Below are 57671 nucleotides of genomic sequence, written 5' to 3'. Positions count from 1 at the left end.
GGTACTGTCCGGCGAGCAGGAGATCGAAACCGCCGTAGCCCTGAAAAAACGTTTTCCCGATGCGCGTATTACCGTTGATCCCAACGGTGCCTGGCGGCTGGAAGAAGCTATCGCCCTGTGTAAAGGCATGCAGGATGTCCTGACCTATGCGGAAGACCCTTGCGGCGCTGAGCAGGGCTACTCCGGGCGTGAAGTGATGGCAGAGTTCCGTCGTGCCACCGGGCTGCCGGTCGCCACCAATATGATCGCCACTAACTGGCGCGAGATGAATCATGCGGTGATGCTGAATGCGGTCGATATCCCGCTGGCTGACCCGCATTTCTGGACCATGAGCGGGGCGGTGCGCGTGGCGCAGCTGTGCGACGATTGGGGCCTCACCTGGGGCTGCCACTCCAACAATCACTTCGATATTTCGCTGGCGATGTTTACCCATGTGGGTGCGGCGGTACCGGGCAAGCCCACCGCCATCGACACTCACTGGATCTGGCAGGAGGGCGATCAGCGCCTGACCAAAGCGCCGCTGCAGATCCGCAACGGCAAAATCGCCGTGCCGGAGCGCCCCGGACTGGGCATTGAGCTGGATCGCGATCGCTTACAGCAGGCCCATGAATTGTATAAATCGTTACCGGCAGGGGCGCGCAATGACGCCGCCGCGATGCAGTATCTGATCCCCGGCTGGACCTTCGATCGTAAACGTCCGGCGTTTGGCCGCACCACGCTATAAGGAGCAGGAAATGAGTATGACACCCATCGTTACCGCCATGCAGGTGATCCCGGTCGCCGGTTACGACAGTATGTTGCTCAATCTGAGCGGGGCGCATGCCCCCTTCTTTACCCGCAATATCGTGATTATCAAAGATAATGCCGGGCATACCGGCGTCGGCGAAATTCCCGGCGGCGAAAAGATTCGTCACACGCTGGAAGAGGCCGCCGCGCTGGTGGTGCAGAAGCCGATCGGTGAGTACAAAAACATTCTGAGCCTGGTGCGCACTACCTTTGCTGACCGCGATGCCAGTGGACGCGGTACCCAGACTTTCGATCTGCGCACCACTATTCATGTGGTGACCGGCATTGAGGCGGCGCTGCTGGATCTGCTGGGACAGCATCTGGGGGTGAATGTCGCCAGCCTGCTGGGCGAAGGGCAGCAGCGTGACCAGGTAGAGATGCTGGGCTATCTCTTCTATGTGGGCGACCGCAAAAAGACCGATCTGCCTTATCAGAGCCAGGAGAATGACCTGTGCGACTGGTATCGCCTGCGCCATGAAGAAGCGCTGACGCCAGAGGCGGTAGTCCGCCTTGCAGAAGCGGCCTATGAGAAGTATGGCTTCAACGATTTCAAACTCAAAGGCGGCGTGCTGCGCGGCGGCGAAGAGGCGGAAGCGGTCACCGCGCTGGCGCAGCGTTTTCCTGCGGCGCGCATTACCCTGGATCCCAACGGCGCCTGGTCGCTCAATGAAGCAATTCTGCTGGGCAAGCAACTGAAAAACGTGCTGGCCTATGCGGAAGATCCCTGCGGGGCTGAGCAGGGTTACTCAGGGCGTGAAGTGATGGCGGAGTTCCGTCGCGCCACCGGCCTGCCTACCGCCACCAATATGATCGCCACCGACTGGCGGCAGATGGGGCATACCCTGGCGCTGCAGTCGGTAGATATTCCGCTGGCGGATCCGCACTTCTGGACCATGCAGGGCTCGGTGCGCGTCGCACAGATGTGCCACGATTTCGGCCTCACCTGGGGCTCCCACTCCAACAACCACTTCGACATTTCACTGGCGATGTTTACCCATGTGGCGGCCGCCGCGCCGGGGGCGATTACCGCCATCGACACCCACTGGATCTGGCAGGAGGGCAATCAGCGCCTGACCAGGGCGCCGCTGCAGATCAAGGGTGGCAGGGTACAGGTGCCGCAGAAGCCGGGACTGGGCGTCGAGCTGGATATGGATCAGGTGATGCAGGCCAACGCGCTCTATCAGAAACATGGGCTGGGTGCCCGTGACGATGCACAGGCGATGCAGTATCTGGTGCCAGGCTGGACCTACGATAACAAGCGCCCCTGTCTGGTGCGCTAACTTTCTCCGGCGTCCGTTGCGGGCGTCGTAGCAACAGGAGTCAACACAATGAGTAACGCATCCTGGGCAAACCCGTTTCGTCAGCGACTGCTGGCGGGCGAGACCCTGATCGGCAGCTGGTGTGCGCTGGCGAATCCCGTCACCACTGAAGTGCTGGGCCTGGCGGGCTTCGACTGGCTGGTGCTGGATGGCGAGCATGCGCCGAACGATATCACCACTTTTGTGCCGCAGCTGATGGCGCTGAAAGGCAGCGCCAGCGCGCCGGTGGTGCGTCCGCCCTGCAACGAGCCGGTGATCATTAAACGACTGCTGGATATCGGCTTTTATAACTTCCTTATCCCTTTTGTGGAAACGGAGGAGGAAGCGCGACGTGCCGTGGCCTCTACCCGCTATCCGCCCGCCGGTATTCGCGGCGTCTCGGTTTCGCACCGCAGCAACATGTACGGCACGCTGGCGGACTATAACGCCACTATCAACGACAACATTACGGTGTTGGTGCAGATCGAAACCCCGCAAGGAGTAGACAACATCGATGCGATTGCTGCCGTGGACGGCGTCGACGGAATTTTTGTCGGACCGGGCGACCTTTCCGCTGCGCTGGGCTACCTCGGCCAGCCAGCGCACCCGGAAGTGCTGAAAGTGATCAGGCATATCTTTGAACGCGCCTGCGCTGCGGGCAAACCGGGCGGCATTCTGGCCCCGGTTGAAGCGGACGCCCGTCGCTATCTGGAGTGGGGCGCCAGCTTTGTTGCCGTGGGCAGCGATTTAGGGGTGTTTCGCAATGCCACACAGGCGCTGTGCGACCGTTTTAAAAAGTAATTAATCAGGAGCTGTGCATGAAAATTGGATTTATCGGCCTGGGCATTATGGGCAAACCGATGAGTAAAAACCTGGCGAAAGCGGGTTACAGCCTGGTGGTACGCGATCACCATCCGGAGAACGAGGCGGAGCTGACGGCGCTGGGCGCCAGCGTGGCAAAAACGCCGCGCGAGATGGCGGAGCAGTGTGATGTGATCATTACCATGGTGCCCAACTCCCCGCAGGTTAAAGAGGTCTGCCTGGGCGAGCATGGCATTATTCAGGGCGCGAAGCCGGGACTGGTGGTGATCGACATGAGTTCTATCGCGCCACTGGCCAGCCGGGAAGTGCACGATGCGCTGGCTGAAAAGCAGGTGAAAATGCTGGATGCGCCGGTCAGCGGCGGCGAACCGAAAGCGATTGAAGGCACTCTGTCGGTGATGGTGGGCGGCGATAAAGCGGTGTTTGATCAGTGTTATGAGATCATGAAAGCGATGGCCGCCTCAGTAGTGCACACCGGCGATATCGGCGCTGGCAACGTCACCAAGCTGGCCAATCAGGTGATTGTCGCTCTGAATATCGCCGCCATGTCGGAAGCGTTGTCGCTGGCGACCAAAGCGGGCGTCAGCCCGGAGCTGGTCTGGCAGGCGATTCGTGGCGGTCTGGCGGGCAGCACGGTGCTGGATGCCAAGGCGCCGATGGTGCTGGATCGTAACTTTAAGCCGGGTTTCCGCATTGATCTGCATATTAAAGATCTGGCGAATGCGCTGGATACCTCGCACGGCATCGGCGCACATTTGCCGCTCACCGCAGCGGTGATGGAGATGATGCAGGCGCTGAAGGCGGATGGCAAAGGCAATGCCGACCACAGTGCCCTGGCCTGCTATTATGAACAGTTAGCGAAGGTTGAGATTTCCCGGTAGAGCGTGCGTCCGGCGTCAACCCGATGCCGGACGGCCTTTCTGCCCGATCAGAATCGGCTTCAGTCATTCCTCTACGCTCGGATTGCCTATGAAAATCGTTATCGCACCGGATTCATATAAAGAGAGTTTATCCGCCCTGGAAGTCGCTTCAGCGATTGAAGCTGGCTTCCGTGACATCTTTCCCCATGCACACTATGTAAAACTGCCGGTCGCCGATGGCGGCGAAGGAACGGTAGAGGCGATGGTGGCGGCAACGGGGGGCAAAATTGTCCGGCTGGCGGTAACGGGCCCGCTGGGTGAAGAGGTGGAGGCCTTTTATGGCCTGTCAGGTGATGAACGTACCGCCTTTATTGAAATGGCGGCGGCGAGTGGGCTGGAGCTGGTGCCCGCAGCCAGACGCGATCCGCGGGTGACCACCTCTTACGGCACCGGCGAACTGATTAAAAATGCCCTCGACCGCGGCGTCAGCCATTTTATTATCGGCATTGGCGGCAGCGCCACCAACGATGGCGGTGCGGGCATGATGCAGGCGCTCGGCGCGCAGCTGCTGGATGAACAGGGCCAGCAGATCGGTTTTGGCGGCGGGGCGCTTGCCACTCTGGCGCGCATCGATATTGCCCGGCTGGATGCACGCATCAGCCGCTGTCGCTTTGAGGTGGCCTGCGACGTGACCAACCCGCTGACCGGCGATGAGGGCGCGTCGGCGATTTTTGGCCCGCAAAAAGGCGCGACGCCTCAGCTGGTGCAGCAGCTGGATGCGGCGCTGGCGCACTACGCCGCCATTATTCAGCGCGATCTCGACATCGACGTGCTGAATATTCCCGGCGGCGGCGCGGCGGGCGGCATGGGAGCCGCCTTGCACGCCTTCTGCCAGGCGGAGTTAAGGCGCGGGGTTGAAATTGTTACCGCCGCGCTGGGTCTCGCGGAACAGGTGAAAGACGCCACGCTGGTGATCACCGGCGAAGGACGTATCGACAGCCAGACGGTGCATGGAAAAGTGCCAATTGGAGTGGCAAAAGTGGCGAAAAGTTTCAATAAGCCGGTGATCGCCATTGCCGGCAGCCTGAGCGCGGATGTGGGTGTGGTCCATCAGCACGGACTGGATGCGGTATTCAGCGTGCTTTACAGCATCTGTACGCTGGAGGAGGCGCTGGGTAATGCCGCCGGGAATGTGCGCATGGCAGCGCGCAACATTGCCGCCACGCTCAGGGTCGGGCAGGGACTGGCGTAAGCGTACGACCGGGGGAGCGGCGGCGCGCTACTCCCCGTGCAGTAGTGCCCTGGCTTCCCGGGCGACATTCTCCATCTCATCCAGCAGCTCCAGCAGCTCCGGCTCCAGCGCCACGATATCTCCTGCCTGATGCAAATTTTTCTCCAGCTGCTGGCAGAGCTGCTTCATGCGCGGTACGCCGCTGTAGCTGGCGCTGCCGTGTAGCTTATGGATAATTTCACGCAGGGCGACCGCATCGTTGTCTGCGATCGCCGTTTCCATCTTTTCCCGCACTTCCGGCATAAAATCGACCAGCATCTGCAGCAGGTCGCGCGCCAGGTCCGGCTTGTTGGCCGCCTGCTTGAGCGCCAGCGACCACTCCAGCGAGGGCGATACCTGCGGCAGCAGACGCGCGGGCGGTACCGGGGGCGGCGCATAACGCGCCAGCAGTTGGCTCAGCTTGCTCTCCTCAATCGGCTTCGCCAGATAATCATTCATTCCCGCTTTGACCAGCTGCTCCCGCTCGCCATCCAGCACATGGGCGGTCACGGCGACGATGGGGGTAGCGGCATGCAGTGGCAGGCTACGGATAATTTCACTGGCGCGAATGCCGTCAATCTCCGGCATCTGAATATCCATCAGAATCACATCCAGCTTCCGCTGCCGCGCCTCCCGGATCGCCTGCTCCGCGCTGTCGCACAGCACGATGTGCGCGACCTGCTCCTCCAGCAGCGCTCCAATCAGCTTCAGGTTAGCCGGATTGTCATCCACCGCCATCACGGTTAACGGTAACGGCGGCGCGGCCGGCACATCGCCCCGCTGGCGTACATGGTGCAGGTCGAGCAGGATCGGCATCAGACGCGTTAGCGACACCGGCTTGGCGATACAGGCATCGATGCCCCACATCTTCAGTTCTTCCGCGTAGATCATCATCTGGCTTGGCAGCGCCATGATCACGCAGTCGGCGCGCTCCAGCAGGGTATGAATCAGGCTTTCGCAAAAAATATCCTGGCGGCTGGCGTTAACCGGCAGGCCGACCAGTAAGGTAGCGAAGCGCTCATGCCCCAGCGCCTCCAGTGTGGTGCGGTACTCGACCTGCAGGGGGGCTGCGGCCAGCGTCTCCAGCACCGCCCGTGCCGCGACCGGATGACGTTCAACATAAGCGAGCCGTGACGGTTTCAACGCCTCCAGCGCGCGCGGCATCACGGGGGCGTTGGGATTGAGATCGAGCTGGAGATGCACCCGGAACGTCGACCCCTGATTCAGGCGACTGTGAAAAGCGATTTCACCGCCCATCTCTTTTACCAGCCGCTGGGTGATCACCAGGCCAAGGCCGGTGCCGCCGTGCCGACGCGAGATGCTGGTATCCGCCTGGCGAAACGCCTGAAACAGCTGCGACTGCTGCTGCTCAGAGATGCCAATGCCGGTGTCATGCACCTGAATCTCCAGCCCGACGCGCGTTGCACTTTCCATCCGTTTGGTGACTTTGACATCGATAGTGCCGTGCTCGGTAAATTTAATCGCGTTGCCCATCAGATTGATCAAAATCTGCTGCAGGCGCAGCGGGTCGCCAATCACATTGTCCGGCACGCTTTTCTCCAGGCTGACGGTCAGTTCCAGCCCTTTTTCATGGGCCGAGGGCGTCAGCAGTACCAGGGTTTCATCCAGGGTAGCGCGCAGCGGAAAGGGGATCGTCTCCAGCACCAGCCGGCCCGCTTCCAGCTTGGAGAAGTCGAGCACATCGTTGATGATGCTCAGCAGGTTATTGGCGGAGCGTTCGATGGTCAGCATATAGTCGCGCTGGGTCGCGCTGAGCCCGGTTTTCAGCATCTGGCGGGTAAAGCCAATTACCCCGTTGAGCGGCGTTCTCAGTTCGTGCGACATATTCGCCAGAAATTCCGACTTAATGCGTGCCGCTTCCTGCGCGCGTTTTTTCGCCAGATCCAGCTCCACATTCTGGATCTCCAGCTGTTCCAGCGTCTCCCGCAGATCAGACGTCGCCTGATCGATATTATGCTGCATCTCTTCGTGATAGGCCGTCAGCGACATCGCCATGGCGTTAATGCCATGCTTCAGCATGCTCAGCTCGCCCAGCATACGGCCCTCGACGCGGCTGTCGAGCTGACCACGGCGGATGCGGTCAACGGTGGTCACCATATTGCGGATCGGCCCGGTCACATCACGCATCAGGCGGTAAGCGAACAGCATGGCAATACTGAGAGAGAGCAGGAGCAGCAGCGTAGCGACAAACACCTCTTTGTACTGTGCCAGGCGCACCGCCTGCAGATCGAGCTCCACGGCCACATAGCCCAGGGTATCACCTGCTGTGCTGGCCGCTGTAGGGGAGTTAACGGGCGCATCCTGCTCGCGGATAATAGGGGTGCGCAGGATCAGCAGGTTACCGTGACGCTCCAGTGTCACACCGTCCGGCAGGCGCATGGCGTCCGGCTTTTGCAGCAGACCAGGCGTTTGCAGGCTGTTAGAGGTAACATAGAGCCGGTTATTATTGTCGAAAACTGCAATGGAGCGGACAATACGCGAGTGGCGACGATGCAGCAGGCTGACCAGTTCGCGAATCGCCTCACGATTACGCCAGGTCATGCCATACTGGCTGGAGACCGCCAGCGGCTCAATAATATTGGCCCCGGCCTCAATGACCTGATGCTGCAATTCGTTGTAGCGCTGAATGACGAAAAAGGAGCTGAGCAGCAGACCGATCATCAGGGTCGGTGCCAGGATCAGTATCATCATTCGCGCCCGCAGGCTGTATTTCGTCATAATTTCGCCTGGCTCCCCGGCATGACCATCCTTGTGCATCGCGGGAAAGTTCCTGCAGGCACACCGTGAAAAGATTAAAGAGAATTCATAACACTATGGCGCAATTTTACTCCGCAAAACAGCGGGTGACGACCCGACAGCGTATCACTGTCACCATCGACGCCCTCGATCCCTTCGGGCAGGGGGTCGCACGTCATCAGGGCAAAACGCTGTTTGTCGCCGGAGCCTTGCCCGGCGAGCAGGCGGAGGTGCTGCTGCTGGAAGATAAACACCAGTATGCGCGCGCCCGGGTGACCCGACTGTTCAGTCAGAGTCCGGCACGCGTCACGCCGCGCTGCCCTTATTTTGGCGTCTGCGGCGGCTGCCAGCAACAGCATGTTGACGAGGCGCTGCAGCAGAGCAGTAAAGCGCAGGCGCTGGCACGTATGCTCAGCCAGAGTACGCAGCAGCCGGTAGAGGTAGAAGAGATTATCGCCGCGGCCCCCTGGGGCTATCGCCGCCGTGCCCGGCTCGGGTTGCAGTGGCAGGCAAAGCAACAAAAACTGCAGATGGGATTTCGTCAGGCAGCGAGCAACGAGCTGGTGGATATCGCGCGGTGCCCCATTCTGGCGCCCGAACTTGAAGCATTGCTGCTGCCGGTTAAGCATTGTCTTAGCGAACTGCAGGCAGTGAAGCGACTGGGCCACCTTGAACTGGTGCTGGCCGATAACGGTCCGCTGATGGTGCTGCGCCATCTGGACCCGCTGAGCGCCGCAGACAGGCAAAAACTGGAACACTTTTCGCATACGCATAAACTGATGCTGTTTCTGGCGGACGGCAGCGATCAGCTGACCGCGCTGAGCGCAGAAACGCCATATTATCAATCAGGTGAGCTGCGCCTTACCTTTAGTCCGCAGGATTTTATTCAGGTAAATGATGGCGTGAATCAGCAGATGGTAGCGAAAGCCATCACCTGGCTCGATCTCCAGCCGCAGGATCGCGTGCTCGATCTGTTTTGCGGCATGGGAAACTTCACGCTTCCTGTAGGAAAATTTGTATTAAATGTTGTTGGTGTGGAAGGGGTAGCAGCATTAGTACGACAGGCAGCGTATAATGCAGATCTGAATAATCTTAAAAATGTCTCCTTTTTTCAGCACAACCTGGAAGAGGACGTTTCGCGTCAGCCGTGGGCGGCGCAGGGATTTAACAAGGTGTTACTGGATCCGGCACGGGCGGGAGCCGCAGGCGTAATGGCGCACATCGCTAAACTTGCGCCCGAACGTGTGGTCTATGTTTCCTGTAACCCGACGACACTTGCCCGCGACAGTCAGACATTACTGTCTGCGGGCTACCATCTGGAAAGGGTCGCGATGCTGGATATGTTTCCTCATACCAGCCATCTCGAATCCATGGTGCTGTTCAGCAAAACATAAGCCGCCGTTGAGCGGTTGTGGCAGGAGAGGATATGGTTGCGGTAAGAAGCGCGCATTTAAATACGGCTGGGGAGTTCGCCCTCGATCAATGGATCGCCAGTCTTGGCATCGCCAACCCGCAATCATCTGCCCGACTTGCTGATACCTGGCACTACTGTGAAGCCAAAACGCGCGCGCATGATGAGCAGTCGTTGCTGCTGTGGCGCGGCATCGAGATGGTGGAAATTCTCTCCATGCTCAGCATGGATATCGACAGCCTGCGCGCCGCGCTGATTTTTCCACTGGCCAATGCCGATGTGGTGAGCGAAGAAGAGCTGGAGAAGACTTTTGGCAAAGGCATTGTCTCGCTGGTGTACGGCGTGCGCGATATGGATGCCATTCGCCAGCTGAAAGCGATTCAGAACGACTCCATGGCATCGGAGCAGGTGGACAATATCCGCCGCATGCTGCTGGCGATGGTTGAAGATTTCCGCTGCGTGGTGATTAAGCTGGCGGAGCGTATCGCCCATCTGCGTGAGATGAAGGATGCGCCGGAAGATGAGCGCGTACTGGCGGCCAAAGAGAGCACCAACATCTATGCTCCGCTGGCGAACCGGCTGGGTATCGGCCAGCTGAAGTGGGAGCTGGAAGATTACTGCTTCCGCTACCTGCATCCCGATGAGTACAAGCGCATTGCCAGGCTGCTGCATGAACGCCGGATCGATCGTGAGCAGTACATTGAAAACTTTGTCAATAATTTGCGCAAAGAGATGGCGAAAGAGGGGGTACGCGCCGAGGTCTATGGCCGTCCCAAGCATATCTACAGCATCTGGCGCAAAATGCAGAAGAAGTCGCTGGCGTTTGATGAGTTGTTTGACGTGCGCGCAGTACGTATCGTTGCCGATCGCCTGCAGGATTGCTATGGGGCGCTGGGCATTGTCCATACTCTCTATCGCCATTTGCCGGACGAGTTTGATGACTACGTCGCCAATCCCAAACCCAATGGTTATCAGTCGATTCACACCGTGGTGCTCGGCCCGCAGGGGAAAACGGTAGAAATTCAGATCCGTACCCGCCAGATGCATGAAGATGCGGAGCTGGGAGTTGCCGCCCACTGGAAGTACAAAGAGGGCACTGTCAGCGGCAGCGCGCGCGGCGCAGCAGGGCACGAAGAGCGTATCGCCTGGTTGCGTAAACTGATCGCCTGGCAGGAAGAGATGGCGGACTCCGGCGAAATGCTGGAAGAGGTGCGCAGTCAGGTATTTGATGACCGCGTCTACGTCTTTACCCCGAAAGGGGATGTAGTGGATCTGCCCGCCGGCTCGACGCCGCTCGATTTCGCTTACCATATTCACAGCGATATCGGCCACCGCTGCATCGGCGCCAAGATTGGCGGCCGTATCGTGCCCTTTACCTATCAGTTGCAGATGGGCGATCAGGTAGAGGTGATTACCCAGAAAGAGCCCAATCCGAGCCGCGACTGGTTGAATCCCAACCTCGGTTACATTACTACCAGCCGCGGTCGCTCAAAAGTCCACGCCTGGTTCCGCAAGCAGGATCGCGATAAAAATATTGCCGCCGGACGGCAGATTCTCGACAACGAGCTGAGTCAGCTCGATATCAGCCTGAGAGATGCGGAGAAGGTGCTGCTGCCGCGCTACAACGTCAGTTCACTGGATGAGCTGCTGGCGGCTATCGGCGGCGGCGATATTCGTCTCAATCAGATGTTTAACTTCCTGCAGGCGAAGCTGAACAAACCGAGCGCGGAAGAAGAGGATCGTGAAGCGCTGCGCCAGCTGACGCAAAAATCCTACCTGCCCACGGCGCGTAAAGAGAGCGATCGGGTCGTGGTCGAGGGCGTCGGCAACCTGATGCACCATATTGCGCGCTGCTGCCAGCCGATTCCGGGCGACGATATTGTCGGCTTTATTACCCAGGGGCGCGGTATCTCTATTCATCGCGCCGACTGTGACCAGCTGGCAGAACTGATCTCCCATGCGCCGGAGCGCATCGTGGATGCTGTCTGGGGGGAGAGCTACTCCAGCGGCTATTCACTGGTGGTACGGGTCACGGCGAACGATCGCAGCGGCCTGTTGCGCGATATCACCACCATTCTCGCCAATGAGAAGGTCAATGTACTGGGCGTCTCCAGCCGTAGCGATACGCGCAAACAGCTCGCCACCATCGATATGGATATCGAAATCTATAATCAGCAGGTGCTGGGACGTGTGCTGGCACGCCTGAATCAGGTGCCGGATATTATTGACGCCAGACGCCTGCATTAACGGATATTGTTATTTCTCATTCCGGCCTTTTCTCTGCACCAGGAGAAAAGGCCGCGCCTTGCGTAAATCTTCAAGGATTTTTATGACCCCGCTTGACCGTCTGCTTAACATTATGAAAACCCTGCGCGATCCTGAACACGGCTGCCCGTGGGATCGCGAACAGACCTTTGCTTCCATCGCGCCCTATACTCTGGAAGAGACCTATGAAGTGCTGGACGCCATTCAGCGCGAAGATTTTGACGATCTGCGCGGTGAGCTGGGCGATCTGCTGTTTCAGGTGGTGTTCTATGCCCAGATGGCGAGCGAACAGCAGCGCTTCGATTTTGCGGATATCTGCAACGCCATCAGCGATAAGCTGGAGCGTCGTCATCCTCATATCTTTGGCGATGTAAAAGTCGCGAACAGCCAGGAAGTGCTGCAAAACTGGGAGCAGATCAAAGGCGCGGAGCGCGCAGATAAAGCGCAGCACTCCGCCCTCGACGACATCCCGCGGGCGCTGCCGGCGTTGATGCGCGCGCATAAAATTCAGAAGCGCTGTAGCCATGTGGGTTTTGACTGGACCACGCTCGGCCCGGTGGTGGACAAGGTGCAGGAAGAGATTGATGAGGTGATGTTCGAGGCGCAGCAGGCGGTAGTGGATCCGGCAAAGTTGGAAGAGGAGATTGGCGATCTGCTGTTCGCTACCGTAAACCTTTCCCGTCATCTCGGCAGCAAGGCGGAAACCGCCTTGCAAAAGGCCAATGACAAATTTGAGCGTCGTTTCCGTCAGGTAGAAGCCATTCTCAGCGCGCAAGGTCTGACGACGTCGCAGGCGACGCTGGCGCAAATGGAAGGCGCCTGGCAGCAGGTCAAAGCGCAGGAAAAAAACTGACTGCGGGTTTATGCACGGCACCGGGTGATTATTCCAGCGCTGTGCATATTTTCAGCACTTGAGCTTACTCGATTCAGCTGGTGGGCAACTTTGTGACGCAGGTCAAACTTTGCCAGAAAACAATCCGCTATGTTAGCCGGTGCAGTGCATCAGAGGATGGCGTTGATTCAGCATTTGTCGCAGATAGTGGTTTCCGGTATACTGTTTTCCCGTCCTGGTTATTCCACCGTCTTTAAACCTAAACTCTCAGGTTCAGCATGACAACGAATTATATTTTTGTGACCGGCGGGGTCGTTTCCTCTCTGGGTAAAGGCATTGCCGCAGCCTCCCTCGCAGCCATTCTCGAAGCGCGTGGTCTTAACGTGACCATCATGAAGCTGGACCCCTACATCAACGTCGATCCCGGCACCATGAGCCCGACTCAGCACGGCGAAGTTTTCGTCACCGACGATGGGGCCGAAACCGATCTGGATCTGGGGCACTATGAGCGCTTCATCCGCACCAAAATGTCGCGCCGCAACAACTTTACTACCGGCCGCATTTACTCTGATGTGCTGCGCAAAGAGCGTCGCGGCGACTATCTCGGCGCCACTATCCAGGTCATTCCCCATATCACCAACGCCATTAAAGAGCGCATCATCGAAGGTGGCGAAGGCCACGACGTCGTACTGGTGGAAATCGGCGGTACTGTCGGTGATATCGAGTCGCTGCCGTTCCTGGAAGCGATCCGTCAGATGGCGGTGGATGTGGGCCGTGAGCACACCATGTATATGCACCTGACGCTGGTTCCTTATATGGCAGCGGCAGGCGAAGTGAAAACCAAACCGACTCAGCACTCGGTCAAAGAGCTGCTGTCGATCGGTATCCAGCCTGACGTGCTGATCTGCCGTTCAGATCGCGCGGTGCCGGCGAACGAACGCGCCAAAATCGCGCTGTTCTGTAACGTGCCGGAAAAAGCGGTAATCTCGCTGAAAGATGTCGACTCCATCTATAAAATTCCTGGCCTGCTGAAATCGCAGGGGCTGGATGACTATATCTGTAAACGCTTCAACCTGAACGCGCCGGAAGCCAACCTGGCCGAATGGGAGCAGGTGATTTATGAAGAAGCGAATCCGGGCGGCGAAGTGACCATCGGTATGGTGGGCAAATATGTTGAGCTGCCGGATGCCTATAAATCTGTCATTGAAGCGCTGAAGCATGGCGGCCTGAAAAATCGCGTCACCGTTAACATCAAGCTGATCGATTCGCAGGATGTGGAAACGCGCGGCGTGGAATTGCTGAAAGATCTTGACGCGATTCTGATCCCGGGCGGTTTTGGTTATCGTGGCGTAGAAGGCAAACTGATGACTGCGCAATACGCGCGTGAAAACAACGTGCCTTACCTGGGCATCTGCCTGGGGATGCAGGTCGCGCTGATGGAATTTGCCCGTCACGTGGCTGGCATGGCAGACGCCAACTCAACAGAATTTGTGCCAGACTGTAAGTACCCGGTGGTGGCACTGATCACCGAATGGCGTGACGAAAACGGCAACGTGGAAGTGCGTACCGAGCAGAGCGATCTGGGCGGCACCATGCGCCTGGGCAGCCAGCAGTGCCAGCTGACTCCTGACAGCCTGGTGCGTCAGTTGTATGACTCCGACACCATCGTTGAGCGCCATCGCCATCGTTATGAAGTAAATAATATGCTGCTGAAGCAGATTGAAGCGGCCGGTTTGCGTGTGGCAGGCCGTTCCGGTGACGATCAGCTGGTAGAAATTATTGAGATCCCGAACCATCCGTGGTTTGTGGCGTGCCAGTTCCATCCGGAATTCACTTCAACCCCGCGTGACGGTCATCCGCTGTTCGCCGGTTTTGTGAAGGCAGCACACGAGTACCAGAAGCGTTTAGCGAAGTAAGTTTTCACGAGCAGCGCGCGAAGTTATCGCGCGTTGTTTGTCTTAGGATTGACTAACTTGTACTGAGGAAAAACTAATGTCCAAAATCGTTAAAGTCATTGGTCGCGAAATCATCGACTCCCGTGGTAACCCGACTGTTGAAGCCGAAGTGCATCTGGAAGGCGGTTTTGTGGGTCTGGCAGCGGCACCATCAGGCGCTTCTACCGGTTCACGTGAAGCTCTGGAACTGCGCGACGGTGACAAATCGCGTTTCCTGGGCAAAGGCGTGACCAAAGCGGTTGCGGCAGTTAACGGTCCGATCGCTGATGCGATTAAAGGCAAAGATGCCAAAGATCAGGCGAACATCGATAAAATCATGATCGACCTGGACGGTACTGAAAACAAATCCAACTTCGGTGCAAACGCCATCCTGGCCGTCTCTCTGGCAGCCGCGAAAGCCGCCGCAGCATCTAAAGGTCAGCCGCTGTATGAGCACATCGCTGAACTGAACGGCACCCCGGGCAAATACTCTATGCCGCTGCCGATGATGAACATCATCAACGGTGGTGAGCATGCTGACAACAACGTTGATATCCAGGAATTCATGATCCAGCCGGTTGGTGCTTCCAGCGTGAAAGAAGCGATCCGCATGGGTTCAGAAGTGTTCCATCACCTGGCGAAAGTGCTGAAAAGCAAAGGCATGAACACCGCTGTGGGTGACGAAGGCGGCTACGCGCCGAACCTGGGCTCCAACGCGGAAGCGCTGGCCGTTATCGCGGAAGCGGTAAAAGCAGCAGGTTACGAGCTGGGTAAAGACATCACCCTGGCGATGGACTGCGCAGCGTCTGAATTCTACAAAGACGGCAAATATGTGCTGGCTGGCGAAGGCGGTAAAGCCTTCACCTCTGAAGAGTTCACTCACTTCCTGGAAGATTTGACCAAACAGTATCCGATCGTCTCTATCGAAGATGGTCTGGATGAGTCTGACTGGGAAGGCTTTGCGTACCAGACCAAAGTGCTGGGCAACAAAATCCAGCTGGTGGGCGACGACCTGTTCGTCACCAACACCAAAATCCTGAAGGAAGGTATCGAAAAAGGTATCGCTAACTCCATTCTGATCAAATTCAACCAGATCGGTTCTCTGACCGAAACGCTGGCAGCGATCAAAATGGCGAAAGATGCTGGCTACACTGCCGTTATCTCTCACCGTTCTGGCGAAACCGAAGATGCGACCATCGCTGACCTGGCGGTAGGTACGGCTGCAGGTCAGATCAAAACCGGTTCTATGAGCCGTTCTGACCGCGTAGCGAAATACAACCAGCTGATCCGTATCGAAGAAGCGCTGGGTTCCAAAGCGCCGTTCAACGGCCTGAAAGAAGTGAAAGGCCAGGCGTAATTGCCTGTGAGCGCAGCCTGACGGCTGTGCCGCTGCCTGAGAGAAAGCCTCGCCCTGGTGCGGGGCTTTTTTCATTCCATGCGTTTCCCGCGCCGGTTTGCTGCGATCGGGCAATGTCTGTTTTATCACGTCGCCAATCTCTGCCATAATCGGCGCCCTGTTTGATCCGAGCGAGACCATAATGCATTACCCGATTAACGAAATGTTCCAGACGCTGCAGGGCGAGGGATTTTATACCGGCGTGCCGGCCATCTTTATCCGGCTGCAGGGCTGTCCGGTTGGCTGCAGCTGGTGTGATACCAAACATACCTGGGAAAAGCGGGCGGATCGGGAAACGTCGCTGGGCGATATTCTGATAAAGAACAGTGAAAGCGATGCCTGGGGTGAGGCGGACGCGGCCATGTTGCTCGCCACCATTGCGCAGCAGGGCTGGAGCGCGCGCCATGTGGTGATTACCGGCGGCGAGCCAGCCATTTATGACTTGCGCCCACTGACGCAGGCGCTGACCGCAGCCGGTTTCAGCAGCCAGATTGAAACCAGCGGCACCCACAGGGTGCTGTGTGCCGACGCAACCTGGGTCACGGTTTCACCCAAAGTGAATATGCGTGGCGGTTACGACATCCTGCCGCAGGCGCTGACGCGTGCCGACGAGATTAAACATCCGGTCGCCCGTGAGCGCGATATTGAAGCGCTGGATGCGCTGCTGGCGACGCTCAGCGATGATAAGTCACGCATCATCGCCTTACAGCCCATCAGCCAGCAGGAGGCGGCAACCCGACTCTGCATCGCCACCTGTATCGCCCGTAACTGGCGTCTCTCCATGCAGACGCATAAGTATCTGAATATCGCCTGATCGCCTGCGCAGCCTCAGACGCCGGGTCAGTTTCCAGCGCTTCGGGCAGCAGGGTATGATTGGTATAGGCGAAGATTTTTTGCGTTATTTCCCGGATGGTTTCCCACGACAGCTGGCGCTCATCCATCAGCAAACGCATTAATTCTGCCATGGCAATGGCCGGGTGGGTATCGTTCAGCTGCGCCGCAAAGCGATCGGCAAAGCGTTTGATGGAGGCGCCACTGGCGTCCAGCAGGCGCAACCTATCCTGCAGCGAGCAGGAAACAAAGATATATTGCCGGGAGAGGCGCAGACGTTTGCCGGCTGCCGGTTCGTCATTGGAGTAGAGCATTTTTGACAGCGTCTCTGAAATCAATTTTTCCTGTACGGCCTGGTAATAATCGCCAGCATTGAAGTCTTTAAAATCGAAAGATTTGAGCGCCTCGCTCTTCCAGAGACGCAGTACATTGCAGGTATTTACCCGGTAGCCCTGCATCGGCACGTCGTAAGCGGTTCTTTTGACCTGGCTGGCGGGGATCCAGCGCACCTGAAACCGATCCTGCTCGTCGGCGATCATCTCCATATGGCCGCCAAAGCAGACGGAAAAATCTGATATCGGGCCAGCCAAACTCCCGAGGGATGCCCATTTTCAGCTATTTGTCGGTGCGCTCCACCTGCCAGCCATCAACGATCTTCTGATAGAAAATGCCGAACTCATAGCGAATGCTGTAGCCGGTAGCCAGAATTTCCAGCATAGAGAGCGAGTCGAGATAACAAGCCGCCAGCCTGCCGAGTTCGCCGTTGCTCAGTCCCGCCTCCTCTTCGACCGTCAGCAGTTCATCCAGATCCTGTCCAGGCGCGTGCAGCGCTTCACGGGCATCTTTTTCCAGATCCAGGCGCAACAAATTACAGGCGAGCTGCGGTCCGATAAGGAATTCTGCCGACAGACAGCAGGCGATCCTGGCATCAGAGGTGATGTAGTTGTGAACAGAGGCGGCCCGGCACACCAGCATATGGTCGCGCACAGTAAAGGCGAGCGCCATATACATATACCAGTGGTGCGGGATAGCGATATCGATATCGATATTGCGTGCCTGACGGCAGATGAGGTTTCTGACCAGATCACGCTGGAATTCAGACCCGGTGGCTGCATCTGATGCCAGCTCCACGATAGTGGTCTTGTCCACGGTGGGGATGTCATCTTTCATGTTGATCATCTCGCGTTGGCGGTGATACCAGAACCAGCGCACAGGTGATTTCCATGATGACAATCGGGTGCCGGTCAGGCCCGCGTGCGAAAAAGAGAAGGGGCGAGCGGGCACAAAATAGCGTCACGCTCGGGACAGGGGAAGATGAGGATAGCCGATCAGCCGTCTGGATTATCCGCTGGCATTAACAGAGCGCAGGCCAGCGGTATTCCTGACATCAATTCAGTAGCGGGCGACAGCCCCAGCTTGCCTCTGTGCCAGCTCCTGAATGATGCACAGCGCTGTTATCTGATGATTTTACCAACATAGTCAACATCTACCCTGATGGTAAATGCCGACGTCACGCAGAAGGGAGAGGCGATCGCGGGCTCAGCCGCGATAAACGCAGCCCGCGGTACAGGTTTCTTTGATCATAACACCACTTAACTCTGGCAGCAGGGGCTTCATCTGCTGCCAGATCCACTGGGCCAGCACTTCGCTGGTTGGGTTTTCCAGACCGGGGATCTCATTCAGGTAGTGATGATCGAGACGATCGTAAACGGGCATAAAGGCTGCTTTCAGATCCGCGAAATCCATTACCCAGCCGGTGTGCGCATCCACTTCACCGGTAATTTCCAGACGCACCAGAAACGAATGGCCATGCAAACGACCGCATTTATGCCCGTCCGGCACATGGGGTAAGCGGTGAGCGGCTTCAAACTGGAATTCTTTAAACAACGTAGTAGACATAATGCTTCTCAGGCTTAAAACCCGCAGATTCTACCGGAAAATCGGAATTTGCGCACCCGTCAGCAGTGAAAAGCGCTTTTTAGCATCTTGTATCGTTGTCCCTTTTCCATCTTCTTGAAAAATAGCGAATTTATCTACCACTTTTGGCGATTAGCATTAACAGAAAAAGCGTTTAGTCATTTTGGTTATTTATTATGTCGAAGCTGTATTTAATCGTTAATATACGGGCCGGTAACCTACCCACTCTTCCGTCACTTTACCGTCCGGACTTTTGACACTGGAATTCTTAACGCGATGACGACTCAGGCACCCCCAAGTTCTCTGCTTCCGCTGACCCCGGAACAACTCGCGCGCTTGCAGGCGGCGACAACCGATCTCTCTACCACCCAGCTGGCGTGGCTCTCCGGCTATTTCTGGGGCATGCTGAATCAGACGCCAGGCAGCGTGGCGGTCAGCGCCCCGGCGCAGTCCGAAGTGCCAGCCATTACTCTGATCTCCGCTTCGCAAACCGGTAACGCACGTCGTCTGGCCGAACAGCTGCGCGATGATCTGCTGGCGGCGAAGCTGAAAGTGAACCTGGTTAACGCTGGCGATTATAAATTTAAGCAGATCGGGCAGGAGAAACTGCTGGTGATCGTCACCTCAACGCAGGGTGAAGGGGATCCGCCGGAAGAAGCCGTTGCGCTGCATAAGTTCCTGTTGTCGAAGAAAGCACCGAAAATGGAAGGCGTGGCCTTTGCCGTGTTTGGCCTTGGCGATACCTCCTATGAATTTTTCAGCAAGGCGGGCAAAGATTTCGATGCGCGCCTGGCGGAGCTGGGCGCGGAGCGCCTGCTGGCGCGCGTGGATGCTGATGTTGAGTATGCGGAGCAGGCAGCGGCCTGGCGTCAGCAGATCACGGAAGTGCTGAAGCAGCGTGTGCCGACAGAATCCCCGGCCCAGGCTGCCGTCACCGCCACCGGTGCCGTTAATGAGCTGGTAACCAGCCCATACAGCAAAGAAGCGCCGCTGACCGCTGCGCTGGCGGTGAACCAGAAAATTACCGGACGCCACTCGGATAAAGATGTGCGCCATATTGAGATCGACCTCGGCGATTCCGGCCTGCGCTACCAGCCCGGCGATGCACTGGGCGTCTGGTATGAAAACGACCCGGCGCTGGTCAGCGAGCTGGCCCGACTGCTGTGGTTGCAGGGCGACGAGCCGGTTGTGGTGGATGGCCAGACGCTGGCGCTTTCCGATGCGCTGCAGAAACATTTCGAGCTGACCGTTAACACCCCGCAGATCGTTGAGCAATACGCCGCGCTGTCACGTAACGAGACGCTGCTGGCGCTGGCGGGCGATAAAGCCAGGCTGCAGCACTACGCGCAGAGCATGCCGATTGTGGATATGGTGCGTCAGGCACCCACGGAGCTGCGCGCTGAGCAGCTGATCAGCCTGCTGCGTCCGCTGACGCCGCGCCTGTACTCTATCGCTTCCTCTCAGGCGGAAACGGAGAACGAAGTGCACATCACTGTTGGTGCCGTGCGCTATGAGATCGACGGCCGCGCCCGTGCGGGCGGGGCGTCCAGCTTCCTGGCGGATCGCTTGCCGGAAGAGGGTGAAGTCCGCGTCTTTATCGAACATAACGACAATTTCCGCCTGCCTGCCAATCCGGATGCGCCGGTGATTATGATTGGACCGGGTACCGGTATCGCACCGTTCCGTGCCTTTATGCAGCAGCGTGACAACGACGGCGCAGGCGGGAAAAACTGGCTGTTCTTCGGCAACCCGCACTTCACGGAAGATTTCCTTTATCAGGTGGAGTGGCAGAAGTATGTGAAGAACGGTCTGCTGACCCATATCGATCTCGCCTGGTCACGCGATCAGGAACAGAAAGTCTACGTACAGGATAAAATCCGCGCCAGAGGGGCAGAGGTGTGGCGCTGGATTCAGGAAGGCGCGCATATCTATGTCTGTGGCGACGCCAACCGTATGGCGAAAGATGTGGAACAGGCATTACTGGATGTGGTGGTCGGGCACGGCGGAATGGATCGTGAAACGGCCGATGAATTTTTAAGTGAGCTGCGCATTGAGCGCCGTTATCAGCGAGACGTTTACTGATGAGTGAAAAACACCCTGGACCGCTGGTCGTTGAAGGCAAACTCGCCGACGCAGAGCGAATGAAAAAAGAGAGTAATTATCTGCGCGGAACCATCGTGGAGGATCTCGATGATGGCCTCACCGGCGGCTTTAACGGCGATAACTTTCTGCTGATCCGTTTTCACGGCATGTATCAGCAGGATGACCGTGATATCCGTGCCGAACGTGCCGAGCAGAAGCTGGAGCCGCGTCATGCCATGATGCTGCGCTGCCGTCTGCCGGGCGGTATTATCACGCCGCAGCAGTGGCTGGCGATTGACAAATTTGCCAGTGACAAAACCCTTTATGGCAGCATTCGCCTGACTAACCGTCAGACGTTTCAGTTCCATGGCATTCTGAAGAAAAACGTCAAGCCGGCGCATCAGATGCTGCACGAAGTCGGGCTGGACGCGCTGGCGACCGCCAATGACGTCAACCGTAACGTGCTCTGTACCTCTAACCCGGTGGAGTCTGAACTGCACCAGGAAGCCTACGAGTGGGCGAAGAAGATCTCTGAGCATCTGCTGCCGCGTACCCGCGCCTACGCCGAAATCTGGTGGGATCAGGAGAAGGTCGCGACCACGGATGAAGAGCCGATTCTTGGCCAGACCTATCTGCCGCGTAAGTTCAAAACCACCGTGGTGATCCCGCCGCATAACGATGTGGATCTGCACGCTAACGATCTGAACTTCATTGCTGTAGCAGAGCAGGGCAAGCTGGTCGGCTTTAACCTGCTGGTTGGCGGCGGTCTCTCTATCGAACACGGTAACAAAGCGACCTATGCCCGCACGGCAAGTGAAATTGGCTATCTGCCGCTGGACAAAACCCTTGCGGTGGCGGAAGCGGTGGTCACTACCCAGCGTGACTGGGGCAACCGTACCGATCGTAAAAACGCCAAAACCAAATATACCCTTGAGCGTGTAGGCATCGAGACCTTTAAAGCGGAAGTGGAAAAGCGTGCCGGACTCACCTTTGCGCCGATCCGTCCTTATGAATTCACTACCCGTGGCGACCGCTTCGGCTGGATCAAGGGCATCGATAACAAATGGCACCTGACGCTGTTTGTAGAAAATGGCCGTCTGCTCGACTATCCGGGCCGTCCGCTGAAAACCGGTGTGCTGGAGATCGCGAAAATCCATCAGGGCGATTTCCGCCTGACCGCCAACCAGAACCTGATTGTGGCGGGCGTACCGGAGAGCGAGAAAGATCGGATCGAGTTGATCGCCCGTCAGCACGGCCTGATGGAACAGGTCAGCGCGCAGCGTGAAAACTCCATGGCCTGCGTTTCATTCCCGACCTGTCCGCTGGCGATGGCAGAAGCAGAGCGTTTCCTGCCCGCCTTTGTCACCAAAGTGGAAGGGATCATGCAGGCGCACGGCGTTGGCGACGAGCACATTGTGCTGCGCGTCACCGGCTGTCCGAACGGTTGCGGTCGCGCCATGCTGGCGGAGATCGGGCTGGTGGGCAAAGCGCCCGGCCGTTACAACCTGCACCTGGGGGGTAACCGCATCGGCACGCGCATTCCACGCATGTACCGCGAGAACATTACTGAAAGCGAAATCCTTGCCAGCATCGATGAGCTGGTGGGACGCTGGGCAAAAGAGCGCGACAATGATGAAGGCTTTGGTGATTTCGTCATTCGCGCCGGTATCGTGAAACCGGTACTGGATCCCGCCCGCGATTTTTGGGAATAACGGAGGCGATATGTCTGTACTCGATCTCGCTGCCCTGAATGCGTTACCTAAGGTTGAACGCATCATGGCGATAGCGGAAACCAACGCGCTGCTGGAAACCCGCAGCGCCGAGGAGCGCGTCAGCTGGGCGCTGGATAATCTGCCGGGCGCTTTTGTGCTCTCTTCCAGCTTTGGCATTCAGGCGGCCGTGTCGCTGCATCTGGTGACGCGGTTGAGGCCTGACATTCCGGTGATCCTCACCGATACCGGTTATCTGTTCCCGGAAACCTACCGCTTTATCGACGAGCTGACGGAGAAGCTCGACCTCAACCTGCATGTCTTCCGTGCGCAGACCTCGCCCGCCTGGCAGGAAGCGCGCTACGGTAAGCTGTGGGAGCAGGGGGTGGAAGGTATTGAGAAGTACAACCAGATCAACAAGGTTGAGCCGATGAACCGTGCGCTGGAAAGCCTCGGCGCGCAAACCTGGTTTGCCGGGCTGCGTCGCGATCAGTCCGGTAGCCGGGCGCATCTGCCGGTGCTGGCGATTCAGCGCGGGGTATTCAAAGTGCTGCCGATCATCGACTGGGATAACCGTCAGGTGTATCAGTATCTGAAGCTGCATAACCTGAAATACCATCCGCTCTGGGATGAGGGTTATCTCTCCGTCGGCGATACCCATACCACGAAAAAATGGGAGCCTGGCATGGCGGAAGAGGAGACACGCTTCTTCGGCCTGAAACGTGAGTGCGGGCTGCACGAAGGCTAAGCACGCGCATTGCGAGACACTATACGCCGGAAACGGGGCACAAATCCCGCTTCCGGCGTTTTTTATTGCGGATTGGCCAGTTCGCTGATCAGCGGTAACAGAATCTTCACGCTGTCATGCATGCGTTGGGAAATGCGACCTGGCAGCCAGCGATCCAGCCAGGGCAGGTTATCGCGATCGGTCTGATGGCGCACATTGCCGTCAGGAAAATGCACGGAACGTGCGCGCTGCTGATAGCCATCCTTTTTCCCCAGCGTCCAGTTTCCGGCCGTGACCTCCAGCAACGGAAAACCCGCTTTGTCGAACGGATTCAGGCCATGATAATCGTTAGCCGTTAACTGATGACTGCTGGCGGGAATGCCGTAACGGTGCGCCAGCGTCAGCGCCCGCTGGCTGGTTTGTTTGCGTACCGCGCCGGGCATATTTGCACCGCTGTTGAAAAACAGACGATCGCCCACGATCAGGCTGTGCAGATTGATCACCAGCAGGGTGTTTTTCTTCTCACGGCTGCTCATGCGCGCCAGGTAATCTTCCATTCCCTGCTGTGCCGACTCGCTGGCGCTGAGCGCCACAAAGCGGATGCCATAATGCAGCGGCAGCTTGCCAAGGTGCTGTGCCAGCTCCAGCATCACGCCAAGACCGGAGGCATTGTCATCCGCCCCCTGCAGGCGCAGACCGCCCAGGTTGCGCTGTACCTGCGCCGGGCTGTGTGGCGTCCAGGTATCCAGATGAGCAAGAATCAATATTTCCTGCGGCTGGGTGCCGGCACGCGCCGCTATCACCGAGGTGGCGGTCACTTTATGCCAGCGCGGCTGGCCGGTCTGATCCTGCCAGAAATAGCCGGTATTAAACTGGCGGGTATTACTCTGAAAACCCAGGGCCTGGAACTGCTGCTGGAGGTAATCGGCTGCCATCACTTCAGCCGGGCTACCGCTCATCCGGCCGGGAAACCAGCTGGCAATATGACGCATATATTGTTCAGCGAGCTGGCCGGTGCTGGCTTCATCAGCCTGGGCGGGAAAAGCTAAACCGCCACTGAGCAGCGCAGCCAGCGCTGTCAGGCGGAGAGTGGCAAACATAACGCTATCCTTTCCTGTCATCCTGTGACGTCTGAGGCAAAAAAAGTTCGCTGCCAGTATGAAACTGTGATCGCCATTGCACAATTCGAATTGTCCCGAAACGCCTGCAATATCATCTGCTAAGCACATTTTGTACTCAGCAAATGCAGCGCGTTATTCCATTAGGTAACTACTCATTCCAATTCGTAATTTCATCTGTATAAACCCGCAGACGTATAGTCGCGTTAACTCATTGTAACTACGCTAAAGGTTAACGTGGACTATCTGCCTCTCTTTGCCGATCTCAAGGGCCGGCCTGTTTTGGTTGTCGGTGGTGGTGATGTGGCGGCGCGCAAAATTGCGCTGCTGCGCCGTGCGGGTGCGCGGGTGCAGGTAGCGGCCCGCACGCTCTGCCCCGAACTACAGGCGCTGCGGGAAGAACAGCAGATAGAGTGGCTGGCGACCGCTTTTGACGAAGCACAGCTGGATACCGTCTTTCTGGTGATTGCCGCAACCGACGACAATGCGTTGAACAGCCGGGTGTTTGATGCCGCCAATGCGCGTCAGAAGCTGGTGAACGTCGTTGACGATCAGCCGAAATGCAGCTTTATTTTCCCCTCTATTGTTGACCGCTCACCGCTGGTGGTGGCGATCTCCTCCAGCGGCACGGCGCCGGTACTGGCACGCCTGCTGCGGGAAAAACTGGAGGCGCTGCTGCCCGCTAACCTGGGACAGATGGCGCAGGTAGCCGGACAGTGGCGCGACAAAGTGAAACAGCGCTACAGCAAGATGTCCGATCGTCGCCGCTTCTGGGAACGCGCCTTCAACGGCCTGTTTGCCAGTCAGATGGCAGCGGGCAACGTCAACGCCGCGCAGCAGACGCTTGATCGTGAGCTGACGAGCGAGCAGAACCCGCAGGGCGAAATTATCCTGGTCGGTGCCGGGCCGGGCGACAGCGGTCTGCTGACCTTACGCGGGCTGCAGGTGATGCAGCTGGCGGACGTGGTGCTTTACGATCATCTGGTCAGCGACGAGGTGCTGGAGCTGGTGCGCCGCGATGCTGACCTGATCTGCGTCGGCAAGCGCGCCGGTGCGCATTCGGTGGCGCAGGAAGAGACAAATCAATTGCTGGTGAAGCTGGCAAGTGAAGGCAAACGCGTGGTGCGCCTGAAAGGCGGCGACCCCTTTATTTTTGGCCGCGGCGGCGAAGAGCTGCAGGCGGCGCAGGCGGCCGGGATTCCGTTCCAGGTGGTACCCGGCATCACCGCCGCTGCGGGTGCCACGGCCTATGCCGGTATCCCGTTAACCCATCGTGACTATGCCCAGAGCGTGCTCTTTATTACCGGGCACTGTCGCGCCGACGGCGCCGATATCGACTGGCCTTCGCTGGCGCGGGCGCGTCAGACGCTGGCGATCTATATGGGTACCGTCAAAGCGGCACAGATTAGCGCCGCGCTGATCGCCCATGGCCGCGCGCCGGAAACGCCGGTAGCGGTGATTGGTTGCGGTACCCGTCAGGATCAACAGGTGCTGACCGGGACATTAGAACAGCTTGAAGCGCTGGCGCATTCAGCGCCAACCCCGGCGCTGCTGGTGATCGGGGAAGTGGTAAATTTGCACGGGCAACTGGCCTGGTTCCAACATTCGGCACAGCAGGGGGCTCGTGAGTCCGTTGTTGTCAATCTGGCTTGAGGGAAAATTATGGACCAAAAACGACTCACTCATTTGCGTCAACTGGAAGCAGAGAGTATCCATATCATCCGTGAAGTCGCGGCTGAGTTCAGCAATCCGGTGATGATGTATTCCATCGGCAAAGACTCTTCGGTAATGCTGCATCTGGCGCGTAAAGCCTTCTATCCGGGCACGCTGCCCTTTCCGCTGCTGCATGTAGACACTGGCTGGAAATTCCGCGAGATGTACGAATTCCGCGACCGTACTGTGAAGGCGATGGGCGCAGAGCTGCTGGTGCATCGCAACCCGGAAGGCGTCGCGATGGGCATTAACCCCTTTGTACATGGCAGCGCCAAACATACCGATATCATGAAAACCGAAGGGCTGAAGCAGGCGCTGAACAAATATGGTTTTGATGCCGCTTTTGGCGGCGCACGGCGTGATGAAGAGAAGTCGCGCGCGAAAGAGCGTATCTACTCCTTCCGCGACCGTTTTCACCGCTGGGACCCGAAAAATCAGCGTCCGGAGCTGTGGCACAACTACAACGGCCAGATCAATAAAGGGGAGAGCATCCGCGTCTTCCCGCTCTCCAACTGGACGGAGCTCGATATCTGGCAGTACATCTTCCTGGAAAATATTGAGATCGTGCCGCTCTATCTGGCAGCACCGCGCCCGGTGCTGGAGCGCGACGGCATGCTGATGATGGTGGATGACGATCGTATCGATCTGCAGCCCGGCGAAGTGATCAAACAGCGCATGGTGCGTTTCCGTACCCTGGGCTGCTGGCCGCTGACCGGCGCGGTGGAATCGGAAGCGCAGACGCTGCCCGAAATTATCGAAGAGATGCTGGTTTCAACCACCAGTGAGCGTCAGGGCCGTGTGATTGACCGCGATCAGTCCGGTTCGATGGAACTGAAAAAACGTCAGGGTTATTTCTAAGGAGCTGCCAGATGAATACCGTTATTGCACAACAGATCGCCGAACAGGGCGGGGTAGAAGCCTGGCTGACGGCGCAACAGCATAAAAGTCTGCTGCGTTTCCTCACCTGCGGCAGCGTCGACGATGGCAAAAGTACGCTGATTGGTCGTCTGCTACATGACACCCGCCAGATTTATGAAGATCAGCTTTCGTCACTGCACAACGACAGCAAACGTCACGGCACACAGGGCGAGAAGCTGGATCTGGCGCTGCTGGTGGATGGCCTGCAGGCGGAGCGCGAGCAGGGCATCACGATCGATGTCGCCTATCGCTACTTCTCCACCGAAAAGCGTAAATTTATCATCGCCGACACGCCGGGACATGAGCAGTACACCCGTAATATGGCCACCGGCGCTTCTACCTGCGATCTGGCGATCCTGCTGATCGATGCGCGTAAAGGCGTACTGGATCAAACCCGTCGCCACAGCTTTATCTCCACCCTGCTGGGAATTAAACACCTGGTGGTGGCGATCAATAAAATGGATCTGGTGGAGTACAGGCAGGAAGTCTTCGAGCAGATCAAACAGGACTACCTCGATTTCGCGGCACAGTTGCCGGAAGATCTCGATATTCGTTTTGTGCCGATGTCGGCCCTGGAAGGGGATAACGTGGCGGCGACGAGCCAGACCATGAACTGGTACAGCGGCCCGACTTTGCTGGATGTGCTGGAAACTGTTGAGCTGAACCGCGTAGTCGACCATCAGCCGATGCGTTTTCCGGTGCAGTATGTTAACCGTCCTAACCTCGATTTCCGCGGCTATGCCGGTACGCTGGCGTCAGGCGTGGTGAAAGTGGGCCAGCGTGTGAAAGTGCTGCCTTCCGGGGTGGAGTCGAGCATCGCGCGCATCGTCACTTTTGATGGCGATCTGCAGGAAGCGGGCGCGGGTGAAGCCATCACCCTGGTGCTGAAAGATGAGATTGATATCAGCCGTGGCGACCTGCTGGTGGATGCTGCAGCAGAACTGGCAGCGGTGCAGTCGGCGAAGGTCGATGTGGTGTGGATGGCCGAACAGCCGCTGCAGCCGGGCCAGAGCTACGACATTAAGATCGCAGGCAAAAAATCGCGCGCGCGGGTAGAGAAAGTGGACTACCAGGTGGAGATCAACACTCTGGCGCAGCGCGAGGTAGATAACCTGCCGCTGAACGGTATCGGCCGGGTCGAGTTGACCTTCGACGAGCCGATGGTGCTGGATAAGTATCAGCAGAACCCGGTGACCGGCGGCCTGATCTTTATCGATCGCCTGACCAACGTCACTGTTGGTGCCGGTATGGTCAATGAGCCGCTGGCGAATGCGACGCGTAATGCCGGTGAGTACAGCGACTTTGAGCTGGAACTGAACGCACTGATTCGTCGCCACTTCCCGCACTGGGGGGCCCGCGACCTGCTGGGTGGTCAGTAATGGCGCAGCATGACGAAAATGTCGTCTGGCACGCCCATGCGGTAACGCGCGCGGAGCGTGAGCAGCAGCACGGGCATCAGGGTGCCGTGCTGTGGTTCACCGGCCTGTCCGGCTCGGGTAAATCGACCGTCGCTGGCGCGCTGGAACAGGCGCTGTATCAGGCGGGCGTCAGTACCTATCTGCTGGATGGCGATAATGTGCGCCACGGTCTGTGCCGCGATCTCGGTTTCAGCGATGCCGATCGTAAAGAGAACATCCGACGCGTGGGTGAAGTGGCAAAGCTGTTGGTGGACGCCGGGCTGGTGGTACTCACCGCCTTTATCTCGCCCCATCGCGCGGAGCGCCAGATGGTGCGCGATCTGCTGGCGCCGGGACAGTTTATCGAAGTGTTTGTCGATACCCCGCTGGCGGTGTGTGAGCAGCGCGATCCCAAAGGATTGTATAAAAAAGCGCGGGCCGGTGAGTTAAAAAATTTCACCGGCATCGATGCTGTCTACGAAGCGCCGGTTGCCGCAGATATCCATCTGCATGGCGAAGCGGCGATAACGGAGCTATGCGCGCAGGTGATGGCGGAACTCCAGCGCCGTGAGATTATCCGCGCCTGATCCCGTGGCTGATCCCTGTGGGCGACAACCTGCAGGGATCAGATACTGATGTGATACGCTCGCGCCATGCCGGAATCGCTGACCTCGCCTTTCGCGCCATACAGCGCCACCGTTGCGCCTGCCTTACTCATCGCCCCCCGTAAGCCGCTGGCATTTTTCATCTGTCTTTCCAGCAGCTGACCGCTTTTCTGATTCAGCGCGTTTGACTGTTTCACCTGCTGCACAATCGCCTGCCAGCGCGCCGCCAGTTCAACCTGCTGTGCATAGGGCGCCGTCAGATGCAGCGCCGTCTCCTGCTCTTTGCGCTGCGCATCATAGTGCGCAATGGCGGCCAGCAGGCGGCTCTTGTGATCGGCGAGCGCCTGTAACGATACCGGATTGATTTTCAGCGCGCTCAGCTGGCGGTTCTCTTCCTGTAACACGGGCTGCAACGCCGCCAGTGATTCCTGCAGCCGTATCAGCGTCGACAGTAAATTTTCCATCATCAGCCGGTTAACCCTGAATAATATTACGCACTAACGCCGCGGCAATCTGTTCGTGGTCGATCTGATAGTCACCCGCCGCCAGCGCCTGCTGAATGGCGGCAACCCGCTCGTTGTCGGCATCCTGCGTCTCACTGGCGATCCGCTGGCGGCTGGCGTGACTGATCTCCACCCGGGTAACCGTCGCCTCCGCGACGGGTTTGCTGTGGCTGAGGGGGGATGGGTTTCTCACTGTCCCACTATCCCTGGCAAAGGGATCTGCCGCGATGGCTGCTGCCGGGGCTGTCCGCTCAATACTCATGTGTTACCTCATAAACTGTTTTTCTCTGCCGTTACTGTTAATAACGGTGCATTGAAAAATAACTAAAGCCCGGTGTTGCTGTTAATGCGGACGACACCGGCGGCAATCAGAGTGCCTGTTACCGTTTGCCCCGATTTCATTCTGACCTTCAGCGGCTGGTTGAGGGCGGCGTTATTCATCGCCTTGCCTGGCGCGCGGATCTGAAAGTCCTCACCTGCCATCATGACCTCTACCCGGGTGCCGGTGGTTGCCAGCCAGCGTGGTCTGAGCTGGCTTTTAACCAGCGGCTCTCCTGCCTCCACGGGACGCGTCAGCATCGCGCCCACTATCCTGTCGGCCTGAAACAGCGTACCGGCGGGCAGCGGGGCCAGGTTGCCGGTACGTGGCTGAATATCCTGCCTGGTCAGCGTATGGCCGCCGCTGAGGTGGCGGGCCGCGACCCAGTAGCGGCCTTCCGCCGTCAGCGCGATCTGAATAAAAAAACGTTTATCCGCGCATTTCGCCAGCACGCTGCGCTTGCCGGTCAGGCGACGACTTTCCGGGACGATGAGAGCGGGATTGGCACAGATTCCGGCCAGCTTAGCGGGCGGCGTCAGCAGCATCACCTGTTGGCGCACGGCGCTGCCATATTCAGTCTGATTCCGATTATTTAATATTTCGCTAATTTTAGCGCGAATATCTTTTTCATTTGTTGCCGCCCGGGCCGGATTGAAACCAATCAGCGCAATCAGATAAATAAAAATGTAAATAAAAGGTAAGGAAATATCTGGCATAACCCATAAATCCTTCAATGCTGTCCTGAATGATCTGCCGGGAAAAAGGAATATCTACTATAACGTAAACGACGTCCGGTCAAACTTCCGGGTTACTGGCAGTTTTGCTGCTAATTAATGGCTTTGCTGGGGCTGAAATCTTTTGTTGTAGTTAACTGGCAAAATAGACCCGGAAGTGTCAGGTTCTTGAATTTTTGCTTTTGGCTTGCTGGTCATAAACTGCTGCCCTGAATAACCCTCTTGAGGCCAGCGGAGATATCATGATTGATAAGCTCAATAATGAACTGCGATTTCAGCAGGAGGCGCTAAGTTTACTCAATAAAAGACAGGATATTTTAGCGTCTAATATTGCAAATGCGGATACGCCTGGCTATATGGCACGCGATATCGATTTCAGTAAATCATTAAAGGCAGCCCTCAGCCAGCAAACTTCAGAGACGGGTGCGCTCGCATTGCAATTAACGTCACGTCACCATATCAGCGCACAGGGAAAAAACAGGCTACATAACGAACTGCTTTATCGTACGCCCGATCAACCCAGCGCTGATGGTAATACGGTAGATATGGATCGCGAGCGGGTTAATTTTGCTGACAACAGCATGAAATATCAGTCGAGCCTGAGTTTCCTCAGCGCCCAGATAAAAAGCATGATGAGCGTCATTAACCAGGGGTAATTCTGCCGTGTCTCTGTTTTCGATTTTTAATATTTCCGGGTCGGCACTGCAGGCGCAGGCGCAGCGGCTAAACGTCAGCGCCAGCAATATGGCCAACGCTGACAGTGTAACCGGGCCCGACGGACAGCCTTACCGGGCTCGTCAGGTGATTTTCCGTACTGAGGCCGCACCAGGCGAAGCGATTGGCGGGGTGCGTGTCGCAGAGGTGGTGGAGAGCAATACACCCGCCAGACTGGTGTACGAGCCGGGCAATCCGCTGGCGGACAGTAAAGGCTATGTACGTAAGCCGGATGTCGATGTGGTGGGTGAGATGGTGAATACCATTTCAGCGTCGCGCAGCTATCAGGCCAACGTAGATGTGATGAATACGGCGAAATCGCTGATGTTAAAAACCCTGACGCTGGGTCAGTAAGGAGTTACCGATGGCCGTTTCGCCCGTGATGCATGCAGGTACGAGTAAATCCGCCGCTGCGGGTACTCCCGCTGGCAACAGCATTGATGATATTACCAATAATTTTATGACGCTGCTGGTTGCGCAGATGGCAAACCAGGATCCCACCAACCCGATGGATAATAATCAGCTGACTTCCCAGCTGGCGCAATTAAATACCGCCGCCGGGGTTCAGCAATTAAACAGCACGTTAAACAGCGTGGGAACGCTGGTGACCAGCATGCAACAGATGAATGCCGCAGATTGGGTTGGCCGCTCGGTATTGGTAGAAGGCACGCCGGTGGTTTCTACCAGCGAAGAGGGAAATAAAGAGTTTGCGCTGTCATTAAACAGCGATGCTGATGATGTCGTCGTCACCTTAACCGACAGTGAAGGCAATACCTTTACTGGTCACCTGAAACCGGTTAAAGCAGGTGTGCATAAATATAGCCTGGCTGACCTTACTGATATTAGCGCTGATGATCTCAGTGCGATGGAAAATAAAACCCTGAATCTTACTTTTTCTGCGCAAAACAAAGATGGTTCGGTTCCAGACATTGTCGCGTTGAAAAAAGCCAGAGTCGAAAGCGTCTCTTTTACCCAGCTGGGGGCCGTGCTGCAACTGGGCGTGGATGGCACCGCGTCGCTGGGTGACGTTTATATGATCGAATGATTTTTCTCTTTTCCTTTATTTGAGCAACAGGACGATTTAATGAGTTTTTCACAAGGCCTTAGTGGATTAAATGCCGCTTCTCAAGCCCTTGATGTGGTCGGCAATAATATCGCGAACTCCCAGACCGTGGGATTTAAATCAGGCTCTATCGCCTTTGCCGATATTTTTGCCGGTTCTCAGGTCGGAATGGGGGTACAGGTAGCGGGAGTTAACCAGAATTTCTCCGATGGCGTGCTCGGCCAGGGCAGCAGCCCACTGGATATGGGGATTCAGGGCAACGGATTTTTCCGCCTGACGGACGAGGCGGGGCGGGTTTTTTACAGCCGCAACGGACAATTTAAGCAGGATGAGAAGGGTTATATTATCAATAACCAGGGCATGTTCCTCACCGGCTATCAGGCCACGGGAACGCCGCCCTCAATTCAGCCCGGCGCACAGGTTGGCCCGATTCAGATCCCCGGCGGGGGAATGATGGCGAAAGCCTCGGACAGCGGCACCCTGCACGGCAACCTGGATTCCGGCGCGCAGGAGATTGATACCAGCGCTGCGGATTTCGATCCGGCGAAAAACAATACCGCCGTCACTCAGGTAGATGCCTACGACAGCCTGGGCAATCAGCACACCATCAATGTCTATTTCGTCAAAACCGGACCAAACAGCTGGGAAGTCTACTCCAGCGATACTACCGCCCCGATCACTGACTCAAATGGCAAGGTGGAGTATCAGAAAACCCAGCTCTCTTTTGACACCTCGGGACAGCTGATCACCAGCCCCGCCAGCCTGATGATCAAAGGCACGGCTTATCAGGGGGGCGAACCGCTGAGCTTCGCGCTGGATATGACCGGCATGACGCAGCAGGCCAGCGAAACCGCGATGGAGAGCCCGGGCACCAACGGTTATCCGCCCGGTCAGATGAACGGCTACAGTGTGGGCGACAACGGTCAGGTGATCGCGACCTACAGTAACGGCGAGCAGCAGCTGATTGCCCAGGTGGTGCTGAGCAGCTTTACCAACCCCGGGGGCCTTACCGCAAAGGGCAACAACTGCTGGCAGGAATCCCCGGCGTCAGGGCAGCCGGTGACTGGCATCTCTGGCACCGGCAACCTCGGCAACCTGTACGGTAACCGGCTGGAAGCCTCTAACGTCGATTTGAGCAAACAGATGGTCGACATGATCGTCTATCAGCGCAACTACCAGTCCAATTCGCAGACCATCAAAACCCAGTCTGAAATATTGCAGACGCTGGTGAACCTGGGATAACGGCCGCTTGCTATGGATCACGCGATTTATACCGCCATGGGCGCGGCTAATGCCGCGCTGGCGCGTCAGGCGGTGACCGCCAATAACCTGGCTAACGTCTCCACCAGCGGCTTTCGCGCCGAACTGATGGCCTCCCGTGCCGTGCCGGTTGAGGGGCCCACGCTGCCGACGCGCACGCTGGTAGTGGAGAGTACGCCTTATCACGACGACACCATGGGCACCATTATGCAGACCGGACGTGCGCTGGATGTGGCGCTGCCGCAGGATGGCTGGCTGGCCGTTCAGCTGCCCGATGGCCGCGAAGGCTATACCCGCGACGGCAATATCGAAGCAGACAGCGAAGGCACGCTACGGGTGCGCGGGCTGCCGCTGCTGGGGGATGGCGGCACCCTGTCCGTGCCGCCGCATGCTCAACTGACTATCGCACCTGACGGCACCCTCAGCGCGCGCGGCACCGGAGATGACGCCTCAACCGTGGCGCAGGTGGGGCAACTGAAAATGGTCCGGGCGAAGATCCAGAATCTGCGTCACGGTGACGATGGCCTGTTTCATGTTGCTGATGAGGCGGTCAGTCCGGTACTGGCACGCGATGCCACCTTGCGGCTGGCACCGGGGGCGATCGAAGGCAGCAATGTCAGCCCGGTCAAGGCGATGGTAGAGATGATCGCTAACGCCCGCAGCTTTGACATGCAGATGAAGCTCATCACCACCGTCGATGACAACGAAAAGAGCGCTAATCAGTTACTCAGCCTGAGCTAAGGCGCAGAAAGGAGAACAAGCTTTATGATCCGCTCGTTATGGATTGCTAAAACTGGACTTGAAGCACAGCAGACCAACATGGATGTGATTGCCAACAACCTCGCCAACGTCAGCACCAACGGCTTTAAGCGCCAGCGGGCGGTGTTTGAGGATCTGTTATATCAGACGTTGCGTCAGCCGGGAGCACAATCTTCTGAACAGACTACTATCCCGTCAGGTTTACAGCTGGGCACCGGCGTACGTCCGGTCGCCACTGAACGCATCCACAGCCAGGGCAGCCTGACCCAGACCAATAACAGCAAAGATATCGCGATTGAAGGCAATGGTTTTCTGCAGGTGCAGCTGCCTGACGGTACGCTCGGCTATACCCGCGATGGCTCGTTACAGTTCGATCAGAACGGGCAACTGGTGACTTCCAGCGGCTATCCGATCCAGCCCGCCATCACCATTCCGCAGGATGCGCAAAGCCTGACCATCGGCAATGACGGCACGGTCAGCGTCACGGTACCGGGCCAGACGGCGCCGCAACAGGTGGGGCAGTTAACCCTGGTCTCTTTTATCAACGATTCCGGTCTGGAAAGCATTGGGGAAAACCTCTACCGCGAAACCCTGGCGTCCGGGACACCGGATGAGGCGACGCCCGGTATGAACGGAACCGGCACGCTGAAACAGGGCTATGTCGAAACTTCTAACGTTAACGTCGCGGAAGAGCTGGTGAATATGATCCAGACGCAGCGCGCTTATGAAATCAACAGTAAAGCCGTGACCGCTTCCGATCAAATGCTGCAGCGGCTGGCGCAACTTTAACGGCGGCCGGTTTGAAAACGCTGCCCGCAAGGCAGCGTTTTCAAGGGGCTGCGCTCACACTGAAGAAAACCATGAAACCTGAAGTCTGTTCTCAACGGCGTTACCTGCGGGGCGTCAGCGTATCGCTGATCAGCCTTACCCTGAGTGCGCTGGTGGTCGGGTGCAGCTATGTGCCGCATAAGCCGCTGGTGGCCGGAGCCACCACCGTCAGCCCGTTACCGGTAGCCCCCGCCGTAGCAAATGGATCCATTTTTCAGGCCGGACAGGCGATGAATTATGGCTATCAGCCGATGTTTGAGGATCGCCGTCCGCGCAACCCCGGCGATACCCTGACCATCGTGCTGCAGGAGAATGTCAGCGCCAGCAAAAGTTCGTCGGCCAACGCTTCGCGTGACAGCGACACCGGGCTGAAATTCGATGCTATGCCACGCTTTCTTTCCGGCCTGTTTGGCGGCGACAAGATGAATACCGCCATTCACGGCGATAGCGATTTTGCCGGGAAGGGTGGGGCTGCCGCGAAAAACACCTTTAGCGGCACCATCACGGTCACTGTGCGTCAGGTGCTGGAAAACGGCAACCTGAGCGTGGTGGGCGAAAAGCAGATCGCCATTAATCAGGGAACCGAATTTATCCGCTTCTCCGGCATTGTGAATCCCCGCACCATCAGCGGCAATAACAGCGTGGTCTCTACGCAGGTTGCGGATGCGCGCATTGAATATGTCGGTAACGGTTATATCAATGAAGCGCAGCAGATGGGCTGGCTACAACGCTTTTTCCTTACGCTCTCTCCTTTTTAACGCAGCGAAAATGAAATCTTATTTTTTACTTGTCAGCTTTTTTATCGTCAGCCTCGCCAGCTATTTTTCAGCCGTGGCGCACGCGGAACGCATCCGCGATCTCACCACCATCCAGGGTGTCCGCGACAATACCCTGATGGGCTACGGTCTGGTGGTGGGTCTGGATGGCACAGGCGATCAGACCACGCAGACCCCCTTTACCACCCAGAGCCTGAATAACATGCTGTCGCAACTGGGCATTACCGTGCCCGCCGGTACCAATATGCAGCTGAAAAATGTCGCAGCGGTCATGGTCACCGCGCAGCTGCCGCCTTTCGCCCGCGTCGGTGAAAAGATTGATGTGGTGGTCTCTTCCATGGGCAACGCCAAAAGTCTGCGCGGCGGCACTTTGCTGATGACGCCGTTAAAAGGGGTCGATAACCAGATTTATGCGCTGGCGCAGGGTAACCTGCTGGTTTCCGGGGCGGGAGCGCAGGCGGGCGGCAGCCGGGTGCAGGTCAATCAGCTGAATGGCGCGCGTATCAGTGCCGGCGCAACGGTAGAGCGTGAAGTGCCCACCAGCTTTAATGCGACGCCTGAACTGCGGCTCCAGCTTAACGAGCAGGATTTCAGCGTCGCGCAGCTGATCAGTGATGAGATTAACCGCTATTTCGCCGGGGCTGCCGTGGCGGAAGATGCGCGCACTATTAAACTGCGCGCGCCGCTGGAGAGCGCCGCACGAGTGCGCTTTCTGGCAAGGGTGCAGAATCTGCCGATTCGTGTTGGAGCAATGGAAGCAAAAGTGATCGTCAATGCGCGGACCGGTTCGGTGGTGATGAACAAGCATGTCACGCTGGATGCCTGTGCCGTGGCGCAGGGGGATTTGTCGATAGAGGTGGCGCGCAATAATCAGATCAGCCAGCCTGATACTCCCTTTGGCGGCGGCGAAACGGTGGTGGTTCCCGATACCTCTGTTTCACTGAATGAGCAAAACGGTGCGTTGCAGCGCGTACGTACCAGCGCCGATCTCAACAGTGTGGTGCGCGCGCTAAACAGCCTCGGGGCAACGCCCAACGATCTCATGTCGATCCTGCAAGCGATGAAAAGCGCTGGTTGTCTGCACGCCAGTCTGGAGACGAACTGATGCATCACGGCACGGTGATCAGCGGCGCTGCCTGGGACAGCCGCGCGCTGGATGCGTTACGGCGGGTCGCCAGAGAGGATCAAACCCGCGGGCTTAAAGCGGCAACAAAGCAGCTGGAAGGGATGTTTATCCAGATGATGTTGAAAAGTATGCGTGATGCCACCCCGAAAGAGGCGCTGTTTTCCAGCGAGCAGAGCGAAATGTTTACTTCCATGCTGGATCAGCAACTCGCGCAGAATCTGGCCGAACAGGGAAAGCTCGGCATTGCGCAACTGATGCGGAAAACGGCGGGCGACAGTGCGGTCTCCGCCCCGGCGGTGGGGGGGAAAGCTGTACCACTGGCGCTGCGTCTGCCGCCGCAAACGCCACAGGTGGCACCAGCGTTTACTGCCTTATCTCTCCCTCAGGCACCCGCTGATACGCAGGCTGCACCTGTACCACTGACCGGACCGGTGCGTAACAACGCCAGCTTTATCTCGCGCTTATCAGCCCCGGCGATAGCGGCAGCGCAACAAAGCGGCGTGCCGCATCAGCTGATCATTGCCCAGGCCGCGCTGGAATCGGGCTGGGGAAATCGCGAGATACCGACCCGCGAGGGCAAACCCAGTCACAATCTGTTTGCTGTTAAAGCCACTCCCGACTGGCAGGGTGAGACTACCGAGGTGACCACCACGGAATATATCAATGGCGTCGCCAGAAAAGTAAAAGCCGCATTTCGGGTGTATCAGTCCTATAGCGAGGCGTTATCCGATTACGCCACTTTATTAAGGCATAACCCGCGCTATCAGAAAGTCATCGAAGCGGCAACACCGGAAATGGCGGCATATGCATTACAGGCGGGAGGTTACGCCACCGATCCAAAATATGCTGAAAAGTTAATTAATATTATAAAACAGGTTAAAGGAAGCCTGAATCAGGCTGCTAAAGCGTATCAGAACGATATTTCTGCACTTTTCTGAGTAAAGGGTTTTAGTAAATTTTCTACTAACCGATAGTAATAATAGCGCGTTATTTTTTATAAAACGCCGGTAACCAATCGACACGAAACTTTTAGTGGCCGTTATGAATTTAATCAATATTGCACAATCTGGTCTGAGTTCTGCACAAGCTGCCCTGAATGTGGTGGGCAACAATATTAATAATGCCTACAACGGTGACAGTCAGGATCCTTTTATTCAGGGCTACGCCCGACGTAATATTGTGCTGGGAGAAGCGGGCGGGCGATCCACTCCTTACGGTTTCTTTGGTTACGGCGTGCAGGTTAATGATGTGGCGCGCGCGTATAACAGTTTTATCAGCAATCAGGTACGCGGCGCGGCCAGTGAATATACCGCGCTGAATGCACACTATGAGCAGCTCAGCCAGATAGACAATATGTTTGGCAACGATACGCAAAATATTTCGGTTTCACTGAGCAATATTTTTGGGGCGCTGGAGAAAATGAGTCACGATCCGGTGAACCCGGCGGCGCGCCAGGAAGCGCTTTCGCAGTTTAAAACCCTTGCCAGCCAGTTTCGCAGCAACAGCAGTACGCTGAACAGCCTGGAAAAAAGCACCAACAAACAGATCGCGCAGAGCGTAGAAGAGATTAACGCGTACACCGCCCAACTGGCGAAAATAAACGAACAGATTAATAAGATCCACGGACAGACAGGTGGGCTACCGGCCGACCTGCTGGATCAGCGTGATAACGTGCTCACCAGACTGAGCGAGCTGACCGGTATTCAGGTTAACGAGAACAGCAGCAACGGCACCGTTAACGTAACGCTGACAAACGGGATGTCTCTGGTCAATGGCAACCGTGCTTATCAACTGGAAACCTCAACCTCGGCTGAAAACCCGGCGAAAACGGTGGTTTCTTATATCGATGCTGCCGGAAACAGATTGCCGCTGGATGAAAACAGAATGTCCGAAGGCAAGCTGGGCGGGTTATTTAAATTCCGCAATGAAGATCTGGTAGAAGCGCGCAATGAGTTAAACCAGCTGGCCTTACAGATGGCGAATAAATTCAATGAGGTTAACAAACAGGGATACGATCTGGACGGCAATCCCGGCAGCGCTATTTTCTCCTTTGCCGATCCTGTTGCGCTGGCTAATCAGCAGAACAGCGGCAACGCCTCACTGGCGGTCTCTTACAGTGATATCAGCCAGGTTGCAGCAACAGATTATGCTGTGACGTTTAACGGCACGGCGTGGGAAGTCACACGGGCTGATGGATCCACGGTGACGCCCGTCCCAGGCGCAGACGGTAGTCTGCAATTTGATGGCATTACTATCAAACCGCAGGGCACGCCGCAGCCGGGCGACAGCTTTATTCTCAACCCGGTCTCCGGGGCGGCGGATAGTCTGCAGGTCGCCATCAGCGATGGCGACGCCATTGCTGCATCAGGTTCAGCGAATCCTGATGAGGAGAGTAACAATGAGAACCTGCAGATGCTGCTGGGGATCAAAAATGAGAAGGTAATTGGCGATGCGACCTTGTCTGAGGCTTACGCCAGTATGGCCAGCAGGGTGGGCTCATCCACCTCCGCGCTGAAAGGGGCGATCGAAAGCAGCGGCAGCGCAGCAGATGAATTTATCAATCAGCAGCAAGCGTTGTCAGGCGTGGATTTAAATGAAGAGATGGTCAATATGCAGATGTTTACGCAGTACTATCAGGCGAACGCGCAAATACTGCAAACCGCCACCACCCTCTTCGACACGTTGTTAAATCTCCGATAAGCCAGAATACAGGAATTGATTATGCGCCTTAGCTCTCATTATATGTTTCAGCGCAGCATCGAAAGTATGTCCAACGCGATGAACAGCGGAAATAAAATTTATACCAGCCTTGCTGCAGGTCGTACATTATTAAAACCTTCTGACGATCCGGCCGGAGCTTCGCAGGCCATTACCTTACAGAGCGCGCTGTCAACGCTGGATCAATATGATACCGCCAGAAGCTATGCACAGGATGCCCTGGGCCAACAAGATACGGTATTGAATTCCATTAGCTCGCTGCTCAGTAAAAATTTAATGGAGAAAATCGTTGCGGCTGAAAGCGATAGCTATTCTGCGGCGGATCGTAAGGCGCTGGCAACGGAACTGGAAGGGATTCGTAATAGCCTGCGCGATCTGGCAAACAGTAAAAACAGTAACGGACGCTATATTTTTTCAGGCTATGCCACGGCCACGAAACCTTTTAATGAGGATGGCACCTGGAACGGCGCCGATAAGGCGATGTCACAAACGGTGGCGGATGGCACCACTATTACGGTGGGGCATACGGGGAAAGAGCTATTTATGACCGGCAGCGACAATGATATTTTTGCCGCCCTGAATAATGCCATTAATGTCCTGAATGATGATCAGCTCAGTAATAGCGAACGGCACGATAAACTGGAAGGTGCCAATGCCGTCATTTTAAAAGGTATCGATAATCTGGGGAAAATTCAGGCTGAAGTCGGGACCTGTCTGCAGCAGCTGGATACCCTCGCCAGCAACGCGGCTGAACAGCGTATACAAATCCAGACCCGGCTGGAGCAAACGGTCGGGGCCGATCCCGATACCTGGACCAGGCTGGTGGGGCAGTCAAAAATGGCTGACTTTGCCATGACCGCCTCGGTGATGCTGCCAACTTACTGATTTAGTGTATGATGGTGTTTTTGAGGTGCTCCAGTGGCTTCTGTTTCTATCAGCTGTCCCTCCTGTTCAGCTACAGACGGGGTGGTGCGTAACGGTAAAAGTACTGCCGGACATCAGCGCTATCTCTGCTCTCACTGCCGTAAAACATGGCAGTTACAGTTCACATACACAGCCTCTCAACCCGGTACGCACCAGAAAATCATTGATATGGCCATGAATGGCGTTGGATGCCGGGCAACCGCCCGCATTATGGGCGTTGGCCTCAACACGATTTTACGTCACTTAAAAAACTCAGGCCGCAGTCGGTAACCTCGCGCATACAGCCGGGCAGTGACGTCATCGTCTGCGCGGAAATGGACGAACAGTGGGGCTACGTCGGGGCTAAATCGCGCCAGCGCTGGCTGTTTTACGCGTATGACAGGCTCCGGAAGACGGTTGTTGCGCACGTATTCGGTGAACGCACTATGGCGACGCTGGGGCGTCTTATGAGCCTGCTGTCACCCTTTGACGTGGTGATATGGATGACGGATGGCTGGCCGCTGTATGAATCCCGCCTGAAGGGAAAGCTGCACGTAATCAGCAAGCGATATACGCAGCGAATTGAGCGGCATAACCTGAATCTGAGGCAGCATCTGGCAAGGCTGGGAAGGAAGTCGCTGTCGTTCTCAAAATCGGTGGAGCTGCATGATAAAGTCATCGGGCATTATCTGAACATAAAACACTATCAATAAGTTGGGACCATTACCGACCGCCTCGATGGCGGTATTCCAGTCGATGCAAAAAATGTCCATTTTTTCCATGTTGCAATAAACATCCTTACCGCGGGCATTTGCGGTTATTTCATTTTCAATGATTATGACGTTATGGAAAGTGTATCTGATGCGCGTTTCCGCAGCGGCTTTACCGGAGTCTACTATTCATGTTGCGCAATTTAAAAATATCAACAGGCATCACCTTTATTGTTGCGCTGTTTATGCTGATTGTGATGGTTATTTTATCCCTGGGCCTGTATGGCGCGCTGGTTAATCGAAATAATTTCCGCAACAATAACGATATTGCCATGAGCCTGGTCGCGGTTCAGGCGGCGGTCAGCCATGTTAACAGCGGACTGTCTGAGCTTAACGCTATTATGATGGCAAAAAGCCTGAATCGAGAAATCGACAGCGCTGAAGTCGCTGCCGCAAGAAATGAGCTTAATAAAGCACGTAGCAGAATAAGCGAACTGATGGCCTCCTCTTTTAACTCGCCGGAAGAAGAACAGGCGGCAAAAGCGGTAAAAAACCTTTTTGAGCGTTTGATGGAAAATGCGAATAACAAGCTGAACTATGCATTAACGCCAGCGGCATTTCCCGATAAAAATGATGAGGAAATTAAATTACGGCCTTTGCTGCGCGCGGAGGTGGAGAATTATAGTGCCATTATCAGGCAACTCAATGAAAAATATGTCACGCAGGCGCATAACAATTTCCAGCGTAGCCTGTTGACGACAATCAGCTGCATTATCCTCTCCCTGGCCATTCTGCTGGTTTCACGTATCTGGCTGAAAAGGGCGCTGTTTACCCGTCTGCATCAGGCGATGCAGGCTCTGCATCGTATTGGCGAAGGTAATCTGAGCGAAAAAGTCGAACCGGGCAGTAAAAACGAGATTGGCGAACTGCTTGCCTCGCTGGAACATATGCGCCTGGCGTTAACCGGGACCATTTCTGGTATTCGTGTTGGGGTGAAGCGGATTTATGGCAACGCCCGGGAAATTGCGAATGGCAATAACGATCTCTCATCGCGTACCGAACAGCAAGCCTCGGCGCTCCAGCAAACCGCAGCCAGCATGGAGGAGCTAAAAATTACCGTGCGTCAGAATGCGGATAATGCTCACAGCGCGCGGCAGCTGGCGGAGTGTGCCAGCACCAGCGCCCGTCACGGCGGTGATGTGATGGTACAGTTAGACGATATTATGCGTCAGATTATGGCCAGCTCCCGGCAGATTGCCGATATTAACAGCGTTATTGACAGTATTGCTAACCAGACCAATATCCTGGCTTTAAACGCTGCCGTGGAAGCTGCGCGCGCTGGCGAACAGGGGCGGGGATTTGCTGTGGTCGCCGGTGAAGTGCGTAATCTGGCGAAACGCAGTGCCGATGCAGCAAAGGAGAGCCGTGAATTAATTAACACCTGTGTGTCAAATATGTCCATCGGCTCGCAACAGGTGGAAAAAGCGGGGGATGCCATGCGCGATATTGTGCAGTCAGTGACGCAGGTGACCGATATTATGGTGGAGATTACTTCGGCGTCGGAAGAGCAGAGTATGGGCATTAATCAGATTGCCCAGGCGGTTAATGAAATGGATTTAGTTACCCAGCAGAATGCCGCCATGGTAGAACAGTCAGCCGCTGCTGCCAGCAATATGGAGCAGGAAACCGCGCAGCTGGAGAATCAGGTTTCACAGTTCAAAATTAATGAGGGCGCAACCGCCAGGGGCGCAGCCATGCCCGGATTATCAGGCCAGTCGCTTAACAGCACGGTGGTGCTGAAAAAACATAAAGCTGCCACGGAAGGTAGCCTGGAAGAAGAGTGGGAAAGCTTTTAATCAGGTAAGAATAAATTCTGCAAGTAACCTGGCGGCGCTAATAATAAAGCCGACGGATGTTATCCCTTACAGTAAATCAACCTGACAGACATATTAACCTTGCAATATGCATCCGGGAATAAACGCTTATCAGGCTATGTGATTAACAAGGCGTCCCGGATAATAACGTTGCCTGTTTCAACTTTTGGATAATATTACTGTGAATGGTTTATATACGCCTGAGGGAATGGCCAATAAAAGCGAGCTTTGGGCGAAATATGGCGGGCTGGTCCGTCGTGAAGCGCTACGTCTGCAGGCCCGGCTTCCTGCCTGCGTAGAACTGGATGATTTAATTCAGGCGGGCACGCTGGGATTTCTGGCCGCCATCGATGATTACGATGCGAAGAAAGGGATTGTGCTGGCTACCTGGATTACCCAACGCGTGCGCTGGGCATTGATGGATGAGTTGCGACAGCGTGACTGGGTATCGCGTCGGGTACGCCAGAACAGTAAGGATGTCGCTGCAGCGATTCAGCGCGTAGAGCAACGTCATGGCCGGGCGGCCAGCGAAGCGGAGGTGGCGGCGGAAATGAACATCACACTGGCGGATTATCAGCAAATGCTTCATGACAGCAATTCCGGCCAGATCTGTTCGCTCGATGAGTTAATGGCGTTGCTGGGTGACAGTGTTGAAATGCCTGATGAGCGACATGAACAACTTGATCCGTTGCATGCGCTGTCGTTCCAGTCCCTCACCGCTAAGGTTGCTGCAGAAATCCGTCAGTTGCCCGGCAGAGAACAGCTTTTGCTCAGCCTCTACTATCAGCAAGAACTGAATATGAAAGAGGTCAGCCTGATTCTGGGGATCACGGAAACGCGGGTAAGTCAGCTGCACAGCCAGACGATAAAGCGTTTACGGGCACGGATGGAAAAATATCAATAAGAAAACTCGCTAATTTATTTTGCTTGTTTGTTAATGATGTATGGGTAGTTTTAAACGAATTGTTGAATTGTATTTGCGATGATCAATATAATCAGGGTGATGTTAATATCTGGGCTTTATTTTGTTAAAAAAATAAACAGCCAGGAATTTGATCCTGATCAATGAAAACAGATAAGATGCTGTATTATTTCAGGGGGTTTTAATTCCTGAATAGATTATTATTAATTTAGCGTTATAAAATCGGCCAGATTGTTTAGTATTAATCTGAAATGATTTTTCTTAGAAATAATTTTGATCATGACAGAGAATTGTTGGATAATTGCTCGTACTTAGCCGCGTTCCCGGTATTCATGAGTTAACATTTTATACTTTTATAAAAGGTTACCGGAATATCACTTTACTTTAACTCTTATCATTGATGAACATCCATCTGCTATACGCACGTGGATGTGAACGGGTAATATGAAAGCAATTAACGAAGAAGATTATCTTCAGAGTATTCACAATATCAATCTGTCTTATTTGATTCTTGCTCAACAACTCATTCGGGAGGATAAAATTTCAGCCGGATTCCGTTTAGGTCTGCCTGAAGAGACGATTGAATTTCTGAAGGAATTATCACTGCCGCAACTGATTAAACTTTCGACCTCCAGCCAGTTAATCTGCCGGTTACGTCTGGATGATGAAAAAGTGATTGGCTGTCTGACAAAAGATTCACGTATCGATGCGTTACAACAGATCCATACGGGCATTCTTTTATCTACTGATCTGCTCAACGTGATGACTGAGCAGGAGAGTAACGAGGCGTCAGGTCATGTGTGAAAAAAGTATTCTGGATGAAATAAGGGATGTGCAAATTGCGATCGAACTGATCTCCTTTGGGGCCAGGATTCAGGTGCTTGAGACGGAAACCAATCTGAGCCGACGACGATTACTGAAATTATATAAAGAACTGCGCGGCTGCTCGCCACCGAAAGGGATGCTGCCCTTCTCGGCAGACTGGTTTATGAGCTGGGAGAACAATATTCACTCTTCCATGTTCTACAACATCTATCTTTTTCTCCAGAAAACAGAGAAGCGAAGCTCCATCGAAGAGATGATCAAAGCCTACCGCCTCTATCTGGAACAATGCCCGGTCGCTGCGGACGAAAAGCCGGTGCTGGGACTCACCCGGGCCTGGACGTTATTGCGTTTTATTGATTGCGGAATGATTGTTCATACGAAGTGTAACAGCTGCAAAGGCGGTTTTATTACCACCGCTGAATACGCCAGAGAAACTTTTATTTGCAGCCTGTGCTGTCCGCCTTCACGTGCCAGCAAGAAAAATCAATTATTTTCTAATCCACTGCCCGTGCAGGCAGCGAATAACGCAACAGGTTGTATTGCTTCTGAATAGATTATCTCTTTTTCAGATGCAGAATTACCTTTCAATAACGCATGGATATCCAGACACGGGATAAGATAACGATTGCCTTAATTGAGGATTTCTTGTGCTGATTGTTTTCGGTTATATTGTGGTATGTGCCACCGTTTTTGGTGGCTTTGTTTTGAGCGGCGGCCAGCTTAATGCGCTTTTTCAGCCCACGGAACTGTTGATTATTGGCGGGGCTGGCGTCGGCGCTTTTATTGTCGGTAATAATGGCAAAGCGATAAGAGCAACGTTAAAAGCTTTTCCCCATATGCTACGGGGATCGCATTATACCAAAGCGCTTTATATGGAACTGATGGCGATGATGTATCTGCTGCTGAATAAAAGTCGGCAGAACGGAATGATGTCGCTGGAAGCGGATATAGAAGATCCACAAAACAGCACGATTTTTTCTGCTTATCCCCGTTTGCTGGCGGATTCGCTCCTGACCAATTTCATTATCGATTATTTACGCCTGATGATCAGCGGCAATATGAATGCTTTTGAGATTGAAGCGCTGATGGATGTGGAAATTGAAACCTGTGAGCATGAACATGAAATACCGGCGCACAGCTTAAATGCGCTCGGCGATGCTTTCCCGGCCTTTGGCATTGTGGCCGCGGTGATGGGGGTAGTGAATGCGCTGGCGGCGGCGGATCGTCCGGCAAGCGAACTGGGAGAATTGATTGCCCATGCTATGGTTGGCACCTTTCTGGGAATACTGCTGGCGTATGGTTTTATTTTGCCGCTCGCCGCGCTGCTGCGGCAAAAAAGCAGCGAACAAATCAAGATGTTGCAGTGCATTAAGGTGACCTTACTCTCCTCCATTAATGGCTACGCGCCGCAAATCGCCGTGGAATATGGGCGTAAATCGCTGTTCTCCACCGAGCGCCCCTCCTTCCTTGAACTGGAGGAGCATGTCCGTCAGACCAAATCGGCTTCTGCAGCAGGCGGCTCATCATGAAAAATAACCCGCAGCACGTGATTGTGATCCGCAGAAGCAAAGCACAAAAGGCAGGTCATCATGGCGGCTCATGGAAAATTGCCTATGCAGATTTCATGACGGCCATGATGGCTTTTTTTCTGGTGATGTGGCTGCTTTCCAATTCAACGCCTCTGCAACGTCAGCAAATTGCCGAGTACTTTAAATCGCCGTTGCAGGTCGCGCTGGCGGGCGGGGATAAGGCCAGCTTAAGCGACAGTGTCATCCCGGGCGGTGGGCCCGATCCGCTGAAGCATGAGGGGGAAATCAACAAAGCGAACCGCGGGAAAAAAACACGCGATACAGGGATGAAAAAGCTGGCGAAGGCGCGTGATCGGCTGGAAAACCTGATCAAAATGGATCCGCGCCTGAGCCACTTTCAGTCCAATTTACGCCTTTCGCTGACGGAGGATGGCCTGCTGATCCAGATTATCGACAGCCAGGAGCGGCCGATGTTTAAGGTCGGCAGCAAAGTGCTGGAACCCTATCTGAACGACATTCTGCATGCGCTGGTGCCGGTGCTGAATGCGTTACCAAACCATATCAGCCTGACTGGCCATACCGACTCGTTACCCTACGCCACAGGCGACCTCGGCTACAGCAACTGGGAACTCTCTGCTGACCGGGCCAATGCGTTGCGCCGTGCGCTTATCAGCAATGGTATGGCGGGCGACAAGTTTCTGCGGGTCATCGGCACCGCCGACACCATGAGCGTGGAGAACACCCAGGCGGATAATCCCATTAACCGGCGTATCAGCATTCTGGTACTGAGCCAACGCAAAGAACAAGCGATCCTGCGCGAGGATACCTTGCTGCAGCATCTGCCCGAAGCGCTCTCTGGTGAAAACCTGCCTTCGCAACTGCATATGACGCCGGTGACGTCAGCGCAACAACACGCTCAGCCTGTGCAGCAGAGCGAAACGGGAATGAAATAACATGGATATGACCGATTTTTATCAGACGTTTTTCGATGAAGCGGATGAATTACTGGCGGAGATGGAGAGGCAGCTGCTGGTGCTGGACCCTGGCCAGCCGGAAAAAGAGCAGCTGGACGCCATATTTCGCGCCGCGCATTCCATCAAGGGAGGTGCAGGCACCTTTGGTTTCTCGCTTTTACAGGAAACCACCCATCTTCTGGAAAACATCCTTGATGAGGCGCGCGGTGGGGCGCTGGCGTTGAACAGCAAACATATCAATCTGTTTCTGGAAACCAAAGATATCATGCAAGATCAGCTGAACGCTTATAAAGCCTCAGAAGAACCAGAGCAGGCGAGTTTGCGCTATATCTGTGAGGCTCTGCGCCAGATTGCGCTGGAAAATACCAGCGCAACGCCAGAGCGCCCGCCAGAGGCCGCAGAGACAAGCGCCGCGCCTGCAGCTGGCCATCCCGCCCCGGTGCGTTACCAAATCACGTTGCGTCCGGTAAGCGCGAATGAGCAAAAACTGCTGCTGGAGGAACTGCTGAATCTCGGCACCGTTCTGACGCAGCAAAGCCTGCCGGATGGCTGTAGCGTCGAGCTGCAAACCACGGTTTCATCCGAGGATATTGTGGCGGTACTCTGTTTTATTATTGAGCCCGGACAAGTCGCTATTGCCCCGTTGCGCGAGGAACCGGCGCGGGCCGGGACAGCGCCCCCTGACCAGCCTGCGCCCCGCCAGCCGGAAAGCGCGGGCGGGGCGGGTAAAACAAAAACCGCCGGCAGGCACCCGCCAGGCGAGTCGGGCAGCATTCGCGTTGCGGGAGAAAAGGGCGATCAGATTATCAATCAGGGAGGGGAGCTGATTATCACGCAGGCGATGCTGAGTCAGCTCGCCGCCACCCTGGATCCCGCGCTGCACGACCGGCTGATTAACAGTATCAGCCAGCTGGAAAGGAACGCGCGCGATTTACAGGAGTCAGTGATGTCGATCCGTATGATGCCGATGGAGTATGTCTTCAGCCGTTTCCCGCGTCTGGTGCACGATCTGGCAGGCAAGCTGGGGAAAAACGTCGATCTGATCCTGCAGGGAGGATCGGCGGAACTGGATAAAAGTCTGATCGAACGCATTATCGATCCTTTAACCCATCTGGTGCGTAACAGCCTCGATCACGGCATCGAGCCGCCTGAGATACGGCGTCAGAAAGGTAAAGCGGAAACGGGCCATCTGACGCTCAGCGCTGAACATCAGGGCGGCAACATTGTGATTGAGGTCATTGATGACGGCGCCGGCCTGGACCGCGAAAAGATTCTGGCCCGCGCCCGCGCGCAGGGCATAGTCGTCGACGACAAGATGAGCGATGACGACGTCTGGCTACTGATCTTTGCCCCCGGCTTCTCAACCGCCGAGAAAGTCACCGATGTTTCCGGTCGCGGTGTCGGCATGGATGTGGTGCGCCGCAATATTCAGGAGATGGGCGGGCGCGTAGAAATCCAATCGGTGCGCGGCGCCGGATCCACCATGCGCATTATTCTGCCTCTGACGCTGGCTATTCTGGACGGCATGTCGGTGCAGGTGGGCGAGGAGATTTTTGTGTTGCCGCTCAATACCGTTATGGAGTCACTGCAGCCGGCGGAAAACGCGCTGCATCGTCTTACCGGCGGTGAACAGCTGTTACAGGTACGCGGTGAATACCTGCCGTTGGTCACGCTGCAGCAGCTGTTCGCTATCCCCACGGCTTGCGAAACGGCGAGCGCAGGCATCGCTGTGATCCTGCAAAGCGCAGGGACGCGTTATGCGCTGCTGGTGGATCAGTTGATCGGTCAGCATCAGGTGGTGGTGAAAAATCTTGAGCTGAATTACCGCAAAGTGGCGGGCATTTCCGCGGCCACCATTCTGGGCGATGGGCGGGTGGCGCTGATCCTCGATGTGGGCGCGCTGCCTGCTATGAGCAAAAAACAGGCTGCAACAGACAGCGTGGTTGATTAATTAACTGGAAGGTATTGAGCATGAGTTTTTCCACGGACAATACGACGCTTGCTGACGATGCAATCAGACACGAATACCTGCTTTTCCGGCTGGGCGACGAGGAATACGGCATTGAGATTCTGAAGGTGCAGGAGATACGCAACTATGAGCGCGTCACCCGCATCGCCAACGCGCCCGATTTTATCAAGGGGGTTACGAATTTGCGTGGCGTCATTGTGCCGATTGTCGATCTGCGGGTGAAATTTGCCCTCAGTTCCTGTGAAATCAACGATCATACTGTAGTCATAGTGATCAACCTGGCTAACCGGGTAGTGGGGATTGTGGTGGATGGGGTGTCTGATGTGCAGTCACTGACGGCCGAACAGATGCGTCCGGCTCCCGATTTTACCAGTGTGCTCCCCACCGACTATCTGCTTGGCCTCGGTGCGCTGGGCGAGCGGATGCTGATTCTGGTGGACATTGAGAAGCTGCTAAGCAGCCGGGAGATGGCGCTGGTGGAGCAGCTGGCTGACGCCCCTTACGCCTGAGCGCTCTCTCTGGCGTAGCCATATTCTTTTCCGCATCTCCTGCATCCTCCTGACTCACTGAGCATTGTCGCTGAAGCTATAAAGGTGATAATGCTCTTTTATTCTCTGCTTACCCCACGCGTTATTTTTCTTTCCGGTTCGCTTTCTGTCAGCATTAAGCGCACGTGCCGGGTTTGTACTGGCTGTGAGATCAGTCAGTGGCAAGGCGAAAAGTAAAAATCCGCCTTCATAGAAGACGGCTTTATTCTTCGCCCCATAGGGGCGTACTAAGTTCGGACTCTTAGAGCCCTCTCTTCATACCTCATGAAGCGATAGTTGTTTATCTTCAACTTCATGCTTCTCTTGATATTTTACATATTTACGGATCATTTCAGCATTTACTCCGACTGTGTCCACGCAGTATCCTTTGGCCCAAAAGTGATTGCCCCATAATTTGTGCTTACGCAGGTACGGGAACTTACTGAACAACCTTATTGCTGTTCTGCCTTTCAAATGACCCATTACTTCCGATACTGATAGCTTCGGCGGAATCTTTACCAAAAGATGTACATGATCCAGCTGCACATTTAACTCAACTATCTGGATTTTAAGCTGTTCGCTTAAAATCCAGATTTGCCGGTAAACCTCTTTACCAACATTTCCTTTTAATATCCTGAAGCGACACTTTGGCGTCCAGACTATATGGTATTGACAATGCCACAGCACGTGGGAAGCTTTTTGAAACCTGCTCATGTTGAATTTCCTTATCAGTTGTGGGGACAACGGATAAGAAGTTTGACATGGGCGGGTTTTTACCGGCAGAGCCAAAACCGAGGCGATAACCACGTCCACAGGACGTGGTTTTAAGTTGGTAATAAAAAACTCCCCGCCGGGTGGCAGGGAGTTTGTTTGCGCTTTCCGCTGGCCGGTCCGTGCCGCGGCGCGTCAGGATTAACGCAGCAGAGAGAGGACGTTCTGCGGGACCTGGTTCGCCTGCGCCAGTACGGTAGTACCGGCAGACTGCAGAATGTTCGCACGGCTCATATTGGAAACTTCCGTCGCGTAATCGGCATCCAGGATACGGGAACGGGATTGAGACAGGTTGTTGACCGTGCTGTCGAGGTTGCTGATAACAGAATCGAAGCGGTTCTGCGCCGCACCCAGGCCGGAACGCAGTTTATCAACCTGAGAAAGCGCGGCGTCGATAACTTCAGTCATCGGCTTGCCTTTTACCGCATCGATTTCATCCTGTGTCATATCAGCGCCTTTGGCAAAGGCGACAGAGTCATCAGCACCGCCGGTACCCTGAGTGAATGTCGCGGTGATTTTGGTATACACATCCTTGCCGCTTTCATCTTTACCGATACCAATAAAGCTGCCATCTTCCTGCTGGTAGATCTCACCGGTACCTTTGGCGCCAAACGCCGCCGTTTTGGCCTCAGTGAGCTTAGCGTCATCCAGCGCCACAGTAACATCGGCATTAGCACCGTTGTCATGACCGCTCACGGACATGCCTGCAGAGATCTGCGTGCCTTTATTTCCTCCAATCTGCGTTACGCTAAAGCCATCCAGGCCCAGGGTTTTGGCGTTCATCTGGCTCAGCTGGATATCGATGGTTTCACCATCGTTGGCACCCACCTGAATGCTCAGTGTCTGATCCTTGCTCAGTACCTTAACGCCGTTAAATTCAGTCTGTTCAGAGATACGGTTGATTTCATCCAGACGGGCATTGATTTCATCCTGAATGGACTGACGATCCGATTCTGAGTTGGTGCCGTTAGCCGCCTGCACCGCCAGACGACGGATATTCTGCAGGTTATCGTTCACTTCGTTCAGTGCGCCTTCGGTTGTCTGGGCAATAGAGATACCATCGTTGGCGTTACGGGACGCCTGGGTCAGGCCGGTAATGCTGGCGGTAAAGCGGTTGGAGATCGCCTGACCTGCTGCATCATCTTTGGCGCTGTTAATACGCAGACCGGAAGAGAGACGCTGAATAGCGCTGCCCAGCGCAGACTGCGATTTATTCAGGTTGTTCTGAGCAACCAGGCTTAATGAGTTAGTATTAATGACTTGAGCCATTGAAAATTCCTCTGTTGATATTTCTGCTACTTGCGGAACGTAATGAGTGAATGAATACAACGTTCCGCTCACCTTAAAGAAAATCGGTTTGTGGGATTTTTTTCTAAAATAAAAATTTACCGCCGGTAACTGATTGCGTAAATAATAAACGCCGGCGCGTTACGGAATTGGTGACGATTTTTTGTCGTGATTTTTATGTTATTAGCATTTTTTTTATTTTGATGTTAAATTTATGTTCAGCAGGAGCATGACAGGATAAGCAATAAAATAAAAACAACGCATAAGTGCCGCTATATAAACAGGTAAGCAGAAGCATCAGGTATGTCTACGGTATGAGTCTTTTCTTATTCATTTGATAGTTAAGCATTTTTTATAATGGTAGTTTGTGCAGGAGATTTGTGCCTCTTTACAGCAGGGTAATAAAAGCATCAGGAAGTTAGCGGTGGAATGATTTATAATAACCAGCGCGGGACAATATGGTTGCTTCTCTGTCCGTCAATGGCAGATTAATCGGTTATTAAACGGGGGCTATAATGTTTGTTTTTTTAGAACCGGCTGATTAACTCCGGCGGTGCAGGTAACCTTTCAGACGAGACGGTCGCGGGAAAAATTAATCTTTTCCCTGACGCAAACCGATATTTATCAGAGCGTACTTCTACAGCACAATCTTAAAAGAGGAGTAACAGATGACGACCATGACTTCACTGGGTGTCGGCTCCGGTCTCGATTTGGAAACCATGTTGACCCAGCTACAGGCGGCAGAGCAGACGCGGCTGACCCCCTATACCGCCTTACAGAACAGCTACCAGGCGAAAATCTCCAGCTGGGGCAAGATCTCCAGCGCCCTGTCGAGTCTGCAAAGCAGCGTGAAAAAGCTGCAGCAGGATGCCTTCAATACCCTGAGCGTCAGTACCAACACGGCGTTCAGCGCGACCGCCACCTCAGACGCTTCCGCCGACAGCCATGAAATTACCGTCATGCAACTGGCAACCGCCCATAAGATTAAAACCACAACCTTTGATAACGCCGATCAGGATCTGGGCACCAGCGCTGGCGGCGAGCGCACCATTACCATTACGCAGGGAGATGGTAAAAAGATAGAGGTCAGGCTGAAAGATGATGAAACCTCACTGAACGATATCGCCAAAGCGATCAACAAACAGGGCGGCGACCTTTCAGCCTCGGTACAGCGTACCGACAACGGTTATCAGCTGGTGTTCAGCGCCAAAACCACCGGCAGCGATGGCGAGATGACCGTTACGGTGGACGGGGATGACAACCTGGCGGGGATTCTGAACTATCACTCTGATGGTCAGGACGCAGGTCAGTTGACCCGGCCTACGCCGAATGCCATGACGGAAGTCACCGCGGCGCAGGACGCAAAACTGGAGGTGGATGGCAGCACTTATACCCGCTCCAGCAACGATATCTCCGATATCATCAGCGGCGTTACGCTCAACCTGAAGGCAGTTTCCGCACAGGAGGAGGGCCACTATAAATCTGAGCAGCTGACGCTGACAAAAGATACCTCGGCGATCAAAACCAGCCTGCAGGAATTTGTAAAGCAATACAATGCGCTGCTGAAACAGACCAGCGCGGCCAGTAAATATGTGCCCAGCGATACCAAAGGGCTTGCCAGCGACAGTCTCGCCAAACCTAATGCGCAAAACGGGGCGCTGGTAGGCGACTCGATGCTGCGCGGTATGGTCGGGGATATTCGTTCTGCCGTTAACGGCGTCTACGGCGACAGCGGCGCAGATTATGGCTCACTGGCCGATCTCGGTATTAAGATCGATGCGGCCACCGGCCAGATGACGCTGGATGAGAGTAAGCTGGATGAGGCGATTGCGGATAACCCCGGGCAGATCGCCAATATTTTTCAGGATCATAATGGTCAGCAGGGGATGGCGACGCAGCTGAATACCCTTATCACCACCTTTATCGGCGATACGGCCAACCATATTGATGGCCAAATCAAAAGCACCACCGACAGCCTGAACGATCAGGTAAAAATTGTCGCCAGCCAGATCGCCAAAACACAGCAGCTGGTAGACGCTCAGGTAGAGCGTTACCGCATACAGTTTCAAAACCTCGATGCCAGCATGTCAAAAATCACCGGCATGAGTAATGCCCTGACCAGTCTGTTGTCGTCGATGTGAGCATGTCATAAAACAGGGCGCGGCGTTGCCCTGTTAATATTAAGTGAGGATAGTATGTATTCCGCGAGAGGAGTTCAGGCGTACGCTGAGGTGAGTCTGCAAAGTCAATTATCGGGTGCGACCCCCCATCAGCTTATTACATTGTTATTTGAGGGTGCCCATAATGCATTGTTACGAGCCAAAATATGTATTGAGCAGGGCAAGGTGGCGGAGCGGGGTAAACTGATTTCTAAGGCTATTAATATTATTGATAATGGTCTGCGCAGCGCACTGGACCATGAGAAAGGACAACCTGTGGCAGGAGAACTCGATAGATTATATGAGTATCTGTCGCGCACGCTGCTACGGGCTAATCTGCATAACGACCCGGCGTTGATCGATCATGTTGACGAACTGCTGATGAATATCGCCAGCGCATGGAAAGAAATTGAATAAACCCAATAACAGGCCCAATATGGATAAAGATGAACCTAACCTGCATTTTGAAAAAATAATGCATTCTAACCGTGAACTTCTTGATCTTGCCCGCGCAGAAAAGTGGGACGAATTTATCGATACGGTAGAGGACTATATTATTTGTCTGAGTGGATTTATTGAAAAAATGCGCGGCACGCTGAGCAGCGATAAAAAACAGGCGCTGAATGAGGCGCTCAGGTTGTTACAAGAGAATGAAAAAGAGATGACGGAAAGATTGCGTAGCCGTCTCGATTTCCTGACCCAAAAAATGTCGTCTTTACAGCAGGGGAAAAAATGCGCCCAGGCGTATTCCACACAAATTACACAATCCTTTCATTAATATCCTGAAGGTCATTTTCGCCGGTATAATAAAATGGCCTTCTCCTTTCAGCCTGGCTACCCGACTTTTCACGCCGCCGCGGGTTCGCTGAATTCAATTGCCTTAATATAGATGCCAGCATGGGCCATCATGACGATCAATTTGTCTGCGCTGAACAGACTGATCTTGCCGTGGGCGAGCTCTGAGAGCCTGGGCTGGCTGACGCCCAGGACAATGGCGGCCTTTGCCTGGCCCAGTCCACGCTTTTCAATCCAGGCGTTCAGCGCGGACATCAACAGCGAACAAATTTTCATTTTCTCCGCTTCCTCCGGCGTTTCGCTGATGGCATCCCGGACACTGTCAAAGGTTTCAATTTTCATTGTTACGCTCCTGTATAAGGGCACCGAGTCGTTACTGTGCCAGATGGATATCTGGCCGACGTGTTGCCTGGGTTTTCTTGCGGAAACAGTGCAACACATAAACGGCTTGGGGAAATTTCGTTACGTAGATTGCCCGATAACTACCCTCTTCATCTCTGGCACGAATTGCACAGACGCCAGGCCCAATGGTAATAAAAGGTTTCCCGTCAACAGGAGTCCAGCCCTGCTGCACTCTGTCCAGCTGAAAACCGATTTCCTGACGCATATCTTGTGGAAAGCTGAGCAGATCTTCCCGGCTGCTGCCGACAAAAAGCTAAATTTTTGCGCATTCCCTGCTTAATTATACGTATTTTGTATAATCGCAAACTGTTGTCTGATGACCTGTGTCATCAGCTTGCAAATTGCTGTTTTAAAAGTAAACCAGGGAGATGTCAGGTGGGATACGAAAGCCCCGGGCAGATTTGCAAACCAGATTCAGAATATCAATCGCGGTAAGTGACGGTCAGCTGATTACTGACCACATTCAGGGCCGGAATCAGCTGGCCGTGATGAGCAACCGAATAGATAAAGCGGAAGGGGCCGGCGGGGGAGAGGGGGAGAGTACACTGTAACTCGCCGCTCAGCGCTTTGAGCGGCACACAGCGCGCAGGAGTACAAAGCTTTATCTCCAGCCCGACGGGCGGCGGATTCAACAGCCGGATGTGCCAGGTGATGCGTGTGGCGCTGGCGCTGCCAGGGAGTGGAACAGGCGCAACCAGCGCCCGACTCACCAGCACCTGATGACCGACGCTGACCACACCCCCAGCGCTCTTTTTACTCCAGGTCCCGCTGGCGGCCTGCGCCAGCAGGGGCAGGGCAACCAGGGCGAGCACAATCACTCTGACGCAACGCATTCCTGGCCTCCAATCACGCTGCGCATGCGTACGGTTTTGTTACCGCTGATCTCCAGATTAGAGAGCACCACCAGCTGCGGCCAGACACGACGCAGGAAACGTGACAGCATGGCCCTGAGGGGCTGATTTACCAGCAGCACCGGTGCCAGTCCGAGCGCCTCCTGCGACTGGATCGCTTTTTCTGTCTGGCTCATCAGGTTCGCGGCGATGCCCGGCTCCAGCGCGTTGCCGGTTTGCAACGTTTGCATCAGGATCCTTTCCAGCTGGGTATCCAGGCCGATCACCTGAATGTCGTTGCTGCCCTTAAACCACTGATGAGTGATGGCGCGTCCCAGCCGGATGCGCACCTGGGCGGTCAGCTCATCCACATCTTTCTGCACCGGCGCATATTCCGCCAGGGTGTCAATAATAGTGCGCATATCGCGAATCGAGACCTGTTCGGCCAGCAAATTCTGTAAAACCTTATGGAACTGCGTCAGGGTCACCACTTCGGGGATCAGCTCCTCCACCACCCTGGGCATCTCTTTGCTGAGGCGATCCAGCAGCTGCTGGGTTTCCTGACGGCCAAACAGCTCTTCAATATGCAGGCCGATAAGGTGATTCAGATGGGTCGCCACCACCGAGCTGGGATCGACCACGGTGTAGCCCTGAATTTGTGCCTGCTCGCGCTGCACTTCATGGATCCAGATCGCGGGTAAACCAAAGGCGGGCTCCTGACAGTTATCGCCCGGCAGATCGCCTGCGGCACAGCCAGGGTTAATCGCCATCCAGCGCTCTGGCTGAATATCGCCGTTGCCAATCTCAACGCCTTTTAACAGGATGCGATAAGCCGTCGGGGCTAAGTCCAGATTGTCGCGGATATGCACCGGCGGTGGTAAAAAGCCCATCTCCTGGGCGATTTTTTTGCGGATGCCGCGAATGCGCGTCAGCAGTTCCCCTCCCTGTACGCTGTCTACCATGGGAATCAGGCGGTAGCCCACTTCCAGACCCAGCGCATCTTCAATCTGCACGTCTGACCAGGAGGCTTCCGCAGCCTGTAGCGCGTCTGCGTGGGCAGCGCTGCTCTCATCCGTGTCGCCAGGATCTTTTTTTACGCTGCCGCCGCTTTGCTGACCACGCAGCCACCAGGCCAGACCAAGCAACGCAGTGGTAAACAGTAAAAAGACCAGGTTGGGCATGCCGGGGATCATACCGAGCAAGCCAATCACGGCAGCTGACAGCGTCATCACGCGCGGACTGGTGAACAGCTGAGCCATCATCTGCTCACTGACATCCTGCCCGGTGGCGACCCGGGTGACAATGACCCCCGCCGCTGTAGAGATAATCAATGCCGGAATCTGCGCCACCAGACCATCACCAATGGTCAGTAACGTATAGGTGGAACCCGCGTCGGCAAAGGACATCTCATGCTGGATGACTCCTACCAGCAGACCGCCGAGAATATTGATGCCCATAATCAACAGCCCGGCGATAGCATCGCCGCGCACGAACTTACTGGCGCCATCCATCGAACCGTAGAAATCGGCTTCCTGCGTCACTTCGCTGCGACGGCGTTTCGCTTCTTCTTCCCCAATCAGACCGGCGTTCAGATCGGCGTCGATCGCCATCTGTTTGCCCGGCATACCGTCCAGCACAAAACGCGCGCCGACTTCAGCGATACGGCCTGCCCCTTTGGTGATCACCATAAAGTTAATAATGATCAAAATGGCGAAGATTACGATGCCGATAGCGAAATTGCCCCCC

General features: G+C 55.3%; 54 protein-coding genes and 1 pseudogene (2 of these 55 only partly in view). 41 read left to right on the top strand and 14 right to left on the bottom strand.

What is annotated here, in order from left to right; all coding sequences use genetic code 11:
- From E0E17_RS03170 to E0E17_RS03150, 5 genes are all read left to right on the top strand, one after another.
- Nucleotides 1–724 carry the 3' portion of an enolase C-terminal domain-like protein gene (locus tag E0E17_RS03170; RefSeq protein WP_130831440.1) on the top strand. Its footprint begins 623 nt before the window's first position, so only the last 724 of its 1347 coding nucleotides appear in the window; the start codon falls outside the window, past its left edge; the stop codon is at nucleotides 722–724.
- Between the two features lie 10 nt (nucleotides 725–734).
- A complete protein-coding gene (gudD, locus tag E0E17_RS03165; RefSeq protein ID WP_130831438.1) occupies nucleotides 735–2066 on the top strand; it encodes a glucarate dehydratase in 1332 nt (443 codons plus the stop codon).
- Between the two features lie 48 nt (nucleotides 2067–2114).
- On the top strand, nucleotides 2115–2885 hold the full coding sequence (gene garL, locus E0E17_RS03160; RefSeq protein ID WP_130831436.1) for a 2-dehydro-3-deoxyglucarate aldolase: 771 nt from the start codon (nucleotides 2115–2117) through the stop codon (nucleotides 2883–2885).
- Between the two features lie 11 nt (nucleotides 2886–2896).
- On the top strand, nucleotides 2897–3787 hold the full coding sequence (garR, locus tag E0E17_RS03155) for a 2-hydroxy-3-oxopropionate reductase (protein WP_165446252.1): 891 nt from the start codon (nucleotides 2897–2899) through the stop codon (nucleotides 3785–3787).
- Nucleotides 3788–3875: 88 nt separating this feature from the next.
- Nucleotides 3876–5018, top strand: a complete 1143-nt coding sequence (locus tag E0E17_RS03150; protein ID WP_130831432.1) for a glycerate kinase — start codon at nucleotides 3876–3878, stop codon at nucleotides 5016–5018.
- Between the two features lie 27 nt (nucleotides 5019–5045).
- Here the strand turns inward: E0E17_RS03150 and barA are convergent, their stop codons facing one another.
- Nucleotides 5046–7775, bottom strand: coding sequence for a two-component sensor histidine kinase BarA (gene barA, locus E0E17_RS03145; protein WP_130835452.1), 2730 nt, complete (start codon nucleotides 7773–7775; stop codon nucleotides 5046–5048).
- A gap of 95 nt (nucleotides 7776–7870) precedes the next feature.
- On the opposite strand from barA, the gene rlmD reads away from it, so the two are divergent.
- From rlmD to queE, 6 genes are all read left to right on the top strand, one after another.
- Nucleotides 7871–9187, top strand: coding sequence for a 23S rRNA (uracil(1939)-C(5))-methyltransferase RlmD (gene rlmD / locus E0E17_RS03140; protein WP_130831430.1), 1317 nt, complete (start codon nucleotides 7871–7873; stop codon nucleotides 9185–9187).
- 32 nt (nucleotides 9188–9219) lie between these two features.
- Nucleotides 9220–11451 carry a GTP diphosphokinase gene (relA, locus tag E0E17_RS03135; protein ID WP_130831428.1) on the top strand — a complete coding sequence of 744 codons (2232 nt, stop codon included), beginning with the start codon at nucleotides 9220–9222 and terminating at the stop codon, nucleotides 11449–11451.
- An 82-nt stretch (nucleotides 11452–11533) separates the two neighbouring features.
- Nucleotides 11534–12322: a nucleoside triphosphate pyrophosphohydrolase gene (mazG, locus tag E0E17_RS03130; protein WP_130831426.1), complete on the top strand. Its 789-nt coding sequence runs from the start codon at nucleotides 11534–11536 to the stop codon at nucleotides 12320–12322.
- Nucleotides 12323–12579: 257 nt separating this feature from the next.
- The gene (gene pyrG, locus E0E17_RS03125) at nucleotides 12580–14217 is read left to right on the top strand and encodes a glutamine hydrolyzing CTP synthase (protein WP_130831424.1); all 1638 of its coding nucleotides are present in this window, start codon (nucleotides 12580–12582) and stop codon (nucleotides 14215–14217) included.
- Nucleotides 14218–14293: 76 nt separating this feature from the next.
- Nucleotides 14294–15592, top strand: coding sequence for a phosphopyruvate hydratase (gene eno, locus E0E17_RS03120; RefSeq protein ID WP_130831422.1), 1299 nt, complete (start codon nucleotides 14294–14296; stop codon nucleotides 15590–15592).
- A 181-nt stretch (nucleotides 15593–15773) separates the two neighbouring features.
- Nucleotides 15774–16445: a 7-carboxy-7-deazaguanine synthase QueE gene (queE, locus tag E0E17_RS03115; RefSeq protein WP_130831420.1), complete on the top strand. Its 672-nt coding sequence runs from the start codon at nucleotides 15774–15776 to the stop codon at nucleotides 16443–16445.
- Here the strand turns inward: queE and E0E17_RS20505 are convergent.
- The 3 genes from E0E17_RS20505 to queD all read right to left on the bottom strand — a co-directional run bounded on the left by E0E17_RS20505 (nucleotide 16345) and on the right by queD (nucleotide 18361).
- Entirely contained in the window at nucleotides 16345–17052 is a 708-nt protein-coding gene (locus tag E0E17_RS20505; RefSeq protein ID WP_207302039.1) for a glycogen/starch/alpha-glucan phosphorylase, read from the bottom strand. The genes queE and E0E17_RS20505 overlap by 101 nt on opposite strands.
- Before the next feature lie 25 nt (nucleotides 17053–17077).
- Entirely contained in the window at nucleotides 17078–17674 is a 597-nt protein-coding gene (locus tag E0E17_RS20500) for a glycogen/starch/alpha-glucan phosphorylase (protein WP_207302038.1), read from the bottom strand.
- Nucleotides 17675–18001: 327 nt separating this feature from the next.
- On the bottom strand, nucleotides 18002–18361 hold the full coding sequence (gene queD, locus E0E17_RS03105) for a 6-carboxytetrahydropterin synthase QueD (protein WP_130831418.1): 360 nt from the start codon (nucleotides 18359–18361) through the stop codon (nucleotides 18002–18004).
- Nucleotides 18362–18655: 294 nt separating this feature from the next.
- On the opposite strand from queD, the gene cysJ reads away from it, so the two are divergent.
- Genes cysJ through cysH form a run of 3 tightly spaced genes read left to right on the top strand, consistent with a single transcriptional unit; the run spans nucleotide 18656 to nucleotide 22918 of the window.
- Entirely contained in the window at nucleotides 18656–20461 is a 1806-nt protein-coding gene (gene cysJ, locus E0E17_RS03100) for an NADPH-dependent assimilatory sulfite reductase flavoprotein subunit (protein ID WP_130831415.1), read from the top strand.
- Entirely contained in the window at nucleotides 20461–22173 is a 1713-nt protein-coding gene (gene cysI / locus E0E17_RS03095; RefSeq protein WP_130831413.1) for an assimilatory sulfite reductase (NADPH) hemoprotein subunit, read from the top strand. The genes cysJ and cysI overlap by 1 nt, the downstream gene beginning before the upstream one ends.
- 10 nt (nucleotides 22174–22183) lie before the next feature.
- Complete coding sequence (gene cysH, locus E0E17_RS03090; RefSeq protein WP_130831411.1) at nucleotides 22184–22918, top strand: phosphoadenosine phosphosulfate reductase; 735 nt, start codon at nucleotides 22184–22186, stop codon at nucleotides 22916–22918.
- 62 nt (nucleotides 22919–22980) lie between these two features.
- On the opposite strand, the gene E0E17_RS03085 is transcribed toward cysH, so the two are convergent.
- Nucleotides 22981–23997, bottom strand: coding sequence for an aminopeptidase (locus E0E17_RS03085; RefSeq protein WP_130831409.1), 1017 nt, complete (start codon nucleotides 23995–23997; stop codon nucleotides 22981–22983).
- A 255-nt stretch (nucleotides 23998–24252) separates the two neighbouring features.
- Between E0E17_RS03085 and cysG the strand changes: the two genes are divergently transcribed.
- Genes cysG through cysC form a run of 4 tightly spaced genes read left to right on the top strand, consistent with a single transcriptional unit; the run spans nucleotide 24253 to nucleotide 28630 of the window.
- Nucleotides 24253–25668 carry a siroheme synthase CysG gene (cysG, locus tag E0E17_RS03080; RefSeq protein WP_130831407.1) on the top strand — a complete coding sequence of 472 codons (1416 nt, stop codon included), beginning with the start codon at nucleotides 24253–24255 and terminating at the stop codon, nucleotides 25666–25668.
- Nucleotides 25669–25677: 9 nt separating this feature from the next.
- Entirely contained in the window at nucleotides 25678–26586 is a 909-nt protein-coding gene (cysD, locus tag E0E17_RS03075) for a sulfate adenylyltransferase subunit CysD (protein WP_130831405.1), read from the top strand.
- Nucleotides 26587–26597: 11 nt separating this feature from the next.
- Nucleotides 26598–28025, top strand: a complete 1428-nt coding sequence (gene cysN / locus E0E17_RS03070; protein WP_130831403.1) for a sulfate adenylyltransferase subunit CysN — start codon at nucleotides 26598–26600, stop codon at nucleotides 28023–28025.
- Complete coding sequence (gene cysC, locus E0E17_RS03065) at nucleotides 28025–28630, top strand: adenylyl-sulfate kinase (RefSeq protein WP_130831401.1); 606 nt, start codon at nucleotides 28025–28027, stop codon at nucleotides 28628–28630. The genes cysN and cysC overlap by 1 nt, the downstream gene beginning before the upstream one ends.
- Nucleotides 28631–28668: 38 nt before the next feature.
- Here cysC and E0E17_RS03060 read toward each other — a convergent pair whose 3' ends face one another.
- The 3 genes from E0E17_RS03060 to flgA form a co-directional block, all read right to left on the bottom strand.
- Nucleotides 28669–29115 (bottom strand): flagella synthesis protein FlgN, encoded by a 447-nt coding sequence (locus E0E17_RS03060; RefSeq protein WP_130831399.1) that lies wholly within the window; start codon nucleotides 29113–29115, stop codon nucleotides 28669–28671.
- A 7-nt stretch (nucleotides 29116–29122) separates the two neighbouring features.
- Nucleotides 29123–29413, bottom strand: coding sequence for a flagellar biosynthesis anti-sigma factor FlgM (gene flgM / locus E0E17_RS03055; protein WP_130831397.1), 291 nt, complete (start codon nucleotides 29411–29413; stop codon nucleotides 29123–29125).
- A gap of 62 nt (nucleotides 29414–29475) precedes the next feature.
- Complete coding sequence (gene flgA / locus E0E17_RS03050) at nucleotides 29476–30186, bottom strand: flagellar basal body P-ring formation chaperone FlgA (protein ID WP_130831395.1); 711 nt, start codon at nucleotides 30184–30186, stop codon at nucleotides 29476–29478.
- A gap of 260 nt (nucleotides 30187–30446) precedes the next feature.
- On the opposite strand from flgA, the gene flgB reads away from it, so the two are divergent.
- From flgB to E0E17_RS02950, 20 genes are all read left to right on the top strand, one after another.
- Complete coding sequence (gene flgB / locus E0E17_RS03045; protein WP_130831393.1) at nucleotides 30447–30860, top strand: flagellar basal body rod protein FlgB; 414 nt, start codon at nucleotides 30447–30449, stop codon at nucleotides 30858–30860.
- A 7-nt stretch (nucleotides 30861–30867) separates the two neighbouring features.
- Nucleotides 30868–31272 carry a flagellar basal body rod protein FlgC gene (gene flgC, locus E0E17_RS03040; RefSeq protein ID WP_130831391.1) on the top strand — a complete coding sequence of 135 codons (405 nt, stop codon included), beginning with the start codon at nucleotides 30868–30870 and terminating at the stop codon, nucleotides 31270–31272.
- Between the two features lie 10 nt (nucleotides 31273–31282).
- A complete protein-coding gene (locus tag E0E17_RS03035; RefSeq protein ID WP_130831389.1) occupies nucleotides 31283–31963 on the top strand; it encodes a flagellar hook assembly protein FlgD in 681 nt (226 codons plus the stop codon).
- Nucleotides 31964–32002: 39 nt separating this feature from the next.
- Nucleotides 32003–33223, top strand: a complete 1221-nt coding sequence (gene flgE / locus E0E17_RS03030; RefSeq protein ID WP_130831387.1) for a flagellar hook protein FlgE — start codon at nucleotides 32003–32005, stop codon at nucleotides 33221–33223.
- A gap of 12 nt (nucleotides 33224–33235) precedes the next feature.
- A complete protein-coding gene (locus E0E17_RS03025; protein WP_130831385.1) occupies nucleotides 33236–33982 on the top strand; it encodes a flagellar basal body rod protein FlgF in 747 nt (248 codons plus the stop codon).
- Between the two features lie 24 nt (nucleotides 33983–34006).
- Complete coding sequence (flgG, locus tag E0E17_RS03020) at nucleotides 34007–34789, top strand: flagellar basal-body rod protein FlgG (RefSeq protein ID WP_130831383.1); 783 nt, start codon at nucleotides 34007–34009, stop codon at nucleotides 34787–34789.
- A 71-nt stretch (nucleotides 34790–34860) separates the two neighbouring features.
- The gene (locus E0E17_RS03015; RefSeq protein ID WP_130831381.1) at nucleotides 34861–35586 is read left to right on the top strand and encodes a flagellar basal body L-ring protein FlgH; all 726 of its coding nucleotides are present in this window, start codon (nucleotides 34861–34863) and stop codon (nucleotides 35584–35586) included.
- A gap of 10 nt (nucleotides 35587–35596) precedes the next feature.
- Nucleotides 35597–36709 (top strand): flagellar basal body P-ring protein FlgI, encoded by a 1113-nt coding sequence (locus E0E17_RS03010; RefSeq protein ID WP_130831379.1) that lies wholly within the window; start codon nucleotides 35597–35599, stop codon nucleotides 36707–36709.
- Complete coding sequence (gene flgJ, locus E0E17_RS03005; RefSeq protein ID WP_130831377.1) at nucleotides 36709–37668, top strand: flagellar assembly peptidoglycan hydrolase FlgJ; 960 nt, start codon at nucleotides 36709–36711, stop codon at nucleotides 37666–37668. Before E0E17_RS03010 ends, flgJ begins: the two co-directional genes overlap by 1 nt.
- A 103-nt stretch (nucleotides 37669–37771) precedes the next feature.
- Nucleotides 37772–39430, top strand: coding sequence for a flagellar hook-associated protein FlgK (gene flgK / locus E0E17_RS03000; RefSeq protein ID WP_130835451.1), 1659 nt, complete (start codon nucleotides 37772–37774; stop codon nucleotides 39428–39430).
- 21 nt (nucleotides 39431–39451) lie between these two features.
- On the top strand, nucleotides 39452–40333 hold the full coding sequence (gene flgL / locus E0E17_RS02995; protein ID WP_130831375.1) for a flagellar hook-associated protein FlgL: 882 nt from the start codon (nucleotides 39452–39454) through the stop codon (nucleotides 40331–40333).
- Between the two features lie 33 nt (nucleotides 40334–40366).
- Nucleotides 40367–41064 (top strand): IS1-like element IS1A family transposase gene (locus E0E17_RS20585; RefSeq protein ID WP_103215986.1). Its coding sequence is split into 2 segments (ribosomal slippage): nucleotides 40367–40616 and nucleotides 40616–41064, totalling 699 coding nucleotides; the frame shifts between segments, so codons are not numbered across the junction.
- 188 nt (nucleotides 41065–41252) lie between these two features.
- Nucleotides 41253–42917 carry a methyl-accepting chemotaxis protein gene (locus E0E17_RS02985; protein ID WP_130831373.1) on the top strand — a complete coding sequence of 555 codons (1665 nt, stop codon included), beginning with the start codon at nucleotides 41253–41255 and terminating at the stop codon, nucleotides 42915–42917.
- A gap of 199 nt (nucleotides 42918–43116) precedes the next feature.
- On the top strand, nucleotides 43117–43839 hold the full coding sequence (locus tag E0E17_RS02980) for an RNA polymerase sigma factor FliA (protein WP_130835450.1): 723 nt from the start codon (nucleotides 43117–43119) through the stop codon (nucleotides 43837–43839).
- 462 nt (nucleotides 43840–44301) lie between these two features.
- On the top strand, nucleotides 44302–44661 hold the full coding sequence (flhD, locus tag E0E17_RS02975; protein ID WP_130831371.1) for a flagellar transcriptional regulator FlhD: 360 nt from the start codon (nucleotides 44302–44304) through the stop codon (nucleotides 44659–44661).
- Nucleotides 44654–45235, top strand: coding sequence for a flagellar transcriptional regulator FlhC (flhC, locus tag E0E17_RS02970; protein WP_130831369.1), 582 nt, complete (start codon nucleotides 44654–44656; stop codon nucleotides 45233–45235). The genes flhD and flhC overlap by 8 nt, the downstream gene beginning before the upstream one ends.
- 94 nt (nucleotides 45236–45329) lie before the next feature.
- Complete coding sequence (gene motA, locus E0E17_RS02965; protein WP_130831367.1) at nucleotides 45330–46211, top strand: flagellar motor stator protein MotA; 882 nt, start codon at nucleotides 45330–45332, stop codon at nucleotides 46209–46211.
- Entirely contained in the window at nucleotides 46208–47164 is a 957-nt protein-coding gene (gene motB, locus E0E17_RS02960) for a flagellar motor protein MotB (RefSeq protein ID WP_130831365.1), read from the top strand. Before motA ends, motB begins: the two co-directional genes overlap by 4 nt.
- Nucleotide 47165: 1 nt before the next feature.
- The gene (cheA, locus tag E0E17_RS02955; protein ID WP_130831363.1) at nucleotides 47166–49136 is read left to right on the top strand and encodes a chemotaxis protein CheA; all 1971 of its coding nucleotides are present in this window, start codon (nucleotides 47166–47168) and stop codon (nucleotides 49134–49136) included.
- Between the two features lie 20 nt (nucleotides 49137–49156).
- Complete coding sequence (locus E0E17_RS02950) at nucleotides 49157–49663, top strand: chemotaxis protein CheW (RefSeq protein WP_130831361.1); 507 nt, start codon at nucleotides 49157–49159, stop codon at nucleotides 49661–49663.
- Nucleotides 49664–49957: 294 nt separating this feature from the next.
- Here E0E17_RS02950 and tnpA read toward each other — a convergent pair whose 3' ends face one another.
- On the bottom strand, nucleotides 49958–50395 hold the full coding sequence (tnpA, locus tag E0E17_RS02945; RefSeq protein ID WP_130831359.1) for an IS200/IS605 family transposase: 438 nt from the start codon (nucleotides 50393–50395) through the stop codon (nucleotides 49958–49960).
- A gap of 198 nt (nucleotides 50396–50593) precedes the next feature.
- Entirely contained in the window at nucleotides 50594–51721 is a 1128-nt protein-coding gene (locus E0E17_RS02940; RefSeq protein WP_130831357.1) for a FliC/FljB family flagellin, read from the bottom strand.
- A 686-nt stretch (nucleotides 51722–52407) separates the two neighbouring features.
- On the opposite strand from E0E17_RS02940, the gene fliD reads away from it, so the two are divergent.
- From fliD to E0E17_RS02925, 3 genes are read left to right on the top strand one after another with little or no spacing between them, the layout of a single operon-like run.
- Entirely contained in the window at nucleotides 52408–53880 is a 1473-nt protein-coding gene (fliD, locus tag E0E17_RS02935; protein WP_130831355.1) for a flagellar filament capping protein FliD, read from the top strand.
- A 54-nt stretch (nucleotides 53881–53934) separates the two neighbouring features.
- On the top strand, nucleotides 53935–54315 hold the full coding sequence (fliS, locus tag E0E17_RS02930) for a flagellar export chaperone FliS (protein WP_130831353.1): 381 nt from the start codon (nucleotides 53935–53937) through the stop codon (nucleotides 54313–54315).
- Nucleotides 54308–54676: a flagellar protein FliT gene (locus E0E17_RS02925; RefSeq protein WP_237680754.1), complete on the top strand. Its 369-nt coding sequence runs from the start codon at nucleotides 54308–54310 to the stop codon at nucleotides 54674–54676. Before fliS ends, E0E17_RS02925 begins: the two co-directional genes overlap by 8 nt.
- A 68-nt stretch (nucleotides 54677–54744) precedes the next feature.
- Here the strand turns inward: E0E17_RS02925 and E0E17_RS02920 are convergent, their stop codons facing one another.
- The 4 genes and pseudogenes from E0E17_RS02920 to flhA form a co-directional block, all read right to left on the bottom strand.
- The gene (locus E0E17_RS02920) at nucleotides 54745–55035 is read right to left on the bottom strand and encodes a helix-turn-helix domain-containing protein (protein ID WP_130831351.1); all 291 of its coding nucleotides are present in this window, start codon (nucleotides 55033–55035) and stop codon (nucleotides 54745–54747) included.
- Nucleotides 55036–55066: 31 nt separating this feature from the next.
- Nucleotides 55067–55364 (bottom strand): annotated as a pseudogene (locus E0E17_RS02915) (type II toxin-antitoxin system RelE/ParE family toxin).
- 153 nt (nucleotides 55365–55517) lie between these two features.
- A complete protein-coding gene (locus E0E17_RS02910) occupies nucleotides 55518–55928 on the bottom strand; it encodes a flagellar protein FlhE (RefSeq protein WP_130831347.1) in 411 nt (136 codons plus the stop codon).
- Nucleotides 55910–57671 carry the 3' portion of a flagellar biosynthesis protein FlhA gene (flhA, locus tag E0E17_RS02905; RefSeq protein ID WP_130835448.1) on the bottom strand. Its footprint extends 353 nt past the window's final position, so only the last 1762 of its 2115 coding nucleotides appear in the window; its start codon lies off the right edge, out of view — the gene reads right to left on this strand; its stop codon occupies nucleotides 55910–55912. Before flhA ends, E0E17_RS02910 begins: the two co-directional genes overlap by 19 nt.

The organism is [Erwinia] mediterraneensis, from assembly GCF_900604315.1.
GTDB classification, from domain to species: Bacteria; Pseudomonadota; Gammaproteobacteria; order Enterobacterales; family Enterobacteriaceae; genus Pantoea; species Pantoea mediterraneensis_A.
The sequence above is the reverse complement of the archived record's forward strand: the minus strand, read 5'-3'. Positions and strand labels throughout refer to the sequence as shown.

Bases quoted from the DNA above. Each gene is read 5' to 3' on its own strand.
- gudD (WP_130831438.1), top strand. From the start codon at position 735: ATGAGTATGACACCCATCGTTACCGCCATGCAGGTGATCCCGGTCGCC.
- garL (WP_130831436.1), top strand. From the start codon at position 2,115: ATGAGTAACGCATCCTGGGCAAACCCGTTTCGTCAGCGACTGCTGGCG.
- E0E17_RS03150 (WP_130831432.1), top strand. From the start codon at position 3,876: ATGAAAATCGTTATCGCACCGGATTCATATAAAGAGAGTTTATCCGCC.
- barA (WP_130835452.1), bottom strand. From the start codon at position 7,775: ATGACGAAATACAGCCTGCGGGCGCGAATGATGATACTGATCCTGGCA.
- rlmD (WP_130831430.1), top strand. From the start codon at position 7,871: ATGGCGCAATTTTACTCCGCAAAACAGCGGGTGACGACCCGACAGCGT.
- relA (WP_130831428.1), top strand. From the start codon at position 9,220: ATGGTTGCGGTAAGAAGCGCGCATTTAAATACGGCTGGGGAGTTCGCC.
- mazG (WP_130831426.1), top strand. From the start codon at position 11,534: ATGACCCCGCTTGACCGTCTGCTTAACATTATGAAAACCCTGCGCGAT.
- pyrG (WP_130831424.1), top strand. From the start codon at position 12,580: ATGACAACGAATTATATTTTTGTGACCGGCGGGGTCGTTTCCTCTCTG.
- eno (WP_130831422.1), top strand. From the start codon at position 14,294: ATGTCCAAAATCGTTAAAGTCATTGGTCGCGAAATCATCGACTCCCGT.
- queE (WP_130831420.1), top strand. From the start codon at position 15,774: ATGCATTACCCGATTAACGAAATGTTCCAGACGCTGCAGGGCGAGGGA.
- queD (WP_130831418.1), bottom strand. From the start codon at position 18,361: ATGTCTACTACGTTGTTTAAAGAATTCCAGTTTGAAGCCGCTCACCGC.
- cysJ (WP_130831415.1), top strand. From the start codon at position 18,656: ATGACGACTCAGGCACCCCCAAGTTCTCTGCTTCCGCTGACCCCGGAA.
- cysI (WP_130831413.1), top strand. From the start codon at position 20,461: ATGAGTGAAAAACACCCTGGACCGCTGGTCGTTGAAGGCAAACTCGCC.
- cysH (WP_130831411.1), top strand. From the start codon at position 22,184: ATGTCTGTACTCGATCTCGCTGCCCTGAATGCGTTACCTAAGGTTGAA.
- E0E17_RS03085 (WP_130831409.1), bottom strand. From the start codon at position 23,997: ATGTTTGCCACTCTCCGCCTGACAGCGCTGGCTGCGCTGCTCAGTGGC.
- cysD (WP_130831405.1), top strand. From the start codon at position 25,678: ATGGACCAAAAACGACTCACTCATTTGCGTCAACTGGAAGCAGAGAGT.
- cysN (WP_130831403.1), top strand. From the start codon at position 26,598: ATGAATACCGTTATTGCACAACAGATCGCCGAACAGGGCGGGGTAGAA.
- cysC (WP_130831401.1), top strand. From the start codon at position 28,025: ATGGCGCAGCATGACGAAAATGTCGTCTGGCACGCCCATGCGGTAACG.
- E0E17_RS03060 (WP_130831399.1), bottom strand. From the start codon at position 29,115: ATGATGGAAAATTTACTGTCGACGCTGATACGGCTGCAGGAATCACTG.
- flgM (WP_130831397.1), bottom strand. From the start codon at position 29,413: ATGAGTATTGAGCGGACAGCCCCGGCAGCAGCCATCGCGGCAGATCCC.
- flgA (WP_130831395.1), bottom strand. From the start codon at position 30,186: ATGCCAGATATTTCCTTACCTTTTATTTACATTTTTATTTATCTGATT.
- flgB (WP_130831393.1), top strand. From the start codon at position 30,447: ATGATTGATAAGCTCAATAATGAACTGCGATTTCAGCAGGAGGCGCTA.
- E0E17_RS03035 (WP_130831389.1), top strand. From the start codon at position 31,283: ATGGCCGTTTCGCCCGTGATGCATGCAGGTACGAGTAAATCCGCCGCT.
- flgE (WP_130831387.1), top strand. From the start codon at position 32,003: ATGAGTTTTTCACAAGGCCTTAGTGGATTAAATGCCGCTTCTCAAGCC.
- E0E17_RS03025 (WP_130831385.1), top strand. From the start codon at position 33,236: ATGGATCACGCGATTTATACCGCCATGGGCGCGGCTAATGCCGCGCTG.
- flgG (WP_130831383.1), top strand. From the start codon at position 34,007: ATGATCCGCTCGTTATGGATTGCTAAAACTGGACTTGAAGCACAGCAG.
- E0E17_RS03015 (WP_130831381.1), top strand. From the start codon at position 34,861: ATGAAACCTGAAGTCTGTTCTCAACGGCGTTACCTGCGGGGCGTCAGC.
- E0E17_RS03010 (WP_130831379.1), top strand. From the start codon at position 35,597: ATGAAATCTTATTTTTTACTTGTCAGCTTTTTTATCGTCAGCCTCGCC.
- flgJ (WP_130831377.1), top strand. From the start codon at position 36,709: ATGCATCACGGCACGGTGATCAGCGGCGCTGCCTGGGACAGCCGCGCG.
- flgK (WP_130835451.1), top strand. From the start codon at position 37,772: ATGAATTTAATCAATATTGCACAATCTGGTCTGAGTTCTGCACAAGCT.
- flgL (WP_130831375.1), top strand. From the start codon at position 39,452: ATGCGCCTTAGCTCTCATTATATGTTTCAGCGCAGCATCGAAAGTATG.
- E0E17_RS02985 (WP_130831373.1), top strand. From the start codon at position 41,253: ATGTTGCGCAATTTAAAAATATCAACAGGCATCACCTTTATTGTTGCG.
- flhD (WP_130831371.1), top strand. From the start codon at position 44,302: ATGAAAGCAATTAACGAAGAAGATTATCTTCAGAGTATTCACAATATC.
- flhC (WP_130831369.1), top strand. From the start codon at position 44,654: ATGTGTGAAAAAAGTATTCTGGATGAAATAAGGGATGTGCAAATTGCG.
- motB (WP_130831365.1), top strand. From the start codon at position 46,208: ATGAAAAATAACCCGCAGCACGTGATTGTGATCCGCAGAAGCAAAGCA.
- cheA (WP_130831363.1), top strand. From the start codon at position 47,166: ATGGATATGACCGATTTTTATCAGACGTTTTTCGATGAAGCGGATGAA.
- E0E17_RS02950 (WP_130831361.1), top strand. From the start codon at position 49,157: ATGAGTTTTTCCACGGACAATACGACGCTTGCTGACGATGCAATCAGA.
- tnpA (WP_130831359.1), bottom strand. From the start codon at position 50,395: ATGAGCAGGTTTCAAAAAGCTTCCCACGTGCTGTGGCATTGTCAATAC.
- E0E17_RS02940 (WP_130831357.1), bottom strand. From the start codon at position 51,721: ATGGCTCAAGTCATTAATACTAACTCATTAAGCCTGGTTGCTCAGAAC.
- fliD (WP_130831355.1), top strand. From the start codon at position 52,408: ATGACGACCATGACTTCACTGGGTGTCGGCTCCGGTCTCGATTTGGAA.
- fliS (WP_130831353.1), top strand. From the start codon at position 53,935: ATGTATTCCGCGAGAGGAGTTCAGGCGTACGCTGAGGTGAGTCTGCAA.
- E0E17_RS02920 (WP_130831351.1), bottom strand. From the start codon at position 55,035: ATGAAAATTGAAACCTTTGACAGTGTCCGGGATGCCATCAGCGAAACG.
- E0E17_RS02910 (WP_130831347.1), bottom strand. From the start codon at position 55,928: ATGCGTTGCGTCAGAGTGATTGTGCTCGCCCTGGTTGCCCTGCCCCTG.